Origin of the sequence: Aeromonas taiwanensis, assembly GCF_000820165.1 — a bacterium.
GTDB classification, from domain to species: Bacteria; Pseudomonadota; Gammaproteobacteria; order Enterobacterales; family Aeromonadaceae; genus Aeromonas; species Aeromonas taiwanensis.
Genome location: NZ_CDDD01000085.1, coordinates 1 through 45,303 on the forward strand (window position 1 = coordinate 1; position 45,303 = coordinate 45,303).

A 45,303-nucleotide genomic window follows, 5' to 3' on the forward strand; every position below is an offset into this window, starting at 1 on the left:
GGTCGTCGGCGGCGTCAGATGGGTAAAAGAGACAGGTATTCGCAGTTGCCCGCATTGAGGATCAGCAGGTCAAGGGGGGGCAGGCTGGCGGCGATCCCCGTCATGGCCACGCTGTCGCGGGCATCGAACCCCAGGGGCGTGACCCCCTCGTCGGCCAGTGCCTGCAGGCGCGCCTCGTCCCGGCCGCAGCCCCACACCTGCCAGCCAGCGCGCCGGTAATCCAGCGCCAGCTGGCGGCCGATACCGGAAGTGGCACCGGTGATCAGCACCCGGCCGCTCATGATCCCAGCCTCCCCTTGAGGGTGCGCACCACGGGGCCCAGCAGCGGCAACTGTTCATAGAGCATGGCGCCGAGATCGAAATAGTCCCGGTGCAGGCACACCTTGCCCTCCTCGTCGAACTCGAGGCGGGNNGGGGTGGCCCCCTCCACCGTCACCGGGGCGCCGCCGCGCAGCCTGGGGTGGGAGAAGGTCATGGTCCAGCCGAGCCAGGCCTGCCGCCCCTGCTGCAGCTGGCTGGTGATGACGAAACGGCAGTAGGCGAGGCGCCGATAGAGGGCGGAAAAATAGTCGGTGAGCGCCGCCAGCCCCTCGATGCGGTGGGCGGGATCGGTAAAGAGCACCTCGCTTGCATAGACCTCGGGCAAGCGGTGCAGCTCGTCTCTGTCCAGCTGCTGATAGAGGGCGACAAAGCGGGCCAGCGGCTCATCCATGCTAGTTTCTCTCCAGTTCGCGAAACATCTCGATGGCCCTCACCCGTGCAACGACATGATCCACCATGGGGGCCGGATAATCCTGCCGCCCCTTGAGCCGCAGCCAGTCGTGGGGCTGGTGCACATAAGCCGGGGGGATTTCGGCAAGTTCAGTTACCCAGGTACGGATAAACTCCCCTTGTGGATCAAATCGTTGCCCCTGGGTGGTGGGGTTGAAGACCCTGAAATAGGGCGCCGCATCGGCCCCGGTCCCCGCCGCCCACTGCCAGCCGCCGTTGTTGGCCGCCAGATCCCCGTCGATGAGCCGGCTCATGAAATAGTCCTCCCCGAGTCGCCAGTGGATATGCAGATCCTTGGTGAGGAAGCTCGCCACTATCATCCGCAGCCGGTTGTGCATCCAGCCGGTGGCGTTGAGGCAGCGCATGGCCGCATCGACGATGGGGTAGCCGGTACGCCCCTCGCACCAGGCGGCGAAGGCATCCGGATCCCAGCTCCAGGGCAGGGCCGATGTCTCCGGTTTGAAGGGGCGATTCATGGAGAGGCTCGGGATCCGCACCAGCAGGTGGCGGTAGAACTCGCGCCAGATGAGCTCGTTGAGCCAGACAAAGCCGGGCTGGGCCTTCGACTGGGGCCGGTAACCGAGGCGCTGCTGCAGCGCCCCCACGCATTGGCGCGCACTGATGATGCCGGCCGCCAGATAGGGGGAGAGTACGGACGTGCCCGCCATGGCGGGGAAATCCCGGGTCTCGCCATAATCGAGCACCGCCTGATCCAGAAAAGCGTGCAACCGGCGGATCGCCTCTGACTCTCCCACCGGCCAGCGGGGGTCTGCCGTCAGCTCGCCAAGGGCAGCATCAACGAAGCCCCGCTCGGCCAGCGGCTGCCACACCAGCGGCTCGCCGCGGGGTGCGGGGGCACGGTGAATGACGAAGCCATCCTCCTCGAGGGCCTTGAGCCAGGCGCGGCTAAAGGGGGTAAAGACCTTGAACATCTCCCCCGACCCGGTCAGCACCCGCCCAGGCGGCAGCACGCAGCAGCCGTTGAACCAGTGGCTGGTCATGCCCTGCTCCGCCAGCGCGGCGGTGACGGCCTGGTCGCGGCGCAGCTCGTCAATCTCGATGGCCTGGTTGGCATAAAGCTCGCTCACTTCGAGTTCGCGACAAAGATCTGCCAGCGCCGCCGGCACCTCGGCAAAGGTCTCGACCCGCAGCAGATGCAGCGGGATGCCGAGGGCCGCCAGCTCGCGGCCCAGCACATCCACCTGCGCCAGCAGGAAGCGCTGGCGGACCGGGGCCAGCTTGTGCTGCCGCCACTGGGTGGGGGAGAGGATAAAGAGCGCGGCGACCGGCTCATCACTGGCGCAGGCATGCCGCAGCGCCGGGTTGTCGGCCAGACGCAAGTCGTTGCGAAACCAGACCAGCCTCATGATGGTTTTCTCCCGCCCTTGCTCTTCGTCTTGGCCGTGCGATGGGTCGCACTGGCCTCGGCCAGGGTGGCGTGCCAGTGCCGGGCACGCAGCCACTCCTCGTCGTAGAGGCGTCCCAGCTCGCCAAAGAAGCGGGTGCCGGCAGGCCACCCGGCGGCCAGATCCTGCTTGCCGAGCCCGGCTCCCAGCAGTATCAGCCAGGGGGGAGTGGCGCGTCCTTCCAGCAGAGCGACATGGCGCGGCTCTACCGCCCCCAGCAGTTGCACCTCATAACCCTGGCTGATGAGCTCATAAGCGGCCCAGACCAGATCGAGCGGCCCCACCTGCCCCCAGCTCGCCAGGGTAACCGGTACGCCCTTCTCCTGCTCGATGAGGTGGCGGGCGAAGCGGGTATGAAGCCAGCCCAGCCACACCTGCTGCAGCAGCTCGCCATCGGGCCGCTCGCGCCACAGCCCCAGCAGCCGCTCCACCAGAGGTTGCAGCACCCGGCTGCGCACCAGCTCGAAGGGGTAGCTCGCCAGCAGGTCGTTCAGTGCGGCCTCCGCCTTGCGCTGGTTGAAGGCGAGCAGCACCTGACTGAACTGCTCCAGGGTCTGCTGCCAGTGATCGCTCACCGGCGCACTCTGGGGTTCGCTCAGGAGCCCCTTCACCTGGCCGATGCTCACCCCCCGCTCCAGCCAGCTCAGGATCTCGCCGATCTGGCGAATGTCCTGCTCGCTGTAGAGGCGGTGGCCCTTCTCGGTGCGGGCCGGTTGCACCAGCCCGTAGCGGCGCTGCCAGGCACGCAGGGTGACGGCATTGACGCCGGTTAGGCGGGAGACCTCGCGAATGGGGTAGATCCCCTCCTCCGGCGAAGGAGAAGCGGCGTGTGGTAAATCAGACATAACGGCATCCAGCAAAGGTTGAGGGAGAGGCCCCGGCCATTCGCCGGGGCCTGCACAGGATATTCAGAGCCCGTAGCGCAGCTTCAGCGTGTCGGGATGAAGGTCGAGGTAGGCCTGATCGGCCAAATCCAGCCACACCTTCACAGTCCGTAACGCAATTTCAGCGTGTCGGGATGAGGATTGAGGTACACCTGCTCCGAGAGGTAGGGATTCGGGTATTCCCGCAGGTAGTGGCGGATCAGGGTGAGGGGCACCAGCAGCGGGAAGAGCCCGGTGCGGTATTTGTCGATCGCCTCGCACAGCTCCTGCTTCTGGGCCGGGGTCAGCACCCGCTTGAAGTAGCCTTGCAGGTGCATCAGCACATTGGTGTGGCTACGACGGTTGGCGCGAAGGGTCAGCGCCGCCATCAGTCCCTTGATGTAGCTGTCGGCTACCTCCTGCAGGTCTGCCTTGGCCAGGTTGCCGAGCAGCTTGCCGAGTGCCCGGTAGTGGGTGGTGGCGTGGGAGAGCACCAGGTACTTGTAGCGGGAGTGGAAGCGGATCAGGGCTGAGGCGGTGATCCCCCTGGCACAGAGCTGCTGCCAGTCGTGATAGGCGAAGACCCGCAGCACGAAGTTCTCCCGCAGTATGGGGTCACACAGGCGACCGTCCTCCTCCACCGGCAGCAAGGGGTTGGCTTCCATCAGCGCCTTGGCAAAGAGGCCGACCCCCTCCTTGGCGCTCCCCTCGTTGTTGGCGCCATAGATGCGCACCCGCTCCATGCCGCAGCTGGGAGATTTGGCGCAGAGGATGTAACCGGAGAGAAAGTCGAGCTGGCGCGCCTTCTGCTCGCTGAAGGCGATGAGCCGGTCGGTGACGTCAAAGCTGCCGTTGCTCGCCTCGGCACGGATCTCGCCCTGGCGCTTCACCAGCCGGATGGCGGCGCGGGGCGCGCCGAGGCCGATGGCCATCTCGGGGCAGACGGGGTGATAGTCGAAATGTGAGCCGAGATCCCGCTCACAGAAGCTGGAACGTTTGTGACCCCCATCGAAGCGCACCTCCTGACCGAGCAGACAGGCGCTGATACCGACCTTAATCTTGTACATGATGACACCCCTTGTATAATCCTTGCTTTCGTTATAGCAGTTATACAAAAAAATGAAAGTTGTATAACTATTGCGGACAGATACGGCGTATGCGTGAAGGGTGGATCACCGGCAAACAAAAATGCCCATGACCGGGGTCATGGGCAAATAGGAAGACACTACAGGATGGAAGATCAGAAGCTGTATTTCACACCCAGGCTGGAGATGGAGCCTTTTTGCAGATCCCAGTTGCGGTAGGTGTAATCGGCGGTGAGGGCCAGGTTCTGGGTCAGCTTGTAGGCCGCACCCGCCTTGAAGTCGTGCATGTCGTCGGTCATGTTGGCGTAGCGGTAGCCGGTGGAGAGCTCCACCGCGCCGATGTCGTAGCGCAGACCCACTTCGCCGTACAGGCTGCCGCTTTGCTTGCGGGTCAGGGTATCCCAGCCGGAGTGGTTCACGTCGGAGGCCAGCTCGCGCTCCATGCTGTAACCCATCAGACCGGTTTCACCGTAGAGGTTCAGGCCGGTACTGAGGGGAGTGAAGACCCCGACCCCCAGGTTGGAGATGGCCATGCTGTCGTTGCCGCTGCTGCGGGAGGTGTATTCGGTGCCGACCCGGCCATAGACGTTGGAGCCGAAGCTCTTGGAGAGATCCACGCTCAGGCCGCCGAAGTCGCGGTTGTCGCCATCCTTGCCGCCGATGTAGTCAGACTTGGTGTGCGCCCAGGTGGCTGAGCCCTTGGCGTAGCTGAAGGCATCCTGTGCCATGACGGTGGTGGAAGAGAGACCGGCCAGAACCAGAACAGACAGTGCGATCTTTTGCATTTCGTTGACTCCATGTGTTGAGTTAGGCGGACCTAACTGGAATGGGGTCATTGTGACGGGCAAACGGGGAGGCGCCGAGCGGCAAGCTGTTGCCAAACCATGGCAGATGTAAGCGGATGTTGCAGGCCGTTAACGGCGCAACAATCGGCGGGGGAGCGCAGCCTCCCCCGCCACCCTGTCAGCGGAATTCCACCTCGTCGATCTGCACCCGCACCAGCGGCTTGCCGGTGAGGCCGGCAGGGCGGGCCAGCTCGATGGCACGGGACGGGCGTGCCTCCCCCTTGCGCAGATAGGACTCGGGCAACCGGTTCTCCCCGACCCAGAAACGCGCCGGCTGGGTCGAGAGTTGCACCCCCTCGGCGCTGAACAGGGTCAGGGTGCCGTTCACCCGCACCACGTTGCGGCTGCCGCTGTTGCTCACCAGGAACTGCAGGCTCAGCGGATCGTCCCCCGCCACCTGGTCGAGCTTCACCGTGATACCGTCCCGGGTCGCCTGGGAGAGCAGGTCGGGATGGGCCAGGGCCTGGTCCGTCAGCACGGGAGCCGCCACGCTCGCCGTCACCACCTTGCCGGTGCTCGCCGCAGCGGGCTTGACCAGCAGGTATTCCCAGGTGAAGTCGTCATTGAGCTGCACCTGGCGGCCGTCGGGCAGGGTGATCTGGTGCAGGGGGGCGGCCTCGGCCAGCAGGGGACAGAGGCAGAGGGCGACCAGCAATCTGGAGAGGGGTTTCATGGGCAGAGACTCGGTAAGGGATGCGAAAGGAGGAGTATAAAGAGTCGGGCCCCCCTTGCCTATGACCCAACTCACGTTGTGCCTCCTGCGCGGGCTCAGAGGATCAGGGATTGGGGATCCTCGCTCGCGGCGAGATCCAGGGTCACCAGGTCGAAATGGACGCTCTTGAGCGCCTTCTGGATCGTCGGCTGAAGGTCGAACACCAGGGCGCGCAGGCGCTGGGGCACCCTTATCCTCGCCAGGGTGGTAACCCTGTCCGCCAGGGTGTGGAAGAAGACCTGTGTCCCCTCCAGCCCCATGTCGAACAGCATCTGCTCGGCCATGTCGACCATGTGCAGGTGGCGTCTGTCCAGGCTCGATACGTCGGAGAAGCGCCAGCTCAGGCAGGCCTCCCCTCCCGTGCCCCAGAGCGCCAGCTGCCGCTTGTGGAAACCGTAGCGAAAATCCCGGTTTGTCATGCCCTGCTCGGCAAAGATCCAGAGCGTGTTCGCTGGCAGACTGCGAAAGCGCCGCAGATACTCCCGCATCTCTTCGACGGAGGCCGACAACAGGATCGGCGGGCCACCGTCCTGCCCGAGACGTCGGCACAGATAGCGCACCGGATCCGTCACCTCGGCGAGGTGGCCTAGGTGCACGCTGAAGATCATCTCGTCTGTCTTGATCACCTGATGAGGGATGCCGTAGTGCTGGCAGTAACGCCTGGCCCTTGCCACCGACTTGCGGCTGAGGGTGGGGTTGTCCAGGGTCACGGCACGAACGCGGACCCCGCTGGCTCGACACAGATCCATGCCATAGCAGGATTCCAGGCGGCCGGAGAAGCAGACAAGTAGTTCGCCATATCCTGCCAGGGTATCGATGAGCCTCTGTTCCCTGGCCTGAAAGTGCTGATCGTATCCCCGATTCAGCGCGACTACGTTGGCATCCATCACAACCACTCCGGATGATAAACAGGATGTCATTTTGCGCGCACCAAGCTGAATATACCCTTAAATGGCATGGTTATATTGTATGTTATTTGCTCTAAAGACGAATTTTGCTCATTTTATTCGCCGCAACGGCAGCGCATCCCTCACGCCGGCAGCAGCCCCTGCCCGACCAGGTGGTCACGGCACCGGGCCGGGTCGGTGAAGACCAGTCCCCGCAGGCCGAGGGCCTCGGCCGCCGCCACGTTGGCCGGGCTGTCGTCGATAAAGAGGCAATCGGACGGAACAAGGTCGAACGACACCAGCAGGTAGCGATAGATGTCGGGTTCCGGCTTCATCATGCGCACCCGGGCCGACACCACCTTGCCGCTGAAGAAGCGCCAGAAGTCCTGGTGCTGCTCCAGCCAGTCGATGCTGGCGTGGCCCATGTTGGAGAGGGCGTAGAGGACATGGCCGGCACTGTGCAGCTCCTCGATGAGCCGCACCATGGCGGGATCCGGCAGCAGGGAGGCCGGCACCGCCTGCAGGATGGCGAGGTTGTCCGCCGCGCTCAGGCCGGTGCGCTCCTCGGCCCGGCGCGCCATGGTGTGCAGGGAGAGGGTGCCGCGGTCCACCTCCAGCCAGTCAGGGTGGTTGAACAACCGCTCCGCCAGCGCCGCCGCCCCCTCGGGGCCCCTCACCGCACTCACTATGCCGACCGGATCCCAGCTCACCACCACCCGACCCAGATCGAAGATAATCGCCATCGTCTCGCCTCCCTCGTCTTGCCCGACAAAATGGGGTCTCAATGGCACTCATCACCCCTCGAACCCCGACCATCTACCCTGCACGGTTCAACGCGCCCGGGCAAGTTTTACTTGCATCACATCGTCAAATCCCTTAATGGTTATGGCGTTACATTCAGGACACTCTCATGCACACACCATTCTTCTTTGTTTTCTCGTTTACCCGGCCCTCATGAGGGAAGGCCCGTCGTCACGTGAACCATTCGCGTAAACAGAAACCAAAGACGAATCGAGCCTCCCCAGCGGAGGCTTTTTTTTGCACAACACACAACAGAAGAATTGGATAGGGAACCACCATGGCAACGCTCGACGAGATCAGACACGACATCACCCAGTTGGATCAGGAGCTGCTCGCCCTGCTGGCCAAGCGCAAGACCCTCAGCATCGAGGTCGCCCGGGCCAAGCAGGCCAACCCCCGCCCCATCCGCGACACCCAGCGCGAGCAGGATCTGCTGGTCGCCCTGATCCAGAAGGGGCGCGCCCTCGGACTGGATGCCCAGTACATCACCCGCATCTACCACACCATCATCGAGGACTCCGTGCTCTCCCAGCAGGCCTACCTGCAGAGCCTGCTGAACCCCCAGCAGCAGGAGCCCATGACCAGCGTCGCCTACCTGGGCCCACGCGGTTCCTACTCCAGCCTGGCGGCCCGCAAGTACCTGGCCCGCTACAAGGATCAGGTAATCGAGGTGAACTGCCAGAACTTCCGCGAGGTGCTGGACACGGTGGAGTCTGGCCGCGCCGCCTTCGGGGTGCTGCCCATCGAGAACACCAGCTCGGGCTCCATCAACGAGGTGTATGACGTGATGCAGCACACCACTCTCTCCATCGTGGGTGAACTCACCTACCCCATCGAGCACTGCATCCTCACCGCCGTGCCCACCGAGCTGTCCCGCATCAAGACCTTCTACGCCCACCCCCAGGTGTTCCAGCAGTGCTCCCACTACCTGAGCAAGCTGGAAGGGGCGCGCCACGAGATCTGCGACTCCTCCTCCAGCGCCATGATGAAGGTGAAGGAGCTGGCAAGCCCGGAGGCTGCGGCCATCGGCAGCGCCGCCGGCGGCGAGCTCTATGGCCTCGACGTGCTGGCCGAGCAGCTCGCGAACCAGAAGGAGAACTACAGCCGCTTCATCGTGGTGGCGCGCAAGCCCATCGACGTGGCGCCCCAGATCCCGGCCAAGACCACCCTCATCATGTCCACCTCCCAGAAGCCGGGCTCCCTGGTGGAAGCGCTCCTGGTGCTGCGCAGCCACGAGATCAACATGACCAAGCTGGAATCCCGTCCGGTGCAGGGCAATCCCTGGGAAGAGATGTTCTACCTGGACGTCTCCGCCAACCTGCAAAATCCGGAGATGCAGGCCGCCCTGCTGGAGCTGACCAAGATCACCCGCTACATCAAGGTGCTGGGCTGCTACCCGAGCGAAGACGTCAAGCCGACCGCCGTACCGCCGGTGCTGATGGGCAGCTGACCCACCAAGGTTGGGCCGGCCTGGGTATCTGCCGGCCGATACCGCCAATGAAAAAGGCGACCCTCCGGGGTCGCCTTTTTGTCGTCCATTCGCCTCAACGCTTCGACGTCAGAACTGGCCCGCCATCAGCTGGTTCAGGTGATAGAGGTTGCGGGTATCGAGCTCCAGCTCGGTGGCATAGGTGTTGCCGCGGGGGTAGGTCGCCACCACGCGGGCGCCGCGCACCATGCCGGCCACCGACACGTCAAGGGAGTTGGAGGTCTGGGCCAAGTCCCGGTAGCTGCTCTGGCCGCGCACCTGCTGGCCGTTGAGCTGCTCGGCCAACTCCCGGTAGGCATCCATCTTGGAGGCACGAATGGCCTGCAGCATCTTCTCGGACTGGGAGGGACCGGGCTGGATGTCGATCACCGCATAGCCCACCGCCTTGAGCACGGGGAAGTCATCGGGCTTCTCGGCCACGTCGTAGTTCACGACCCGGTTGCCGCTGCACGCCGTCAGCAACATGGCCATCAGGCAACCCAACAAGATTTTCATCGCTGTTTACTCCTCAGGGGGTCAGGTTGACCAGATGGCCGGACGGGCTCTGCCCCCCCCGCATCAGGTAACCGCGGTTGATGGAAGCCCGGCCAAAGGAGTTGCTGGCGCCGGACAGATACTGTTTCGGGATCAGGCTCTGGGCCGTGGTCTCCACCATTCGGGTGCGCAGATCGATGATGCGGGCGTTGACCAGGATCCCCTGCTGGTTGCGGCTGAAGGTGCCGGTCAGGATGCGGGAGATGGGCAGACGGGACGAAAGATCCTTGTAGTTTCGGCTCATCACGAAGTCACCCTGGGGCGTCACCTGGATGTTGCCCGTGGTCTTGAAGTCCACCACCACCTCGCCGCGCCGGTTCAGCTCGTAGATGAAGCTCTCCTCGATCTGCTGACCCATCCAGTTGGTGTCCTTCAGGGTGTCGAGGTCGACGAAAGACGCGACCGCAATGGGCTCGGTCAGGGTAGTGAGGGACTTGCGCTCCATCAGCTGATCCGTCATGCGGGCCACCAGCCAGTTCAGCTCCATCCCCTTCGCCGCCTGGCGAGGATCCCCCTGATCCCGCTTGATGGGGTCGGTCGACCCGCAACCGGCCAATGCCAGCGCTATCGCCAGCACAGTGATAACTCTCTTCATGGATACCTTTCCTGCATCTGCACCTGACCTGTTATCGGTCGCAAACGCCAACACTTGAGACGGGAATGCACACAGGATCGCGCGAGGATCCGCCCAGTCCCCCTCCTGCCGCCCCAGGCCGGTGGGACGAAGAGGATCCCCGCATCCCAGGAACAAGGCATGGATCTTGCTTTTATTTGTCTGCCCGGTGCGCGTCGGGCTGTGTCCAGGATCCCCTGCCCGCCTCGTCGCGGCCCCGGGGCCATCTATTCAAGGTGTCCGTCATGAAAGTATCGCTGCTGTTAACCCTGCTGCTGGCCAGCCTGTCGGCCCGGGCCGAGCTTATCGAAGCCCAGGGCAGTGCCGCCATCCTGGGGGGTGACGAGGTCTATGCCCGCGAGCAGGCGACCCGGGATGCGCTGCGCCAGGCTCTGCTGGCCAGCGGGGCATCCGTCTCCAGCATCCAGCGCCTGGAAAATGGCAGCCTGCGCTCGGAGCAGATCCAGATCCGCTCCGGCGGCGACATCCGCCAATACCGCCTCAAGCGTGAAGAGGTGCGCAATGGCCGCATGTACATCACGCTGGTGGCCGACATCCAGGCCGAGCGCCAGATCTGCCAGACCCAGCACTACGCCAAGGATTTGACGCTGGTCCGCCTGCGTATGCGCTACCCGGATCAGGCGAGCACCGGCGCCCTGGACGACATGCCCGCCGATCTCTCCCGCCGCCTGTTCGAGACCCTGGCCGCCACGCCCCAGGTGGTCGCCCGACAGTGGCTCGACGAAAACCTGCGCATCGACCCCCTCCACCTGCAGCAGGGGGATCGCAGCGCCCTCGAGGAGATCAAGGCCCTGAGCCTGCGCACCGACAGCCAGTACCTGGTGCTTGGCAGCATCGACGATCTCTCCCTCGAGCCCCAGGGCAGCGCCCTGACCAGCTGGTACGAGGATCCCGTGCGCAATTTTCGCATGCAGCTCTACCTGTTTGACGGCATCAACGGCACCCTGCTCGGCCGCAAGGAGTACCAGGGGCGCGCCAACTGGACCTTCTCCAAGCGGGAGCAGGTCGGCAGCAGCGGCGGCCTGTTCTGGCAGTCGAGCTACGGCCAGGAGGTGAGCTACCAGCTGAAGGAGGCGGCCCAGGATATCGTCGCCGAACTCGCCTGCGCCCCCGTGACCGCCCGGATCGTAGCCCAGCATGAACGCGGCCCCCACATCAATCTGGGCCGTCGCAACGGCGTCAAGCTCGGCGACCAGTTCCGCGTCCAGCACAGCGCCGACTTCGTCGACCCCTACGGCAAGTCCCGGGTGATGCGCAATCCCGCCGACGGTCTGTTCGAGGTGGTCCAGGTGTTCGAGGATGGCGCCGTCATCAGCAGCCAGAACAAATATTCGCCGTTCAACGTCCAAATCGGTGATTTGGCCGTATTGGAATAGGAATCAAGGGTTTAAAAGCACAAGGCTTCTTGTATAATGCCCGCCACAAGGTTCCCGTAGCTCAGCAGGATAGAGCGGTCCCCTCCTAAGGGACAGGCCACTGGTTCGACTCCAGTCGGGAACGCCATACAAAACAAGGGGTTGGCATAGTCACTATGCCAACCCCTTGATCATTCTCGTCTCTTATCATCCGCCAGCCAGTCCCCTGTGGGTTTCAGATCCGCCCTCGCCTACTAATGGCATTCGAGGCAAGGCTTCCCCCCTTTCACGTTGAATCCCATGGCCCCCTGAACAACGCCCAACCTCTCCATTCCCGCGTCGCCTTTACTCCCGGCGAGCCGCCGCCGTCTACCCTTGAAGGGCGCCGTCCGGGATGACGGCCACTCTCTATCCGTTTGAGACACAAGAAGGACATCATGGGCAGCAAAAAAAAATCCAGGGCTGAACAGCCGGTTGTGACCGAGGCGCAGAAGCCCCTTGGCAACAAGGTATACGAGAAGGAGCTGCGCCGCCTGCACGAGGAGCTGGTGAAGCTGCAGCTGTGGGTGGTGCACAAGGGGCTCAAGGTCTGCATCGTGTTCGAGGGGCGCGACGGGGCCGGCAAGGGGGGCACCATCAAGGCGATCACCGAGCGGGTCAGCCCGCGGGTATTTCGGGTCGTCGCGCTGCCGGCCCCCACCGAGCGGGAGAAGAGCCAGCTCTACTTCCAGCGCTACATCCCCCATCTGCCGGCGGCGGGCGAGATCGTCATCTTCGATCGCAGCTGGTACAACCGGGCCGGCGTGGAGCGCGTCATGGGCTTTTGCAGCGAGGAGGCGAGCGACAAGTTTCTGGCAGGTGCCCCCATGGTGGAGAAGGCCCTGGTCGACTCGGGCATCATAGTGCTGAAGTACTGGCTGGAGGTGACCCCACAGGAGCAGGAGCGGCGACTGCGGGATCGCATCGACGACGGCCGCAAGATCTGGAAGCTCTCCCCCATGGACATCAAGTCCTTCGATCGCTGGGATGACTACACCCGGGCGCGGGATGCCATGTTCAACGCCACCGACACCGCCTGGGCCCCCTGGTTCGTGGCCCGCTCGGAGGACAAGAAGCGGGTACGCCTCAACATCATTTCCCACCTGCTGGCCCACATTCCCTACGAGACACTGCCGGTCGAGCCGGTCAAGCTGCCCAAGCGCAAGATTGGCAAGGTCAAGCCATCGGAACATCCGCTGCGCATCATTCCGGAGCGCTTCTAGGCAAGGGGGGCGGGCCCCGGCGCGCCCCTCATCTGTTGATACTGGCGGATGGCGGCCCTGGCATTGAACAGCATGCGGCTGTCCCCCATCCGGGCAGCCAGGCCGCTGCGGCGCACGTTTTCGAGCACCCCGGGATTGAGCCCGGCCAGCCAGAGGGTAACCCCCTTGGCGCTGGCCTGCCGCTCCCCTTCCTTCAGCACCATCAGGGCCGAATACTCCACGTCCAGCACCCGGCTCATGTCGAGCACCACCACTTCGGGCTGATGGGTCGCGATCAGTTCGCGCATCCTCGCCGCCACATGCTGCACATTGATGAAGAAGAGGCGCCCCTCCGGCCGCAGGATCAGCAGGCCCGGGACCGTCTCGTCCTCCGGGTGGCGCGCCGAGAGCGGGCGCAGCACATCCTCCCCGGGCTTGCGGCCAATCACATGGACAGGCGGATGCGCGGTCTGGCTCGCCAACCCCAGCAGGGAGGCCAGGATCGCCACCACTATGCCCTGCAGGGTACCGAACAGCAGCACCCCCAGGCAGGCGGTGACGGCCCAGCGAAATTCCATCATGCGGATCTGCCCTATCTTGCGAAATTCCAGCGGCTGGATGAGCCCCACCGAGTAGACGATGACCACCACCGCCAGGGTGGCGCTCGGCAGCCAGGAGAGCAGCGGGGCGAGGAAGATCATGGTCGCCAGCGCCATCCCGGCAGTGACGGCACTGGCCCACTGGCTGACGCCCCCGACTGAGCGCACCACGGCTGTCTGGGAAGTGCCGCCCCCCGCCGGCATGCTGCCGCAGAAGGCGCCCCCGAGATTCGCCAGCCCGGTGGCCACCAGCTCCCGATTCGGATTGATCTCGGGCTCCTCCTTGCCCACGAAGGCCCGCCCGGCGGCGATGGTCTCGGTGAAGCTCATCAGCGCGATCCCCGCCGCCCCCGGCAGCAACTGCATGACCAGGGCCGGCTCAGGCATCGTCAGGCCGGGTAGGCCGGTGGGGATGGCCCCGACGATGGCGACCCCCGCCTCGTTCAGGCCAAGGCCCCACACTAGGGCGATGCCGATCCCCACCCCCAGCAGGGGGGCGGGGGAGTGGGGAAAGCGCCACTCCATGAACACCAGCACCGCCAGGGTGGCGAGGGCCACCCCCAGGGTCAGCCAGGAGGTCTGGGGCAACGCCTGGCCAAGGTGATAGAGATCCAGGAAGAAGTTCTCCTTCTGGATGTGCACCCCGAACAGCTTGGGCAGCTGATCCAGGATGATCACCAGCCCGATGCCGCTCTTGAACCCCACCAGCACCGGCAGGGAGATGAAGTTCGCGATGAAGCCGAGCCGCAACGCGGCCGCCAGCATCAGCATGGCCCCCACCAGCAGGGTCAGGGTGGCCGTCACCGTCAGCAGCTGGTCGGGATCGCCGTCCGGCACCACCAGTGCGAGCTGGGTGGCGGTCAGGATAGCCAGGGTACTGGTGGAGCTGACGCTGAGCACCCGGGAGGAACCCAGCAGGGCGTAGATCACCATGGGTACGAACGCGGTGTAGAGGCCGATCGCTACCGGCAGCCCCGCCACGGTGGCATAGGCCATGGCTTTGGGCAGCACCACGGCCGCTGCGGTGACACCGGCCAGCAGATCGGACAGAAGACGCCCCGGCGCCGACGCAAGTGATGACATTTGAGCCCTCCATGAACCCGGGACCGTCCTGACGCGGCGAACCGGCCGGCCAGATCCCCGCGTTCGTCTTGATGACCTCCTGAAGTGTATGCAGGGCGTGATGCAATCGCTTGTTGCGCCTGACGTTTTGTCACTCCCTTCCCCTATACTTCAGCGACATTCAGGTCTGGCCGAGCGAGGAGGCCCCCATGTTGCGACTGCTTGTCCTGCTGCTGTTCTGCCTGGTGCTCCCGGTGCGGGCGCTGACCCTGACCACGGTGGCAGGGGATCTGCGCCACCCCTGGGGGCTCGCGCTTCTCCCCGATGGCGGTTACCTCATTAGCGAGCGCCCGGGCCGCCTGCTGCGCATCGACGCAGGCGGCAAGCGCCACATTGTCTCCGGCCTGCCGCCCCTCGCCGCCACGGGTCAGGGGGGGCTGCTCGATCTCGCCCTGGACGACGATGGCTGGGTGTATCTCAGCTACAGCGAACCGGGGGACGGGGGGGCAGGCACCGCAGTGGCCCGGGCCCGGCTGCAAAAGGACGCCCTCGTCGACTGGCAACTGCTGTTTCGCCAGCAGCCCAAGGTCGCCGGCGGCGCCCACTTCGGCTCCCGCCTGGTGCTGACGGAGGATGGCTATCTCTTTATCACCCTCGGCGATCGTTACACCGAGCGGGAGCGGGCCCAGACCCTCGACAACCACCTCGGCAAGACGGTACGCCTGCACAAGGATGGCCGGGTGCCCGCCGACAACCCCTTCGTCACGACACCGGGGGCCCTGCCGGAGATCTGGAGCCTGGGCCACCGCAACATGCAGGGGGCCACCCTGCGCCCGGGCAGCCAGCAGCTCTGGGCCCACGAGCACGGCCCCCAGGGCGGGGATGAAGTGAACCTCATCCTGCCCGGCCACAACTACGGCTGGCCCAAGGTGACCTTCGGCGAGGAGTATGGGGGCGGCAAGATTGGCGTGGGCCAGAGCGCACCCGGCCTGACGGCGCCGCGCTGGATCTGGGTGCCCTCCATCGCCCCCTCGGGCATGACCTTTTATCAGGGAACCCTGTTCAAGGGGTGGCAGGGGGACTTGCTGGTCGGCGCCCTGCGCGGCCAGGCCCTGTTGCGCCTGCGCCTGGACGGGGACACCATAGTGTCACAGGAGCGACTGTTGACCGATCTGGGGGAGCGGATCCGTACCGTCAAGGAGGGGCCTGACGGTGCCCTCTATCTGCTGACGGACTCAGGCAACGGGCGCCTGCTCAAACTGACCCCATAGCATGGGAGGAAGAGAAATGAACGCGCATCGAATGCTGCTGGTGCTCTGCGCCAGCCTCTGGCTGCTGGGCTGCAACACCATTCACGGGATGGGACGGGACATCGAGAAGGCGGGTGAGGTGATCCAGGGCTCCGCCAACCTGACGGACGAGCAAGACACCGGCCGGCACTGATCCCGCCCCTGGCGATCAGGGGTCGCCACGGCGACCCTGCCACTCACTCGCCGCTTGCCACCAGGCTGGCCAGCGGCGCCATGGTCACCCTGACCCCGTGCTGGGCCAGCACCTCGCGGGCACTCTGGGGCAGCTGCTCGTCGGTGATCACCTGATCGATCGCATCCCAGCCCACCACGTTGAAAGTCCCCACCTTGCCATATTTGGACGAATCGCAGATGAGGATGCGGCTCGCCGCCGACTCCACCACGGCCCGCTTCACCGGCACCTTCTGCTCGCTCGGGGTGGAGATCCCCTGCCCGTCCCAGGAGGAGGCGGACAGGAAGGCGATGTCCAGATGGAGGTTGCGCAGGAAGTGGGCGGTGGCCTCCCCGGCACAGGACTGGTTCTCGCGAATGACCTGGCCCCCGGTGTGATAGAGGCGGCAGCGGCCGTGCTCGATGAGGTAGGCGCACACCATGAAGTCGTTGGTCACTATCATCAGGTCTTCCCGCAGCGCCAGCTCCCGGGCCAGCTCCAGGGAGGTGGTGCCGGCATCCAGATAGACGGTGCTCCCCTCGCTCACCTGGGCAGCGGCGAGCCGGGCAATGGCCAGCTTGGCCCCCTGCATCAGGCTGCGCTTGGCGGCGTGGGAGGGCTCGCTCTTGATCCGCTGGGAGAGGCTGACGCCCCCCGAGACGGACAGAACCCGCCCCTGCTCCTCCAGCTTCTGGATGTCACGCCGGATGGTCATGTGGGAGACCTGCAGCCAGTCGGTCAGCTCCACTATGCTGACCACGCCGCGCTCGGCGAGCAGTTGCAGGATACGTTGCTGTCGCTCTACGGGAATCATCTTGCCTCGCAACTCGGGGAAGGGAGGCCCCATTCTACCCCAGTGAGATGGTAAAAAATGATAAATAACCTCGAATGGGCTCACAAATCACATTTATTCACATAAAAGGCATCATTTTTCGATTCAAAAGAATCTCAACTCGCAAAAATAACAAAAATTAACACAGATTAAGTTATTTTTTGTGACATACGCCTGATATTTCACCGCCACAAGCCTCTACTATCGGCTCATCAGTCGTTATCGAGGAATCACGAGATGAGCACTCCCTATCATGTTGCCGTCATCGGCCTGGGCGCCATGGGCATGGGCGCCGCCCGCTCCTGCCTGCGGGCCGGGCTCACCACCTACGGCATCGATCTCAATGCAGAGGCGCGCAACCAGCTGCAACAGGCCGGTGCCGCCGCCGTCATGGCCGATGCCCGCCCCCTGGCGGAGACGCTCGATGCGGTGTTGCTGCTGGTGGTCAACGCCGTTCAGGTGCGCCGCATCCTGCTCGGCGACGAGGGGCTGGCCCGTCACCTGAAGCCGGGCACCGCCATCATGGTCTCTTCCACCATAGCCGCCGAAGAGGCGAGCACCCTGGCCGCCGAGCTGGCGCAGATGGGGTTGCCGATGCTGGATGCGCCGGTCTCCGGCGGCGCCATCAAGGCCGATGCCGGCGAGATGACGGTGATGGCCGCAGGCTCAGACGCCGCCTTCGACAAGCTGGCCCCGGTGCTGGATGCGGTGGCCGGCAAGCTCTACCGGGTCGGCAGCGAGCCGGGCCAGGGCAGCACGGTCAAGATCATCCACCAGCTGCTGGCCGGGGTGCACATCGCGGTCGCGGCCGAAGCCATGGCCCTGGCCAGCCGGGCCGGCGTATCGCTGGATCTCATGTATGACGTGGTCACCCATGCCGCCGGCAACTCCTGGATGTTTGAAAACCGCATGCCCCGCGTGCTCGCCGGTGACTACCAGGCCCGCTCCGCGGTGGACATCTTCGTCAAGGATCTCACCCTGGTGGCCGACACCGCCAAGGCGCTGCGCTTCCCGCTGCCGCTCGCGAGCACGGCGCTGAACATGTTCCTCGGTGCCAGCAACGCGGGCCACGGTCTGGAAGATGACAGCGCCGTCATCAAGATCTTCTCAGGCATCACCCTGCCGGGTCAGGAGGAGCAAGCATGAAACTCGGAGTCATCGCAGACGACTTCACCGGCGCCACCGACATCGCCGGTTTCCTGGTGGAGAACGGCCTCTCCACCATCCAGTTTGCCGGCATCCCTGCTGAGGCGGATCTGACCGGGGTCGACGCCGTGGTGATCAGCCTCAAGAGCCGCTCCTGCCCGGCCGACGAGGCAGTGCGCGACTCCCTGGCGGCCCTCGACTGGCTCAAGGCCCGCGGCTGCCCCCGCATCTACCAGAAGTACTGCTCCACCTTCGACAGCACGGCGGCGGGCAACATCGGCCCCGTCACCGATGCCCTGCTGGCGGCGCTGGAGAGCAAGTTCACCCTGATCTGCCCGGCTCTGCCGGTCAACGGTCGCACCGTCTATCAGGGCAACCTCTTCGTCGGCACCCAGCCGCTGGCCGAGTCCGGCATGCGCCACCACCCCATCACCCCCATGACCGACAGCAACCTGCTGCGGCTGATGGAGGGGCAGGCCGAAGGTCGCGCCGGTCTGGTGCCGTTCGCCACCATAGCGCAGGGTGCCACTGCCATTGCCGACGCCTTCGAGCAACTGGCAAAGGCGGGCGTGCGCTACGCCGTGGTCGACACCCTGATCGAACAGCACCTGCTGGACATCGCCACCGCCGCCCTCGACATGCCTCTGGTGACCGGCGGCTCCGGCCTCGCCATCGGGCTCGCCCGCCGGCTTGGCAGCGGGGATCTGCAGGGTGCCCGTGAGGCGGGCTGGCCCAGAGGCACCCGCGCCGTGGTGCTGTCGGGCTCCTGCTCCGAGATGACCAACCGCCAGGTGGCCCGCTATCGCCAGCATGCTCCCGCCCTGGTACTGCAGGTGGAAGCCTGCCTCACCAACCCGGATTACCCGGCCGAGCTGGCCCGCTGGGTACAGGCCCAGCCGCGCACCCCGGCGCCGCTCGTCTACGCCACCACCAGCCCGGCGGAGCTGGCTCGCATTCAGGAGACCCACGGCCAGCAGGCGGCCAGCGACGCGGTGGAACACTGCTTTGCCCGTCTCGCCTGCCTGCTGCAGGAAGCCGGGGTGGATCGCTTCATCATCGCCGGTGGCGAGACCTCGAGCCGGGTCACCCAGGCCCTCGGCGTGAAGGCGTTCCACATAGGCCCGCAGATCGCCCCCGGTGTACCCTGGGTGCGGGCCATCGACGCCCCTCTGTCGCTGGCCCTCAAATCCGGCAATTTCGGGAGCGACGACTTCTTCGACAAGGCTCAGGAGTACTTCCATGACTGAACAGGCATTGCGCGACACCATGGTGATGCTGGGGGCCTCCCTCTTCCAGCGCGGTTATGCCACCGGGGGCGCCGGCAACCTCTCCGCCCTGCTGCCGGACGGCACCCTGATCGCCACCCCGACCGGCTCCTGCCTGGGACGTCTGAGCGCCGACAGGCTCTCCCACGTCAACCTGCAGGGGGAACACCTGGGGGGGGATCGCCCCTCCAAGGAGGTGGCCTTCCACCTCGCCATCTACCACAACAATCCGGACTGCCGGGCCGTGGTGCACCTGCACTGCACCCATCTGACCGCCCTCTCCTGTCTGGAAGGGCTGGATCCGGCCAACGTCATCCGCCCCTTCACTCCCTACTACGTGATGCGGGTCGGCCAGTTGCCGCTTATCCCCTACTACAAACCGGGGGATGCCCGCATCGCCGAGGAGCTGGGGCGCCGCGCCCCCGAAGGCAACGCCTTCCTGCTGGCCAACCACGGCCCCGTGGTGACGGGCAAGGATCTGGTGGATGCGGTCAACAACATGGAGGAGCTGGAGGAGACGGCGCGCCTGGCACTGATGCTCCATGGCCAGTCCATCCGCTACCTGAGCGAACCCGAAATTGATGAATTGAGGAGGATGAAACCATGAGCAAGTTTGCCGCCAATCTCACCATGCTGTTTACCGAGGTGCCTTTTCTGGAGCGCTTCGCCGCCGCCCGCGACGCAGGCTTCGAGGCGGTGGAGTTCCTCTTCCCCTACGAGTGGCCGGCCGCCGAGCTGGGTCGCCGCTTGCGCGAGCAGGGGCTCTCCCAGGCCCTATTCAACATGCCGCCGGGCAACTGGGGCGCGGGGGAGCGCGGCATGGCCGCCATCCCGGGGCGGGAAGCGGAGTTTCGCAGCCACCTGCCAACCGTCCGTGACTACGCCCTGGCGCTCGGCTGCACCAAGGTGCACGCCATGAGCGGCATCGTGGACCCGGCACATAGCCTCTCGGCCCACCGCCAGACCCTGATCGACAACATCCGCTTCGCCGCCGACTTCCTGGCCGAAGACGGCATCAAGGTACTGCTCGAGCCGCTCAACGATCGGGACGTGCCCGGCTACTTCCTGGCCCACCAGCTCGACGCCCTGGCCCTGGTGCAGGAGATAGACAGACCCAACGTGGGGGTGCAGCTCGACCTCTACCACGCCCAGATCATGGACGGGGATCTCACCCGTCTCATCGGCAAGCTGGGCCCGGCCATCGGCCATGTCCAGATCGCCTCCGTACCTGATCGCCACGAGCCGGACGAAGGGGAGATCGCCTACCCCCACCTGTTCAAGGTGCTGGCGCAGGCGGGCTACCACGACTGGATAGGCTGCGAATACAACCCCAGAGCCGGCACCCGGGAAGGGCTGGGCTGGCTGACACAACAATAACGACCCTGAACATGAACGAGTCTGAGGATAACAAGATGCAGATCATCATCACCGGCGGCGGTGGCTTCCTGGGCCAGAAACTGGCCCGGGCCCTGCTGCAAGGCCCCCACCCCTTCACCGAGCTGCTGCTGGTGGACATCCAGCAGCCGCAATCCCCCCTGCCGGACCCCAGGGTTCGCTGCCTGCGGGCCGACCTCACCGAACCCGGTGTCGCCGAGTCCCTCATCAGCGAGCGGACCGCCGTGGTTTACCACCTGGCCGCCATCGTCAGCAGCCACGCGGAGCAGGACTTCGATCTGGGCTGGAAGGTGAACCTGGACACCACCCGCACCCTGCTGGAGGCGTGCCGCCATGCCCGGCCCGGCATCCGCTTCGTCTTCACCAGCTCCCTCGCCGTCTATGGCGGCCCACTGCCGGAGCTGGTGAACGACGGCACCGCGCTGACCCCCACCTCCTCCTACGGTGCCCAGAAGGCCATGGGGGAACTGCTGGTCAACGACTACAGCCGCAAGGGCTTCGTCGACGGTCTGGTATTGCGCCTGCCCACCATCTGCGTGCGCCCGGGCAAGCCGAACCGCGCAGCCTCGTCGTTCGTCAGCAGCATCATCCGCGAGCCGCTGCAAGGGGAGAGCGCCCTCTGCCCGGTGAGCCCGGATCTGCGCCTGTGGCTCTCCAGCCCCGCCACCGTGGTCGCGAACTTCCTGCTGGCGGCCAGGCTCCCCGCCACCGGTGACGCCCGCAGCATCAACCTGCCCGGCATCAGCGTGACCGTCGGCGAAATGCTGGAGGCCCTCGCCAGAGTCGGGGGGCAGGAGGCTCTGGAACGGGTGCAGTTTGCCGCCGATCCGGCCATCGAGCGCATCGTGGCCAGCTGGCCGGGACGCATCGACAACCAGCGGGCCTGCGCCCTCGGCTTCGCGGCAGACAGGACGTTTGCCGACATCATCGACAGTTTCATCACCCATGACATGCAGGAGGCATCATGAGCGACATCCCTACCCCCATCATCGGTCTCATCATCGCGGTCTTCGTGCTGGTGTTTCTGGTCATCCGTACCCGGGTGCACGCCCTGATCGCCATGCTGGCGGCGGCCTGCATCGCCGGGATCACCGGCGGCATGACCATCGACAAGACCCTCACCGTGATCACCCAGGGCTTTGGCTCCACCCTTGGCAGCATCGGCATCGTCATCGGCCTCGGGGTCATGATGGGTCGCCTGCTTGAGGTCTCCGGCGCCGCCGAACAGATCGCCTACAGCTTCATCAAGTGGCTCGGCAAGCGCCGCGAGGAGTGGGCCCTGGCCATCACGGGCTATATCGTCAGCATCCCCATCTTCGTGGACTCCGCCTTCGTCATCCTCTATCCGGTTGCCAAGGCGCTGGCAAAAAGCGGCAAGCGCTCCCTGCTCACCCTGGGAGTGGCGCTCGCGGGCGGCCTGGTGGTGACCCACCACACGGTACCGCCGACCCCGGGCCCGCTCGGTGTCGCCGGCCTGTTTGGCGTGGACATCGGTGCCATGCTGCTGACCGGCATGGCCCTGGCCATCCCCTGCGTGCTCGGCATCGTCTTCTACGCCCAGTGGCTCGACAAGAAGTACCCCGAGTTCGGTGCCCAGACGGCCCAGACCCCGGACGAACTGCAGGCCACCTACGAGCAGTACATCAAGGAGAAGGAGGGCAAGACCCTGCCGAGCCTGACCCTGTCGCTGCTGCCGATCCTGGTGCCCATCGTGCTCATCTTCGTGAAGGCCATCTTCACCACCCTGGCCACCCTGGAGGGCATGGATGGCCTGATGGCGAACCCGCTGGTGCAGGGCGTCAACTTCATCGGCACCCCCATCATCGCGCTGGCCATCAGCGTGCTGCTGGCGGTCTATACCCTGGTGCCGCACATGGACAGGCACGCCACCGCCGCCCGCCTGGAAGAGGGGCTGCAATCCGCCGGCATCATACTGCTGGTGACCGGTGCCGGCGGGGCGCTGGGGGCCGTGCTGCGCGACAGCGGTGCGGGCCAACAGCTGGCTGAACAGATCGCCCAGCTGCCCATCTCCCCCATCCTGATCCCCTTCATCGTGGCGACCCTGGTACGCCTCATCCAGGGGTCCGGCACCGTGGCCATGGTGACGGCGGCTTCCATCTCCGCCCCCATACTGGCGCAGATCCCCGGGGTCAACATGCTGCTGGCCGCCCAGGCCGCCACCATGGGGTCGCTCTTCTTCGGTTACTTCAACGACAGCCTGTTCTGGGTGGTCAACCGCATGATGGGCATCTCGGACGTGAAGCAGCAGATGATCGTCTGGTCCATCCCGACCACCATCGCCTGGGCCATCGGCGGCACCGGCGTGGCCCTGCTGAACCTGATGTTCGGCTCCGGCGGTACCTGGTTCGACCCCGTGCTGCCGCTGCTGGTGCTGGCGCTCATCGTCTGGTACGTCAAGGGCCAGTCCCTGGCTCCGGTGGCCGACGCCATCCCGAGCCGGGAGTCATAATCCCGGGCGCCACGGCAACGCTGTGTGACGAGGGCCAGTCTGCTAGACTGGCCCTCTTTTTCGTTCATTCATCTTGCAAAGGAGTGTTGGATGTCTGCGTCTTCCTGGTGGGACAAGTCCACCGGCTTCGCCCTGCTCACCATCTTGCTGTGGGCCTCCCTCGCCGCGCTCACCTCCCGGATCACCAGCGTCTCGCCCCTGGTGCTGGTGGGGCTGGTGCTGCTGTTCTGCGGGGCGGGCACCCTGCCATTCTGGCGTCAGTGGCGCGCCAGCCCCCTCACCTGGCTGGTGACCATCACGGCCCTGCTGCTCTATCACCTGCTGCTGTTCACAAGCTTTCGCCACGCCCCCGTGCTGGAGGCGAACCTCATCAACTACCTCTGGCCGCTTTGCATCATCCTGTTCACCCCACTGCTGCTGCCGGGCCATCCCCTGAACCTGCGCCACCTGCTGGCCGGGGCCCTGGGTCTCGCGGGGTCGGTGCTGGTGATGGTCGATGGCAGCTTGCAGCTGCAGCAGGCGCACCTGCCGGGCTACCTGCTGGCCCTCGGCGCCGCCATCGTCTGGGGCGCCTACTCCGTGCTCTCCCGCCGCCTGCCCCCCGCGCCGGCGGTGGTGACGGCCGCCGCCTGCCTGCCCGCCGGGCTCCTGGCCCTGCTGCTGGCCTGGATGCTGGAAGGGCCCCTGCCCTTCGACCAGATCCCGACCGCGGACTGGCTGCTCATTGCCGGGCTCGCCCTCGGTCCCATGGGAGCGGCGTTCGTCACCTGGTATCTGGCGCTGCGGGACGGGGATCCTCGCCGCATCGGGGCGCTCGCCTACCTCACCCCCTTGCTGAGCACCCTGCTGCTGGTCTGGCTCAACGGCGAAGCGCTCACCCCGCGCCACCTGCTGGCGGGGGCCCTCATCATGGGCGGTGCCCTGCTCGGTCTGCTGGTGAAAAACCCCAAGACTCAGCCAGTTGCAGAGCCTCTGTCATAAAAACGCCATCAGGCCTGCTTAAGCTCGCGCCCATTGCGTGGTTCAAGCAGGAATCTGATGTGAAAATTGCCCACTATGCCTCCCTCTCCTCTCTCGTCTTGCTGCTGGTGGCCGGGGTGCAGGCCGCCGCCCTCTATCAGGGGTGGCAGCAGTTCAATCGGGCCGAACAGGCCCAGCGCCAGCAGGAGCAGCTGCAACGGCAGCTGAGCGGCCCGCTGCAGGGGGCGCTTCGCGACTACCTCGGCAGCGGGGATCCCCTGCTGCTGGCCCAGGCCCAGGGGGTGCGCCAGCAGGCGCTGGCGCTGCTGTCCAGCCTGGCGGATCCCCAGACCCAGCCGCTAAACGCCCGGCTTGAGCAGATGGGAGCACGCATCGACGGCGACTACCTGGCGGCGGGCAAGCTGTCGGGCAACAGCCAGTGGCTCCTGCAAAATGCCGAGAACGAGCTCGCCGCCCACGCCCGTACCCTGCTGCGCTATGGCCAGCAGGGGGCTGCCACCCCGGGAGCCGATCCCGCGCTCGCCGAACAGTATCGCCAGGGGGCCGCCGACATCCTGGCCGCCCTGCCCGCCCTCGCCCACCAGCGCCAGAACTACATGGAGCAGGCGAGCGCCAAGCGCCTCGAAGGGCTGCGTTTCGAGATCGCCGCCCTGCAAAAGCAAGCGGACGCTCTGGCGGCCCTGCCGAGCCTGAACCTCTTCAAGGAGGCCCCCGCCGACGAGTTCACCCTGGGGGAGCCGCAGCGCCAGGAGCTCGGGGATCTGCCCAAGGCCGAGCTGGTCTCCCTGCTCAAACGCTACCCCATGGAGCTCGAGAACAGCCGCAAGGCGCTGCAACAGCAGCAGGCCGCCCGTCAGATGGTGCAGCAGGACATCACCCACCTGCTGCAGGCGGGGGAGCAGCTCGGTGAGCGGCTCGCCGCCGCCCGCCAGACGGTGAACCGGGAGCTCGCCACCGTGCTCGGCGTGCTGGCACTCTGCCTGGTGGTGGTCGCCCTGCTGTTTGCCCTGGTGCAGCGCCGCTGGCTGGTCAGGCCGCTGCTGCAACTGCGGGCCGCCTTCCTGCAGCTCGATGCCACGGGTCAGGCGCAGCTGCTGGCCCAGGGGCGCGAGCGCAACGAACTGGCCGACATAGTCGCGAGCTACAACCGCCTGATCCAGCGGCTGCAGCAGGATCAACAGCAGAAGGCGGGGCAGCTCTCCAGCGTCTCCTCCAGCCTGCAGGAGATGGTGGCCCAGGTGCAGGAGATCCATCACAGCACCCGCACCACGGAGCAGGCGGTGGACGAGAGCGACACCATGATGCAGGAGCTCAACCAGCTCGCCAGCGAGGTGCATCAGGTCGCCGCCGAAATCGCCCAGCACGCCCAGCACAACGAACACTCCATGAGCCAGAGCGAGCGGCTGGTGGGAGGCATGCTGACGGCCACCGCCCAGACCGGGCTCGCCATCGACGAGAGCAGCGGCGCCCTGGCCCAGCTGACCCGCTCGGTGGAGGATGTGACCGCCATCGTCGACGTCATCGGCCACATCTCCCAGCAGACCAACCTGCTGGCCCTCAACGCCGCCATCGAGGCGGCCAGGGCCGGGGAGCAGGGACGCGGCTTCGCGGTCGTGGCCGACGAGGTGCGCCACCTCTCCGCCGATACCCAGCGATCCCTCGGCCAGATCACCGAGATCCTGGCGAGTCTCACCCAGGCGGGGGATCAGCTCGCCACCGTTCTGTCCCGCATCACCGCCGAGGCGGCCGGGCAGCGCCAGCAGGCCGAACAGCTGCGCCAGACCACCCAGACGGTGCGGGAGATGGCGCGCAGCACCGCCGTCATCGCCCTGCAGGGGGCCGACTACGCCAAGAGCCAGGAGCGCAGGCTGGCGAGCTTTGCCGACCTCATCGGCCGCATCAGCCAGCACGCCCGTCAGGGCAGCCGGCTCTCCGTCCAGGTGTCGGAGCACATCCACCACCAGGCCCAGCAGATCCCCCGGATCCTGAGCCAGGCCTGACTCCGGGCCCGGCACCACGCCGGGCCGCGGTTCCCCGCACGTCCCCTTCAGTCTCCAGCAAGAGCCAGCCGTCCCCCGGCGGGCTTGCCAGGCCGCCTCCCGAGCGGCTGCGTCCTCCCCTGGCACCCGCACAGGGGGCAGGCCTGATCCCCATGCCAGCATGATTGCGCCCGCCCCGGGGTCGGCCACATCTTTTTTTGTGACACAAAATTATATGTTGCCATCAAGTTAACAAAGAAAGTTCAGCCTTCTCGTCAAGATCCGCTCAGGATAACGGTGAACACACCTTGAAAGCGTTCTCATTGCCGACACACATGGGCTGGGAGTGCCCACATCAAGCATCATGATTATTTGCACTCGGTCATATTTTTGAAACTTGGCGGGAACTTCATGTTGATATTTCGCACCGCGAACGTACTCTTGGTGATGTCAGATCGCCAAGGATCCAGACTCAAAAAATAACGACTGAAACGATGCAGATTGTCCCGTGACGATGCGCCAAGGCATACGGACACAGGGACACGACACAGAGAATTTTTTTGCCCTTCGGGGTGTTGATTGCAATGCCAATACCGAGCGGCGGGCCCGTACCCGACTGCCGGATAAAAAAGCTAAGTCCATAAAATCAGGAGCAATAACAAATGGAAAAAGTGATCTTCAAGCGCGCCGCCTTGAGTGCCGCCGTGGTCGCGGCGCTGGTCGCCCCGGGAATGGCACTGGCTGCCCAGGACATGATGAGCCCGGAATACGGCAAGTCCTACCAGGCGTTCACCGACGATGCCAAAGTCACCGGCGGTCTGTTCTACTTCCAGCGTGAACGTGACCGCAAGCAGGCCGGCCCCGGCCAAGATGGCAAATACCACTCCAACCTGAGCCATGCCACCACCCAGGCAGCCCTGAACTTCAACTCCGGCTATGCCTGGGACGTCGTGGGTATCGATCTGGGCGGCTTCGGCGCCTATGACCTGGCCGTTGACGAGAGCAATGGCGTCAACGAAGAGAACGAATTCTCCTTCTGGGGCGACCAGTGGGGTTCAGGTGGTGACGGGGTTCCCGAGAACGGCTTCAGCCTCTCCAACGCCGCCCTGAAATTCAAGTTCGGTGAGCATGTCACCGCCAAGGGTGGTTATACCCAGCTCTACGTCCCGGGTATCCTGGGGGTCAACTGGTCCTATCAACCCGGTACCTACCGCGGCGGCCAGATCGAAGGCACCTTCGGCGGCCTCTACCTGACCTACGCCATCGCCGACGAGTACAAGGCTCCCTGGTTCAAGAACACCGCCGGCTTCTCCAAGAGCAGCCCCTACGCCAGCGATCCCTTCACCGATGCGAACAAAATCGACTACATCCACGGTCTGGCCGCGCGCTACACCTTCGAGAACGGCACCGCCATCACAGGTGGTTTCGGTCAGTCCGAAGGCTACATGGACAGCTACCACTTCAAGCTGGCTCACAAGTTCGACGTACTGGGTGGCCTGAACACCAGCTACCAGTTCTACGGCTCCGAGACCGACAACAACGATTACGATGGTCTGGCATGGCAACAGGCTCTGACCGCCAGCTGGAATTACGCCCAGTACGGCTTCCGTCTGGAAGGTCTGTGGACCAAGGCCGAGGGTGATCAGGGCAACTACCTGCCCCGTCTGACCCGCGGCTACGGCAACTCCCAGGGTGCGAACGAGATCTGGTGGGATTCCCGCTCTGACTGGAACCACAACGACGAGAAGGCCGTGTTCTTCGGCGTGACCCGTTCCCTGGATGATCTGGTGGGCGCACCGGGTTGGGGTGTCGGTGTCTCCGGTGCCTACGGCTGGGATGCCAACAACGGCGACAGCTCCCTGGAAGGCGGCAAAGAGTGGGCGGCGAACTTCGACGTCATGTACACGGTGCAGGATGGCAAGCTGAAGGGCACCCTGTTCAAGCTGCACTACACCGACTACAACAACGAACAGGACGACAAGGGCAGCTGGTACTACCCGAACATGTTCAGCTCCGAGCATGACGTCAAGTTCCACATCATCATGCCGTTCACCATCCTGTGATAACGCATCTGACGTGACCGAAAACCGGGCCCCTTGGCCCGGTTTTGTTTTTGGTGCGGCCACGCTACCATGCCGGTTCGGGCCACCCGCAGGCCGCCAATCAGGATGATCCTCATGCCCCACCCCTTCGTGCTTGTCACCGGCTGCTCCAGCGGCATCGGCCTCGCCGCCGCCAAGGCGCTCGGCGCCCACGGCTTCACCGTCATCGCCTCCGCCCGCAAGGCCGGGGACGTCGCCCTGTTGCAGCAGCAGGGTCTCTTGGCGGTGCAGCTGGATCTCGCCGACACCGCCAGCATAGAGCGCGGGGCGGCAGAGGCCCTGGCCCTGGCCGGGGGCCGCCTCTACGGTCTGTTCAACAACGGTGCCTACGGTCAGCCCGGCGCGCTGGAGGATCTCCCCACCGAGGCGCTCCGGGAGCAGTTCAACACCAACCTGTTCGGCTGGCATCACCTCATTCGTCAGGTGCTGCCCCCCATGCTGGCCGCAGGCGAGGGGCGCATCGTGCAGAACAGCTCCGTGCTCGGTCTGGTGGCCATGAAGTATCGCGGCGCCTACAACGCCAGCAAGTTCGCGCTGGAGGGCTACAGCGACACCCTGCGCCTGGAGCTCGCGGGCAGCGGCGTACACATCAGCCTGATAGAGCCCGGCCCCATCGACACCCGCTTTCGCGCCAATGCCCGGGACGCCTTCCTGCGCCACATCGACCCGAGTGCGAGCCGCCATCAGGCCGCTTATGCCCAGACGCTGGCCAGGCTGGAGCGCGAAGGGGGGGCCCGTGGCTTCACCCTGCCAAGCGAGGCCTGCATCCCGCCGCTGATCCACGCGCTCAGCAGCCGGCGCCCGAAGCACCGCTACCCCGTCACCTTCCCGACCCGGCTGTTCGCCGTGTTGCGCCGCCTGTTGCCAAGCCGCCTGCTGGACCGGCTGCTGATCAAATCCGCCTGACGCCAGACAAACGCCGCCCCGCAGCCAGAGGCCAGGGGGCGGCATCTTTCAGTAGTGCTGGCCGTTGCTGTAGTAGTGGGATTTCACGATGGGCAACACCTGCACCACCACATAGGTCTGCTCTCCCAGCACCGCCTTGAGATGACGGGTGATAAGCGCCGCGGCGGCGTCCTGCACCTCCTGCGGGCGCTCGAACCAGACCAGCTCCACGAAGGGGGAACCGGCCTCGATCACCCCGTCCCGCACCTGGGTCGTGGGGACGCACTCCAGGGTGACGAACTCCGGCTTGCCGCCGGTCAGGGCACAGAGCTCCTCCGTCAGGGGCACGCTTATCCGCTGAAGGGTGTCGACAGAAACTGCCCGAAAACGAAGGTGGGGCATGGGAAACCTCTTGGCTGTGACAAATGAGGACTTATCATAGAGCACTCATCCCGCTCACATAAGGTGCCTCATGAGATTCCATCCCACGCTGCTCTCCCTCCTGCTCTGCCTGCTGCTGCCGCTGCACGCCTTCGCGGATCCGGCCTTCTACCGCATCACCAAGGGCAAGGAGCAGCACTGGCTGCTGGGGTCCATCCATGCGGGCAAGCCCTCCCTCTACCCCCTGCCGGATCTCGTGGAGCGGGCCTGGCAACAGAGCCGGGCCCTGGTCATGGAGGTCGACATGACCCGCATCAGCCAGACCCAGTGGCAGGAGATGGGCGCCATCACGCGGCTGGTGGACGGCAAGACCCTCAAGGATCACCTGCCGGAGGATCTCTACCGGCGCACCCTGATCGCCGCCGGCCAGAACGGCCTGAACGAGAGCATGCTGGCCCCGCTGCGTCCCTGGTTTGCGGCCATCACCCTGACCCAGGCGGCCCTGGAGCGCACCGGTTTTCGCGGCGATCTCGGGGTGGATCAGCACTTCGCGAAACGGGCGAGCGACGGCGGCAAGCCCATCGTCGGGCTGGAGACCCTGCTGGAACAGCTCGGCTACCTCGCGAGCGTCGGCGACAACCAGACCCTGATGCTGGAGAGCACCCTGGATGAACTGCCCGAACTCGAGAAGGGGTTCGCCGCCGTGATGACGGCCTGGCAGCGTGGGGACGAGGCCACCCTCATCAGCCTGCTGAAGGAGGAGATGGCACCGCCCAAGCTGCAAGCCTGGCTGGAGCAGACCCTGCTGGCGAAGCGCAACCGCAACTGGATCAAGAAGTGGCCCGGCCTGCCGAACGAGAGTTTCATCGTGGTAGGGGCCCTGCATCTTTACGGCGAGCACGGGCTGCTCGCCCTGCTGGAGCAGCAGGGCTGGCGCATCACGCCGCTCACCGAGCCGGCCCCCGAGGGGGCGAAATAACGCCGTCTCCTGCGGGACGGCGGCTGGTGATGGGAGGCCGCTCACAGAATGGGTTGCCGATTAAACAACCAGAAGGGGACTTGATCGAGATCATCCCCACCCTCCCAAAGAGGTATCTATCATGCCTGTCATCGCCCAGTGACAGGAGTGAACGAAATGGAATTCTGGATGAACCTGATGTTCGGCAACAGCGTGGGGCTGATGTCCATGCTGGTGATCTTCGGCACCTTCCTGCTCATCAGCGCCTACGCGGTCTATTTCATCTACAAGGTGATGCACGCAGAGCCGCCGAAGGAAGGGCAATAACCCCAGGGGCCAGCCATAAAGGGAGGTGCACGCAGCGTCCCACCGTGCAAGACGCCCAGCCCGTGCGGGTGCCCCCTCGCCCACCCCGCCATTCTAAGCACAGGCCAGCCCCGCTATAATGGCTCCCTCATTCTCATGCGGGGAGCCTGCCGTGTCTCATAACGACGAACTCTCACTGTTCCTGCAGGAAGTGGCCGACGTGCGGCCGCTGCGCAGCGACCACATCGCCCCCACCGCGGGCAACAGCCAGCCGACCGAGGCGCAACTCGCGCGCCGCCAGGCCGCCACCGCCGAACAACTCACTCTGGATCACCTCGGCATGGAGGGGATCGAGATGCTGGATCCCCACGCCATCGTCGGCTTCAAGCGCGACGGCGTGCAGGAGGGGGTCTACAAGAAGCTGCGCCTCGGCAAGTACGAGCTGCAGGGCTCCCTCGATCTGCACCAGAAGACGCTCAACGAGGCGCGCACCGCCCTGGTGCAGTTCGTCCAGGAGTGCGAGGCGCGGGACATCCGCTGCCTGCTGATCCTGCACGGCAAGGGGGAGCGCAGCACGCCGCGCGCGCTGCTCAAGAGTCACGTCAGCGCCTGGTTGCCGCAACTGCCGGCGGTGATGGCCATGCACAGCGCCGAGCGGCGCCACGGCGGCAGCGGCGCGCTCTATGTGCTGCTGCGCAAGAGCGAGCGCAAGAAGGCGGAAAACCGCGAACGTCACCAGAAGCGCCTCGGCTGACTGCCTGAGGGTGGCACCACGGTGGATGGCAGTGCTAGCATCGGTCGGCCCCGATCATGCCAGGTACGGGGTGCATACCATCAGGGACGATAACAAGGACAATCCCATGTCATACCAGAAACTCGAACAACATCAGCAACAACTGCACCGCCTCTCCCACCTCTCCGCCATCTGCGGCTGGGATCAGGCCGCCATGATGCCGGAGGGGGGTAACGAGGCCCGCGCCGAGGCGATGGCGGAGCTCGGCGTGCTGATCCACGGCAAACGCACCGCCCCGGAACTCGGCGACTGGATTGCGGCGGCCGAGGGGGAAACCCTGGACGCGACCCAGCGCGCGAACCTGCACGAGATCAAACGCCAGTGGCAGGATGCGAGCCTGCTGCCGGGGGACCTCGTGGAGGCGCTGTCCCTCGCCGGCAGCAAGTGCGAGCACGCCTGGCGTCGCCAGCGCAAGGAGAACGACTGGGCAGGCTTTGCCCCGAACCTCGAGGAGGTGGTACGCCTGTCGCGGGAGGTGGCAACCTTGCGCGCCGAGGCGCTCGGGGTGCGCCCCTATGACGCCATGCTGGCGCTGTACGAACCCGGCATGACGAGCGCGAGGCTGGATCAGATCTTCGGCGATCTGACAAGCTGGCTGCCGGATCTTATCCAGCGCGTGAGTGAACGGCAGAAGAGCGACGTCATCCTGACGCCGAAGGGCCCCTTCCCGATCCCGACGCAGCAGGCGCTCGGTCAGGAGGTGATGGGGCTGCTCGGCTTTGATTTCGCGCACGGCCGGCTCGACGTGAGCAGCCACCCGTTCTGCGGCGGCGTGCCGACGGACGTGCGCATCACCACGCGCTACAACGAGCAGGAGTTCGTCTCCAGCCTGATGGGCATCGTCCACGAGACGGGCCACGCGCGTTACGAACAGGGCTTGCCGCGCGCACTGCTCGGCCAGCCGGTCGCCGAGGCGCGCTCCATGGGCATTCACGAGAGCCAGAGCCTGTTCTGCGAGATGCAGCTCGGCCATCACCCCGCGTTCCTCGCGCTGATTGCGCCGCGCATTCGCGCGCACTTCGGGGCACAGGATGCGCTCGCACCCGCGAACCTCGAGAAGCTGTACAACAGGGTCGAGCCCGGCTTTATCCGCGTCGATGCGGACGAGGTGACGTACCCGGCGCACGTCATCCTGCGCTACGAGCTGGAGCGCGACTTGATGGAAGGGCGCATCGAGGTCGCGGACATCCCCGAGCTGTGGGACGCGAAGATGCAGCAGTGGCTCGGCCTGTCCACAAAGGGCAACTACCAGAACGGCTGCATGCAGGACATCCACTGGACAGACGGCTCGTTTGGCTACTTCCCGAGCTACACGCTCGGCGCCATGTACGCGGCGCAGCTGCGCTTCGCGCTCGAACGTGAACTCGGTGACATGGGCACGCTCGTGGCGTCTGGCCGCCTACCGGATATCTTCGGCTGGCTCGGCCGCCACATCTGGTCCCAGGGCAGCCTGCACGGCACGGACGAGCTGATTCGCCGCGCGACCGGCGAGGCGCTCAATCCCCAGTGGCTGCGCAAGCACCTCGAACAGCGCTACCTGAAATAACCGCTCCCGGGCGCGACTCATCTCGCGCCCGCTTTCCCCCTGCCCGACTATTTTTGCTATTGCTGTCCGTTTCTGGCTAGTCACCCCCCTCGCACCCGCTTAGTCTCAGGCACATGCCCACAGCAATCCGAGTCATGCCATGACCACTGTCAGCCCACCCCCATCCCCCAGGGACGAGATCATCCCGGGCCTCACCCGGGAGCAGTGCCACGCCGCGCGGCTCGCACGCGATGCGCGCTTCGATGGCCGTTTCTTCACCGGCGTGCTGTCCACCGGCATCTATTGCCGCCCCGTGTGCCCGGCGCGGGCACCGCACGAGCACAACGTGCAGTATTTTCGCTTCGCGGCGGCGGCGGAGCAGCACGGACTTCGCCCCTGCCTGCGCTGTCGCCCCGAACTCGCACCGGCGCAGAGCGGGGATCTGCCGCCGCTTGTCGCCCAGGTGCTGGCGCGCATCGAGCGCGGCGAGCTCGCGGAGCACAGCCTGGGCACGCTCGCGGCGCAGGCCGGGATCACGGAGCGCACGCTGAGGCGCCAGTTCGAGCAACACCTCGGCGCGTCGCCGAAACAGGTGGAGCAGACGCGTCGCCTGCTGCTCGCGAAACGGCTGCTGACGGAGACGCGCCTGCCGATCACGGACGTGGCGTTTGCCGCAGGCTTTGCGAGCATTCGTCGCTTCAACGACGCCTGGCTTCAGGCGTATGGCATGGCGCCGGGCGCCCTGCGCAAGCAGGAAGGGGGGATTGGCGAGGCGGCGCCGCAATCGAACCTGCAACTGCACCTGCTGTATCGCCCGCAGTTCGATGCGCAGGCCATGCTCGCGTTCTACCGGCTGCGCGCGATTCCGGGGCTGGAGCGGGTGGATGAGCACGGTTACGAGCGCCGTCACCGGGTCGGCGAGCAGGAGGGGCTCATCCGCATCGAGCCCGTCGAGGGGGAGAGACTCAGACTGACGGTGCGGGATCTGCCGCCGGGCGCTCTGCCGGACATCCTGTACCGCGTGCGCCGCATGTGGGATCTCGACGCCGACATGGGCCGCATCGGCGAACACCTGGGGCAGGATCCGCTGCTCGCCGGCATCCAGGAGCGCTGGCCCGGGGTGCGGCTGCCGGGGGGCTGGGATGAATACGAGGTGATGCTGCGCGCCATCGTCGGCCAGCAGGTGTCGGTCAAGGGCGCCATCACCATCATGGGGCGCCTGGTGGCACGCACCCTGGCGCAGTTCGGCACGGCGCAGCTGCCCACGCCGGCCCAGCTGTGCGAGCTCAATCTGGACGGCATCGGCATGCCGGGCAGCCGCATCCGCACGTTGCAAGGGCTGGCCTCGGCGCTCGCGAGCGGCGCGCTCACCCTGGGCACGGCAAGCGATGAGCAGTTGCTCGCACTACCGGGCATAGGGCCCTGGACAGTGGCCTACTGGCGGCTGCGCTGCGGGCTGGACACGGACGCCTTCCCCGCCTCGGATCTCGTGCTGCAAAAGGCGCTCGGGGGCGGGAACAAGCTGCCGGTGAAGGAGGCAGAGGCGCGAAGCGCCCCCTGGCAGCCGTGGCGCGCCTATGCCGCAAGCTGGCTGTGGCACGCCATGAGCGAGCAACCGGCGCTGCTCACCCAACCCGGACACGAACAAGACGAGGAGAAAACATCATGATCCGTTACGACTTTCTGGAGACCCCGTGCGGCCGGCTGCTGATCGCCATCGACGGGCGCGGCCTGGTGCACGTGGACTTCGTGGCCGGGCTGCGGCCGTTGCCCGACATGCGGGACTGGCTGCAGGACGGCGAGGCGCTCGCCCCCTTCCTCGCCGAGTTTGAGGCCTACTTCGCAGGGCGCTTGCAGCGCTTCACCCTGCCGCTCGCGGCGCGGGGCACGGCGTTTCAACAGGCGGTGTGGCGGGCGCTGTGCGACATCCCCTACGGGGAGACCCGCAGCTATGGCGACATCGCCCGCGCCATCGGCAAACCGAGCGCGGTGCGGGCGGTGGGGGCCGCAAACGGGCGCAATCCGCTCTCCATCATAGTCCCCTGCCACCGGGTGATCGGCCAGAACGGCAGCCTCACCGGCTATGCGGGGGGCCTGCCCATCAAGCAGGCGCTGCTGGCGCTGGAGGGAAGTGACGCCTGAGAAAGCGGCCTGCTCGCCCCAGCCTCGCCTCAGGCGCGCGGCGGTTTGCGTCTCTGGATGACGCCACGGGCAGCGGCCCCCAGCAGGCGGCGAAAGGTGGGACAGCTCATGTGGCTCGGCGCCGGGCAGATGGCGGCATGGCGCAGACCGTCGCGCATGGCGGTCAGCTGCACTATGGTGCGATCCAGCTCTTCGGCCTTGTGCAGCAGCTGCTCCCTGTCTATCTCGGGACGCCCGTCGTCCCCGAACATACGTGCGATCTCGTCCAGCGAGAAACCCGCCGCCCGCCCCAGGGCGATGAGCGCCAGGCGCTCCAGCACGCTGGCCGCAAACTGGCGCCTGATGCCCTGACGGCCAAGAGCCTGGATCAGCCCCTTCTCCTCGTAGAAACGCAAGGTCGAGGCAGGCACCCCGGACCGCTTCACCACCTCGGATATATCCACACGCCCCCCTTGACCTCAAGTCGACTTGAAGTCGTACGCTAGCGTCCGTGTCATTACAAGGGAAGAGAAAATCATGAACACTGTGTTTTCCGTGCTGTTGATCGGGGTCGGTGCAACGGCCTTGATGGATCTGTGGGGCGTAGTGCGCAAGCCGCTGCTGGGCATGCCGCTGCCGAGCTACACCATGATGGGGCGCTGGATCGGTCACATGGGCCAGGGCCGATTCCGTCATGAGGCCATTGGCGCGGCCAGCCCCATCCCGGGGGAAAGCCTCATCGGCTGGAGCGCCCACTACCTCATCGGTATCGCCTTCGCCGCCCTGCTGATCGCCACCCAGGGCCAAGACTGGCTGCTGGCGCCCACGCCGGGCCCGGCCCTCGCCCTGGGCCTGGTCACAGTGGCGGCCCCGTTTCTTGTCATGCAGCCCTGCATGGGGGCTGGCATCGCCGCCTCCCGCACACCCCACCCCGCCTCGGCCCGGGTTCACAGCCTGATCAACCATGCCGTGTTCGGCCTGGGGCTGTATCTCTCTGGCTGGGCGCTGCACACCCTGTTAGGGGGCTAACGCCGCTGCGCCAGCCAGCCGTGAAAGCCCAGCGCCTGAAAGAAGCGGTGCGCCGCCGTGAAACCGGCCCCTTGCAGCAGGTGCCGGGTCTGCCCCTCGTCCAGCGTGACGAAATCCTCCCCGAGGCGGCGCACCATCTGCTCACAGGCAGGAGGCGGCAGACCGGCGAGGGCGGCCTGCAACCCCATGGCTTTGCGCTCAAGCGGGTCAGTGGGCGCCATCAGGTCCGCCAGCAGCAGGGGGGCACCGGGCACGAGTTGGCGGGCGATTTCTCCAAGCAGCGCAGCTTTCTGCGACAGGGGCAGAAAATGCAGCACCAGCAGGCAGAGGGCTCCATCACATGGCTTATCCACCACAGGCAACGGGCCCAGGTGCCAGCACACCCTCTCTCCCATGCCCGCCTGCTCGGCCCGCATCCTGGCCTGGGCCAGCATGTCCGCCGAGATATCCTGGGCCAAAAAGGTCCAGTGGGGGCAGAGACGGCCAAGCAGCACCAACTCGCTGCCCGTGCCCACCCCCACCAGCAGTACCCGGGCCTGCTGGCCCAGCGCGGCCATCAGCCGTGAGGCACAAAGCTGGTGCAGCAGCTCGTAGCCTGGCACCAGCAGGGGGATGCGGCTGTCATAGGCCTTAGCCCCTTCTCCGTCGAATCGCTCCGTCATCTTTTGCTCCTTGGTGTGAGCCCCCTTGATAGGGGCTGCCGCCGGGAGAAGGTCAAGAGCCACAGGGGCGAGCCAGTTGCCAGCCCAGCCCTTCCCATGAAGAGAGGGCCCTAGCGCCCCTTGCCCAGCGCCGCTTTCAGATCCGGATTGAAGACGCGCTGGAGGGAGGCGGGGTTGTTCACCAGCTTGGCCGCCGGGCGGCGGGGGCGCCTGACCAGCTCGCCGCCACAGTTCGGGCAGGTCAGGTGCAGATACTGATCGTTGCACTCGGCGCAGAAGGTGCACTCGAAGGAGCAGATGTAGGCCGCCGCCGTGTCGGCGGGCAGATCCCGGTCACAGCGTTCGCAGTTGGGTCTGAGTTCCAGCATGGCAAGCTCCGGGGGAAACGGGAAAACGGCTCAGTCGACGATAAAGAGGCGAGCGCCCAGTTCGGTGTAGGAGCGATGGGGTTCGGCGTTGTCCGCCACCTGGTAGCTCATGCCCGGCGTCAGGGTGAAGACGCGGCCATCCTGCAACTCGGTGTGCAGCTCCCCTTCGAGGCAGAGCAGCACATGGCCCTTGTTGCACCAGTGATCCGCCAGATACCCGGGGGAGTACTCCACCATTCGCACCCGCAGATCCCCGAACTGTCGGGTGTGCCAGCGGGCGACGCCGCGCTCTCCCTGGTGTTCGGTCGGCGGGACCTCGGCCCAGTTCGTGGTGCAAAACGGCAGTGCATCGATGTTCATGACAGCTCCTTTGTCAGTTGAGGGGTTGGGGCTGCTTAGAGAGACAAGCCCCTGGGCAGCGCCACCCCATACTGCCATCTAATCCGCACCCGCCCCATCCCCACACGGGCAGCCGTCAGCGCTTGAGGCTGCCCATCACCTGCATCTCGCAGCGGTGGCAGTCAAAGCGCAGGCGGAAACTCTCCTTGCCCATCTTGAGCTCCAGGGGTTCGGCCTTGAGGCCGGGCACCTCCTTGGGGCAGAGGTGCTGGCTGTAGCGGATGCAGTGTTTGGTGATCATCAGCATCACCTCCCGCTCCTCCTTGTTCGCCTCAAAGGCGGGGGCGATGCGCTCTACCCCATGTTCGCGGAAGAACTGCTCCGCCGCGCTGTTCAGCACGTTGCCGAGGTAGGATAGGCGGTGCTGGGGGTAGACGGCATCGCGCAAGGGGATGCGCCGCTCGGGTCGCCGGTAGGCGGCCAGTCGCGCCGTCTCCAGGGCAGCGATGCCATCCCGGCGCAGACCGTTAAGCTGTGAAGCAGCAATAAAGAGGGGAGTGGTGAATGCCAGCTCAATCTGGCGCGCCACAAACAGGGTGTTGCCGAGTTTACCGAGCTGGTCGCGCGCCTGTTGCAGCGCCCGCGCCGGGTTGTCAGCCGTCTGCTTGTCGCAGGGGAGCGTGACGGTGGCGCCAATGCCCTGCTCGTCGGTCAGGGTGAGACTCAATCCCTCGTCGCACTCACCGAGCCGCATGTCGACCCGGATGCGGCGATCCGCGCTCGGCTTTTCGAGCAGCTTGCTAAAGGCCTGATCGTGATTGCGGAAGATCTCGGTGCCCACCTTGAGGCCAGGCATGGGTTCCGACAGCAGTAACCGCTTGCTCTGTGCCTTCTCCTCCACTTTATTGAGGCGCATGCCCACCAGCTCGCCCCCTGGCTTGAAGAAGCCGAGGCCGTCACCGTTGTTGAGGGTCACGGGCTGGCCGTCGATCTCTATCCCGTCCTTGTTCACCCTGGTGACGCGCCCGAGCGGCTCCCCCACGTATTTCGGGCTGCGGGGGGAGTCGATCCCCGGCTGTCGGCCATGGAGGAAGTAGTCGGTGCTGCCGCGGTTGAAGCTCTTTTTGGGATCCGGTGTGAAGCCGTAGGTGCAACGGCCGGCCGAGGAGGCCACCAGATCGGAGCGGCTCTCCAGGATGGCGTCCAGCTTCTGGCGATACCAGGCGGTGACGTTCTTGACGTAATCCAGCCCCTTGAGGCGCCCCTCTATCTTGAAGGAGCGGATCCCTGCGGCGACCAGCGCCTCCAGGTTCGCGCTCTGATCCATGTCTTTCAAGGAGAGCAGGTGGCTGTTCTCCACCAGCACCTCGCCACCCGGGGTCTGCAGGGAGCAGGGCAGCCGGCAGAGCTGGGCGCACTCGCCGCGATTCGCGCTGCGCCCGGTGCGGGCGTGGCTGATGTTGCACTGACCGCTGTAAGAGACGCACAGGGCGCCGTGGATGAAGAACTCCAGCTGCACGCTGGTGGCGGCGCTGATCTCGCGGATCTGCGCCAAAGACAGTTCCCGTGCCAGCACCACCTGGGAGAAGCCCACGTCCTGCAGAAACTTCACCTTCTCCGGGGTGCGGTTGTCGGTCTGGGTGCTGGCGTGCAGCGCGATGGGGGGGAGGTCGAGCGCCAGCAGCCCCATGTCCTGCACGATGAGGGCGTCGGCTCCGGCCTCATAAATCTGGTGCGTCAGGCGCCGGGCCTGCTCCAGCTCGTGGTCGTGCAGCAGGGTGTTGAAGGCGACGAAGACCTGGGCGCCAAAGCGGTGGGCGTGGCGGGCGAGCGCCTCGATATCCTCGATGCTGTTGCCCGCGGCGCTGCGGGCACCGAAGGCGGGGCCCCCCATGTAGACGGCATCGGCGCCGTGGTTGATGGCCTCGATGCCATAGGCGAGGTTCTTCGCCGGGGCCAGCAGCTCGAGGCGGTTCTGTTCGGGGGGCGCGAGGCGCGGGGTCTGATCGTGCATGGTCTGGTCCCAGAGGAGCGACAAATGGCCGCCACTCTAGCGAGCCCCGGCTCCCCTCGCCTTGATCCCGCTTAAGATCACCGCAGAATGCAGGATTGGATCAGACCCTGCTCTCCCTTGAGAAGCGGATCAAATGACCACCTTGAGCGCCAATCCCAGCAACACCAGGCCGCTTATCTTGTCGATGATAAAGGACTTGGCCTTGAGCCAGGCGAGCACGGGCCCCCGGGAGAGCACCAGGGCTACCAGCGCATACCAGAGCGCGTCTATGCCACCTGCGGTCAGCATCATGATCCCCCCCTCCCGCCAGCCGGTATCGGCGTGTACGAACTGGCTGAACAGGGCGATAAAGAAGATGGCGAGCTGGGGGTTCAAGAAGGCCACCATAAAGCCCTCGAACGCCCCCTGACGGCCCCGTGGCGGATGCCCCTCCTCGCTACCGGTCTCGCCGCCTGCCGGCTTGGCCAGCAGCGCCTTGACCCCGAGCCAGGCGAGGAAAGCGGCGCCACCGTAACGGATGAGATCGAACAGCAGCGGGGTCTGGGTGATCAAGATGGCGAGGCCGAGCGCCGTGATCAGGGCGTAGATCCCCACCCCCAGGCCGTGGCCGAGCGCCGTCACCACCCCATGGCCCTGGCCCCCCTGCACTGTGTTGCGGATAATCAATGCCAGGCTCGGCCCCGGGGCGATGGCCCCCATCACGCAGATGGCGGCCAGCGCCAGCCAACTCGTCAATTCCATACCCTTTCCTTCCTCTGTCGAATGTCGGTTCAGGCGATCAGAGTAGGGGGCGGCCAGCTATGCAAGAAGTGAAAGTTATGAATAGATTTCATAGCCATTGGCTATGGTCTGGCACCCGCTGCCGGTGCTAGCCGGGCTGGCCTCCCCCCGACGCCAGCTGCTTGCGGCTCTCCCCCAGGGTGAACTGCAGATGATCCCGCAGGAAGGGATAGGCCAGCTCGCGAAACCAGCGGTGGGCCGGATCCAGGTGGTGGCGCTGGTGCCACAGCAGATGATACTGCTGGACCCGGGTGGCGAAGGGGAGATCGCAGAAGCTCAGGGCGTGCTCCCGGGAGAGCTGCCAGGCGATGTGGGCCGGGGTGGTCATCAGACAGTCGGTGCGCAGCAGCACCTCCACCGCCGCCTGGAAGAAGGGCACCCGGGCAAACCAGCGGCGGGAGAGCCCGAGGGGAGCCAGCACCTGCTCCACCGGGCTGTCCTTGTCGCCGCCGCCGCTCACCTGCAGGTGGGGCCAGGCGAGGTACTCCTCCAGGGTGGGGGCCGTGCCCGCGAGCGGGTGGTGGCGCCCCATCAGCACCACCAGCCTGTCCTCCCCTTGGTGCAGCCCCCGGATCTGATCCGGCACCAGCTCGGTGATGGTGGAGACCATGTCCAGCTCCGACTGCCAGAGCTGGGGCAGCAGGCGCTTGTCCCACAGGCTGTACTCCAGCGCCGCTTGGGGGGCGGCCTTCGCCAGCGCCGCGCAGATGTCCGGCAGGATGTGCTGGGCCACGTAGTCGGAGGAGGCGAGCCGGAATACCCGCTCGCAGTGCTCCGGGGCAAACTCCGGCGCCTCGTAGAGCCGCTCCAGGGCGCCGAGGGAATCGGCAAGCTGGGCCGCCAGCGCCTCCGCCCTCGGGGTCAGCAGCCAGCGCTGCCCCTCCCGCACCAGCAGCTCATCGCCAAACTCGCTGCGCAGCTGGCCAAGCTGCTTGCTGATGGAGGGCTGACTCAGGTGCAGCAACTCCGCCGCCCGGCTGATGTTGCGGGTCTCCAGCAGCACCTTGAGGGTGGGCAGGAGGTTGAGATTCGCTTTGTGCACTGGGATCACCTCGGGTGGCGGCAGGCTGGGTCGGGCCTTCATCTTAAGACAAGGGAGAGCGGGAATTTAAGCAAAATCACGGTCTTGCCCCTCTCCTCTCCCCTGCACGCTCCCGTCCGCTGGATGACAGTGGCGGCCCCGTGCGTCATAATTGCGCAATTTTCCGCCCCGGGCGGCCATCACGATAAGCGACGACAAGATGAAATACGCCAATATCACCGGTTGGGGAAAGTGCCTGCCCCCCGCAGCGCTGACCAATGATGACCTCAGCACCATCATGGACACCTCGGACGAGTGGATCTACCCGCGCACCGGCATCAAGGCCCGTCGGGTCTCCCACGTCAGCACCACGGCGCTCGCCACCCTGGCCGCCCGCCGCGCCCTGGCCTGCGCCGGCCTGGACGCCGCCGCCATTGATGGCATCATCCTGGCCACCGCCACCCCGGGCACCCTGGTGCCCAATGGCGCCTCCGCCGTGCAGCAGGCCCTCGGTGCCCACAAGGCTGCGGTATTCGACCTCAACGCCGCCTGCACCGGCTTCGTCTATGCGCTCTCGGTCGCCACCTCCCTGGTACAGACCGGCATGATGCAGCGAGTGCTGGTGATCGGCGCCGAGCGCCTGACCCAGCTGCTGGACTGGGCCAAACGCGACACCGCCGTGCTGTTTGGTGACGGTGCCGGCGCCGTGATCATCGAGGCAAGCGAGCAGGAGAGCGGCCTGATCGCGAACAAACTCGGCTGCGACAGCGAGGCGCGGGAGATCCTGCACGTGCCGAACTTCGGTACGGATCGGGTGCGTTTCGCCGACATCGACGGCCTCTTCACGTTCAACTTCGAGGGGCAGGAGATCTTCAAGCGCGCCGTGCGCGGCATGGGCGAGGCCACCGGCACCGTGCTGGCCCAGGCTGGCATCGCCCCGGAGCAGGTCGATCTCATCGTGCCGCACCAGGCGAACGTGCGCATCATCGAGACCCTGGCCAAGCGCATGAACGCCTCCATGGAGAAGGTGATGGTCAACATCGAGCAGTACGGCAACACCTCCGCCGCCACCGTGCCCATCGCCCTGTGCGAGGCGCTGGAGCAGGGCCGGGTCAAGCCGAACAGCTACCTGCTGACCGCCGCCTTCGGGGCCGGTCTCACCTGGGGGGCCGCCCTCATCAAGTGGGGGGATCGTGTCACCCCCCTCGCCCTGTGTGAGGACGAGCTGCCCCCCTGCGATCACAGCGCCCTGGAACTCATCTCCCATGCGGTGCAGGGTTGCCAACAGGCCCGCACTCAGGACGCCTGACCTCCCCGTCGGGGCTACCACCCCGTCACCGATAAAATGAGGAGCCCGCGCGGCTCCTTTTTTATTTCCCGTCTACTCTTTCCCGCCTTCTGACCTCTCCCTGCGAGACATCGGGGCGGTATAAAAGTCATCGAAAAGCGTGAATTTTGAGCGAAACATATCAAAAAATAACCACTTGACACTTTTTTGTCGTCAGAATGAGGCCAAGGGGTTCACAACCTTGCCGGATCTGGTAGTATGCGGCCTCGCACTTGGGGAGGGGTTCCCGAGCGGCCAAAGGGATCAGACTGTAAATCTGACGGCTCTGCCTTCGAAGGTTCGAATCCTTCTCCCTCCACCATTCAAGTGCGAAAAATCAGGAAAATACCCCGTGGAGGGGTTCCCGAGCGGCCAAAGGGATCAGACTGTAAATCTGACGGCTCTGCCTTCGAAGGTTCGAATCCTTCTCCCTCCACCATCTTCCTGACACAATATGCACTGCCCCTGTGGAGGGGTTCCCGAGCGGCCAAAGGGATCAGACTGTAAATCTGACGGCTCTGCCTTCGAAGGTTCGAATCCTTCTCCCTCCACCATCCTTCAGAAAACCCGGCCTGGCGCCGGGTTTTCGCTTTTCCGGTCAGATTCCATTTGGCACTGTCAGATCTGACAATTGCCCTTCCCCCGCGTTTTCGAAACAGTAGTGATTCCAGTTGTTAAAGGAGCACACCTATGTTTGAAATCTGGGATGAGACGGGCCGCGAGCTGGGGCTGACACTGCCCGAGCTGCAGCAGCGCCTGCGTCAGTACCAGGGGGATGTCATGGTGCGCTACTTCAACCGCCTCGGCCTGCCGAGCACCCTCTTCCTCACCGTCCGTCAGGGATGCGCCTACCAGCGCTTCAAGGCCGGCAGCCCCCAGCTCGACTGGGACTGGCTAGCCCAGGCCATCCAGATGGCGCACACCCCAAAGTTCAGCGCGCCCCCGCTTGGCAAAGCGCCCCTCCAGGCGGCAAACTAGGGCCTGCGTTCGCGTCCTCCTGCGCCAGATAGGCCAGCCCCGCCTGCCACCCCATCTGATACCCCTGCTCCAGCCGATCCTTGTCCGTGGTCATGCGCCCGACCCGAAAGCCCGCAGGCGGCACTATGACCCGAACGCGGCAATCCCGGGGCGGCCGGCGGATGAAGTCGATGGCATCGTTGTAGCTTTGGTGGCGCGAGAGGCTCGCCCGGGCCAGGGCCGGGGTCTGGCGCAGCAGATAGCGGTGCAGGGCGGGCAGCCTGGGCGCCCGCTTGCGATAGCCCAGCGGCCGGGAGAGCACCACTGTGATGTCCCGCGCGCCCTGCTCGTAGGCGTGGCGCACCGGGATGGAGTCCGCCACCCCGCCGTCCGTCATGGCCTCCCCTCCGATGCGCACGAAGTGCCGGTAGGCGAGCGGCACCGAGCAGGAGGCCTTGATCTGCTGCTCCAGCTCGGCGGCAGTTGCCCTGAGGTAAGCCGCCTGACCGTCCGCCACCCGGGTGGTCACCACGGTCAGCGGCACCGGATTGGCGGCGAAGTGCGCGAGATCCAGCCTGATCTCCCGGATGGTGATCCCCCACAGCCAGTCGAGATCGAGCCAGTGGCCGCCCCGCAGGAACTTGCCGAAGTTGATGAACTCGGGGCGGCAGGAGTAGTCGGTGATGACCCTGTGGTTGCGTCCCTGCTGCCCCGCCAGATAGGCCGCCAGGTTGACCGCCCCCGCCGAGACCCCGATGCAGTGATCGAACTGTGTCTTCCCCTTCGCCAGGAAAGCGTCCAGCACGCCGGCGGCAAAGATGCCTCGCATGGCGCCCCCCTCGACCACCAGGGCCGTTTGTTGCCGACTCATCCCGCCTCCCGTTCCTGCCGTCCATGACGCTGGTTTCGGCCCAGCCTGGCCGTGTGAATGTGCTTGAAGCCTGCCCCGTCCATGACCAGATTCCGGATGACTCTGTGAATGACCACACACTTTGGTTCATTCAGAGCCCAGTTTCCGGACAGGCTCCCTATAATGGCCGCGCCTCGCCTGACCCTATCGAGGCATAACATCTTGATGCTACGGAATATTACAATGAAAAACATCCCCAAAACCCTGCTTGCGGCTGCCATTTCCCTCGGATTGATGGCAGGCTGCAACAGCCAGAACGACTCCGAGACCCCGACGCCCATGGTTCGCTTCGCCACCTTCAACCTCTCCTTCGATCGCACCGCCGCCGGCATGCTCGCCGGTGAACTGGCCCTGAGCCGCGCCGAGCAGGATGCCCTGCTGGCCCGCCTCGCCGACGGCACCCTGAGCGGCGTCGAGAAGACCAGGGCCCTCGACGTGCAGCAGATCCGCAACATCGCCGAGATTGTGCAGCGCACCCGCCCCGACGTCTTCCTGCTCAACGAATTCGACAATGACGGCAAGGGAGCCGATACCACGGACCTCAAAGCCTTCAACGACAACTACCTGGCCCATGCCCAGCACGACGAGGTAACCGCCATCCGCTACCCGGTGATGCAGAACTTTGCCACCAACACCGGCCTGATGAGCGGCCATGACCTCAACCTGGACGGCAAGCGCAACAACGGGCCCGACGACGCCTGGGGCTTTGGCAACTATCACGGCCAGTACGCCTTCGCCGTGATGTCCCAGTACCCCATCGATACCAAGGGGATCCGCACCTTCCAGCACTTCAAGTGGAAGGACATGCCGGGCGAAGCGAACCCCGTCATCGACGACTGCAACAATGCCAGGGCGCCGATCCCGGTCGGCCGCCAGTGTGGCGATGCCTGGTATGACGACGCCGCCTGGCAGGCCTTCCCGCTCTCGTCCAAGAACCACGCCGACGTGCCGGTGCGCATCAAGCGCGGCAACAAGGAGGAGGTGATCCACTTCCTCATCTCCCACCCGACCC

General features: G+C 65.5%; 46 protein-coding genes, 4 tRNA genes, 1 pseudogene and 1 other annotated feature. Of the genes and pseudogenes, 29 read left to right on the forward strand and 22 right to left on the reverse strand.

Annotated features, from left to right (window positions below; all coding sequences use genetic code 11):
* Positions 1-26: 26 nt before the first annotated feature.
* From BN1136_RS14630 to BN1136_RS14670, 9 genes and pseudogenes are all read right to left on the reverse strand, one after another.
* A pseudogene (locus tag BN1136_RS14630) lies at positions 27-281 on the reverse strand (SDR family NAD(P)-dependent oxidoreductase); the annotation flags it as partial.
* Positions 278-712 (reverse strand): nuclear transport factor 2 family protein, encoded by a 435-nt coding sequence (locus BN1136_RS14635; RefSeq protein ID WP_043808782.1) that lies wholly within the window; start codon positions 710-712, stop codon positions 278-280. The pseudogene BN1136_RS14630 and the gene BN1136_RS14635, both read right to left, overlap by 4 nt.
* A 1-nt stretch (position 713) precedes the next feature.
* Positions 714-2,138 carry a deoxyribodipyrimidine photo-lyase gene (phrB, locus tag BN1136_RS14640; protein WP_043758527.1) on the reverse strand — a complete coding sequence of 475 codons (1,425 nt, stop codon included), beginning with the start codon at positions 2,136-2,138 and terminating at the stop codon, positions 714-716.
* Positions 2,135-3,022, reverse strand: coding sequence for a MerR family transcriptional regulator (locus BN1136_RS14645; protein ID WP_043758525.1), 888 nt, complete (start codon positions 3,020-3,022; stop codon positions 2,135-2,137). Before BN1136_RS14645 ends, phrB begins: the two co-directional genes overlap by 4 nt.
* Before the next feature lie 140 nt (positions 3,023-3,162).
* Positions 3,163-4,107, reverse strand: coding sequence for a YbgA family protein (locus BN1136_RS14650; RefSeq protein ID WP_043758523.1), 945 nt, complete (start codon positions 4,105-4,107; stop codon positions 3,163-3,165).
* Between the two features lie 173 nt (positions 4,108-4,280).
* Positions 4,281-4,910 carry an outer membrane beta-barrel protein gene (locus BN1136_RS14655; RefSeq protein ID WP_043758521.1) on the reverse strand — a complete coding sequence of 210 codons (630 nt, stop codon included), beginning with the start codon at positions 4,908-4,910 and terminating at the stop codon, positions 4,281-4,283.
* Between the two features lie 178 nt (positions 4,911-5,088).
* A complete protein-coding gene (locus tag BN1136_RS14660) occupies positions 5,089-5,643 on the reverse strand; it encodes a DUF3157 family protein (protein WP_043758519.1) in 555 nt (184 codons plus the stop codon).
* A gap of 95 nt (positions 5,644-5,738) precedes the next feature.
* A complete protein-coding gene (locus BN1136_RS14665) occupies positions 5,739-6,569 on the reverse strand; it encodes an adenine nucleotide alpha-hydrolase family protein (protein ID WP_043758516.1) in 831 nt (276 codons plus the stop codon).
* A 143-nt stretch (positions 6,570-6,712) separates the two neighbouring features.
* Complete coding sequence (locus BN1136_RS14670) at positions 6,713-7,312, reverse strand: HAD family hydrolase (protein ID WP_043758514.1); 600 nt, start codon at positions 7,310-7,312, stop codon at positions 6,713-6,715.
* Between the two features lie 163 nt (positions 7,313-7,475).
* Positions 7,476-7,609 (forward strand) — a sequence feature (Phe leader region).
* 38 nt (positions 7,610-7,647) lie between these two features.
* Between BN1136_RS14670 and pheA the strand changes: the two genes are divergently transcribed.
* Positions 7,648-8,820 (forward strand): prephenate dehydratase, encoded by a 1,173-nt coding sequence (gene pheA, locus BN1136_RS14675; RefSeq protein WP_043758512.1) that lies wholly within the window; start codon positions 7,648-7,650, stop codon positions 8,818-8,820.
* Positions 8,821-8,928: 108 nt separating this feature from the next.
* Here pheA and BN1136_RS14680 read toward each other — a convergent pair whose 3' ends face one another.
* Together BN1136_RS14680 and BN1136_RS14685 are read right to left on the reverse strand one after the other, a co-directional pair.
* Positions 8,929-9,354 carry an LPP20 family lipoprotein gene (locus tag BN1136_RS14680; protein ID WP_043758509.1) on the reverse strand — a complete coding sequence of 142 codons (426 nt, stop codon included), beginning with the start codon at positions 9,352-9,354 and terminating at the stop codon, positions 8,929-8,931.
* 13 nt (positions 9,355-9,367) lie between these two features.
* A complete protein-coding gene (locus BN1136_RS14685) occupies positions 9,368-9,988 on the reverse strand; it encodes a FlgO family outer membrane protein (protein WP_043758507.1) in 621 nt (206 codons plus the stop codon).
* Positions 9,989-10,251: 263 nt separating this feature from the next.
* On the opposite strand from BN1136_RS14685, the gene BN1136_RS14690 reads away from it, so the two are divergent.
* From BN1136_RS14690 to ppk2, 3 genes are all read left to right on the forward strand, one after another.
* Positions 10,252-11,403 carry a flagellar assembly protein FlgT gene (locus BN1136_RS14690; RefSeq protein ID WP_043758504.1) on the forward strand — a complete coding sequence of 384 codons (1,152 nt, stop codon included), beginning with the start codon at positions 10,252-10,254 and terminating at the stop codon, positions 11,401-11,403.
* Positions 11,404-11,453: 50 nt separating this feature from the next.
* Positions 11,454-11,530, forward strand: a tRNA-Arg gene (locus BN1136_RS14695).
* A 289-nt stretch (positions 11,531-11,819) separates the two neighbouring features.
* Positions 11,820-12,644: a polyphosphate kinase 2 gene (gene ppk2 / locus BN1136_RS14700; RefSeq protein ID WP_043758503.1), complete on the forward strand. Its 825-nt coding sequence runs from the start codon at positions 11,820-11,822 to the stop codon at positions 12,642-12,644.
* Here ppk2 and BN1136_RS14705 read toward each other — a convergent pair.
* Positions 12,641-14,305: a SulP family inorganic anion transporter gene (locus tag BN1136_RS14705; protein WP_043758500.1), complete on the reverse strand. Its 1,665-nt coding sequence runs from the start codon at positions 14,303-14,305 to the stop codon at positions 12,641-12,643. The genes ppk2 and BN1136_RS14705 overlap by 4 nt on opposite strands.
* Before the next feature lie 188 nt (positions 14,306-14,493).
* On the opposite strand from BN1136_RS14705, the gene BN1136_RS14710 reads away from it, so the two are divergent.
* Positions 14,494-15,555, forward strand: coding sequence for a PQQ-dependent sugar dehydrogenase (locus BN1136_RS14710; RefSeq protein ID WP_043808785.1), 1,062 nt, complete (start codon positions 14,494-14,496; stop codon positions 15,553-15,555).
* A gap of 16 nt (positions 15,556-15,571) precedes the next feature.
* Positions 15,572-15,727 (forward strand): entericidin A/B family lipoprotein, encoded by a 156-nt coding sequence (locus BN1136_RS19965; protein WP_081843622.1) that lies wholly within the window; start codon positions 15,572-15,574, stop codon positions 15,725-15,727.
* A gap of 43 nt (positions 15,728-15,770) precedes the next feature.
* On the opposite strand, the gene BN1136_RS14715 is transcribed toward BN1136_RS19965, so the two are convergent.
* Positions 15,771-16,559, reverse strand: a complete 789-nt coding sequence (locus BN1136_RS14715) for a DeoR/GlpR family DNA-binding transcription regulator (protein WP_043758499.1) — start codon at positions 16,557-16,559, stop codon at positions 15,771-15,773.
* A 255-nt stretch (positions 16,560-16,814) separates the two neighbouring features.
* Here BN1136_RS14715 and ltnD point away from each other — a divergent pair, with 255 nt between their 5' ends.
* The 10 genes from ltnD (at position 16,815) to BN1136_RS14765 (ending at position 28,821) form a co-directional block, all read left to right on the forward strand.
* Positions 16,815-17,723 (forward strand): L-threonate dehydrogenase, encoded by a 909-nt coding sequence (gene ltnD, locus BN1136_RS14720; RefSeq protein ID WP_043758497.1) that lies wholly within the window; start codon positions 16,815-16,817, stop codon positions 17,721-17,723.
* A complete protein-coding gene (gene otnK, locus BN1136_RS14725; protein WP_043758495.1) occupies positions 17,720-18,970 on the forward strand; it encodes a 3-oxo-tetronate kinase in 1,251 nt (416 codons plus the stop codon). The genes ltnD and otnK overlap by 4 nt, the downstream gene beginning before the upstream one ends.
* The gene (gene otnC, locus BN1136_RS14730; protein WP_043758491.1) at positions 18,963-19,595 is read left to right on the forward strand and encodes a 3-oxo-tetronate 4-phosphate decarboxylase; all 633 of its coding nucleotides are present in this window, start codon (positions 18,963-18,965) and stop codon (positions 19,593-19,595) included. The genes otnK and otnC overlap by 8 nt, the downstream gene beginning before the upstream one ends.
* Positions 19,592-20,365 (forward strand): 2-oxo-tetronate isomerase, encoded by a 774-nt coding sequence (gene otnI, locus BN1136_RS14735; RefSeq protein ID WP_043758489.1) that lies wholly within the window; start codon positions 19,592-19,594, stop codon positions 20,363-20,365. The genes otnC and otnI overlap by 4 nt, the downstream gene beginning before the upstream one ends.
* 11 nt (positions 20,366-20,376) lie before the next feature.
* Positions 20,377-21,351 carry a D-erythronate dehydrogenase gene (gene denD, locus BN1136_RS14740; RefSeq protein WP_231557895.1) on the forward strand — a complete coding sequence of 325 codons (975 nt, stop codon included), beginning with the start codon at positions 20,377-20,379 and terminating at the stop codon, positions 21,349-21,351.
* Positions 21,348-22,853, forward strand: a complete 1,506-nt coding sequence (locus tag BN1136_RS14745) for a GntP family permease (protein WP_043758484.1) — start codon at positions 21,348-21,350, stop codon at positions 22,851-22,853. Before denD ends, BN1136_RS14745 begins: the two co-directional genes overlap by 4 nt.
* A gap of 90 nt (positions 22,854-22,943) precedes the next feature.
* A complete protein-coding gene (locus tag BN1136_RS14750; RefSeq protein ID WP_043758482.1) occupies positions 22,944-23,834 on the forward strand; it encodes a DMT family transporter in 891 nt (296 codons plus the stop codon).
* Positions 23,835-23,893: 59 nt separating this feature from the next.
* On the forward strand, positions 23,894-25,834 hold the full coding sequence (locus BN1136_RS14755) for a methyl-accepting chemotaxis protein (protein ID WP_043758478.1): 1,941 nt from the start codon (positions 23,894-23,896) through the stop codon (positions 25,832-25,834).
* Between the two features lie 641 nt (positions 25,835-26,475).
* On the forward strand, positions 26,476-27,876 hold the full coding sequence (locus BN1136_RS14760) for an OprD family outer membrane porin (RefSeq protein WP_043758476.1): 1,401 nt from the start codon (positions 26,476-26,478) through the stop codon (positions 27,874-27,876).
* 114 nt (positions 27,877-27,990) lie between these two features.
* A complete protein-coding gene (locus BN1136_RS14765) occupies positions 27,991-28,821 on the forward strand; it encodes an SDR family oxidoreductase (protein WP_043808788.1) in 831 nt (276 codons plus the stop codon).
* 48 nt (positions 28,822-28,869) lie between these two features.
* On the opposite strand, the gene BN1136_RS14770 is transcribed toward BN1136_RS14765, so the two are convergent.
* Positions 28,870-29,202, reverse strand: coding sequence for a DUF1904 family protein (locus BN1136_RS14770; protein WP_043758474.1), 333 nt, complete (start codon positions 29,200-29,202; stop codon positions 28,870-28,872).
* A 70-nt stretch (positions 29,203-29,272) separates the two neighbouring features.
* On the opposite strand from BN1136_RS14770, the gene BN1136_RS14775 reads away from it, so the two are divergent.
* The 6 genes from BN1136_RS14775 (at position 29,273) to BN1136_RS14795 (ending at position 34,905) form a co-directional block, all read left to right on the forward strand.
* Complete coding sequence (locus BN1136_RS14775) at positions 29,273-30,160, forward strand: TraB/GumN family protein (protein WP_043758471.1); 888 nt, start codon at positions 29,273-29,275, stop codon at positions 30,158-30,160.
* A gap of 156 nt (positions 30,161-30,316) precedes the next feature.
* Positions 30,317-30,466, forward strand: coding sequence for a DUF3149 domain-containing protein (locus BN1136_RS19970; RefSeq protein ID WP_010673287.1), 150 nt, complete (start codon positions 30,317-30,319; stop codon positions 30,464-30,466).
* Positions 30,467-30,617: 151 nt separating this feature from the next.
* Complete coding sequence (smrA, locus tag BN1136_RS14780; RefSeq protein ID WP_043758470.1) at positions 30,618-31,199, forward strand: DNA endonuclease SmrA; 582 nt, start codon at positions 30,618-30,620, stop codon at positions 31,197-31,199.
* Between the two features lie 106 nt (positions 31,200-31,305).
* Positions 31,306-32,784 (forward strand): carboxypeptidase M32, encoded by a 1,479-nt coding sequence (locus BN1136_RS14785; RefSeq protein WP_043758468.1) that lies wholly within the window; start codon positions 31,306-31,308, stop codon positions 32,782-32,784.
* A gap of 139 nt (positions 32,785-32,923) precedes the next feature.
* Entirely contained in the window at positions 32,924-34,432 is a 1,509-nt protein-coding gene (locus tag BN1136_RS14790) for a DNA-3-methyladenine glycosylase 2 family protein (RefSeq protein ID WP_043758466.1), read from the forward strand.
* Positions 34,429-34,905, forward strand: a complete 477-nt coding sequence (locus BN1136_RS14795; protein WP_043758464.1) for a methylated-DNA--[protein]-cysteine S-methyltransferase — start codon at positions 34,429-34,431, stop codon at positions 34,903-34,905. Before BN1136_RS14790 ends, BN1136_RS14795 begins: the two co-directional genes overlap by 4 nt.
* Before the next feature lie 29 nt (positions 34,906-34,934).
* Here BN1136_RS14795 and BN1136_RS14800 read toward each other — a convergent pair whose 3' ends face one another.
* On the reverse strand, positions 34,935-35,348 hold the full coding sequence (locus BN1136_RS14800) for a helix-turn-helix domain-containing protein (RefSeq protein ID WP_043758461.1): 414 nt from the start codon (positions 35,346-35,348) through the stop codon (positions 34,935-34,937).
* 73 nt (positions 35,349-35,421) lie between these two features.
* On the opposite strand from BN1136_RS14800, the gene BN1136_RS14805 reads away from it, so the two are divergent.
* Entirely contained in the window at positions 35,422-35,913 is a 492-nt protein-coding gene (locus BN1136_RS14805) for a DUF2938 domain-containing protein (protein WP_043758459.1), read from the forward strand.
* On the opposite strand, the gene BN1136_RS14810 is transcribed toward BN1136_RS14805, so the two are convergent.
* From BN1136_RS14810 to BN1136_RS14835, 6 genes are all read right to left on the reverse strand, one after another.
* Positions 35,910-36,575, reverse strand: a complete 666-nt coding sequence (locus tag BN1136_RS14810) for a class I SAM-dependent methyltransferase (protein ID WP_043758456.1) — start codon at positions 36,573-36,575, stop codon at positions 35,910-35,912. The two genes, BN1136_RS14805 and BN1136_RS14810, sit on opposite strands and share 4 nt — an antisense overlap.
* Before the next feature lie 110 nt (positions 36,576-36,685).
* Positions 36,686-36,943, reverse strand: coding sequence for a DUF1272 domain-containing protein (locus tag BN1136_RS14815; protein ID WP_043758454.1), 258 nt, complete (start codon positions 36,941-36,943; stop codon positions 36,686-36,688).
* Positions 36,944-36,973: 30 nt separating this feature from the next.
* Positions 36,974-37,303, reverse strand: coding sequence for a DHCW motif cupin fold protein (locus BN1136_RS14820; protein ID WP_043758452.1), 330 nt, complete (start codon positions 37,301-37,303; stop codon positions 36,974-36,976).
* Between the two features lie 115 nt (positions 37,304-37,418).
* Positions 37,419-39,296 carry a peptidase U32 family protein gene (locus tag BN1136_RS14825; RefSeq protein WP_043758593.1) on the reverse strand — a complete coding sequence of 626 codons (1,878 nt, stop codon included), beginning with the start codon at positions 39,294-39,296 and terminating at the stop codon, positions 37,419-37,421.
* Between the two features lie 129 nt (positions 39,297-39,425).
* Positions 39,426-40,037, reverse strand: coding sequence for a LysE family translocator (locus tag BN1136_RS14830; RefSeq protein ID WP_043758450.1), 612 nt, complete (start codon positions 40,035-40,037; stop codon positions 39,426-39,428).
* A 127-nt stretch (positions 40,038-40,164) separates the two neighbouring features.
* Positions 40,165-41,118 (reverse strand): LysR family transcriptional regulator, encoded by a 954-nt coding sequence (locus BN1136_RS14835; protein WP_043758591.1) that lies wholly within the window; start codon positions 41,116-41,118, stop codon positions 40,165-40,167.
* 199 nt (positions 41,119-41,317) lie between these two features.
* Between BN1136_RS14835 and BN1136_RS14840 the strand changes: the two genes are divergently transcribed.
* The 5 genes from BN1136_RS14840 (at position 41,318) to BN1136_RS14860 (ending at position 43,402) form a co-directional block, all read left to right on the forward strand.
* A complete protein-coding gene (locus BN1136_RS14840) occupies positions 41,318-42,406 on the forward strand; it encodes a ketoacyl-ACP synthase III (RefSeq protein WP_043758589.1) in 1,089 nt (362 codons plus the stop codon).
* A 255-nt stretch (positions 42,407-42,661) separates the two neighbouring features.
* A tRNA-Tyr gene (locus BN1136_RS14845) sits at positions 42,662-42,746 on the forward strand.
* 32 nt (positions 42,747-42,778) lie between these two features.
* Positions 42,779-42,863: transfer RNA gene (locus tag BN1136_RS14850), tRNA-Tyr, on the forward strand.
* Positions 42,864-42,893: 30 nt separating this feature from the next.
* Positions 42,894-42,978: transfer RNA gene (locus BN1136_RS14855), tRNA-Tyr, on the forward strand.
* 136 nt (positions 42,979-43,114) lie between these two features.
* Positions 43,115-43,402: a hypothetical protein gene (locus tag BN1136_RS14860; protein ID WP_043758448.1), complete on the forward strand. Its 288-nt coding sequence runs from the start codon at positions 43,115-43,117 to the stop codon at positions 43,400-43,402.
* Here BN1136_RS14860 and BN1136_RS14865 read toward each other — a convergent pair.
* Complete coding sequence (locus BN1136_RS14865) at positions 43,356-44,252, reverse strand: patatin-like phospholipase family protein (protein WP_043758444.1); 897 nt, start codon at positions 44,250-44,252, stop codon at positions 43,356-43,358. The genes BN1136_RS14860 and BN1136_RS14865 overlap by 47 nt on opposite strands.
* Before the next feature lie 222 nt (positions 44,253-44,474).
* Between BN1136_RS14865 and BN1136_RS14875 the strand changes: the two genes are divergently transcribed.
* Positions 44,475-45,303: endonuclease/exonuclease/phosphatase family protein (locus BN1136_RS14875; RefSeq protein WP_043808794.1), on the forward strand; the 829-nt coding region annotated here is incomplete at its 3' end.

Coding starts and splice junctions, on each gene's coding strand:
- BN1136_RS14745 (WP_043758484.1), top strand. CDS start 21,348: ATGAGCGACATCCCTACCCCCATCATCGGTCTCATCATCGCGGTCTTC.
- BN1136_RS14785 (WP_043758468.1), top strand. CDS start 31,306: ATGTCATACCAGAAACTCGAACAACATCAGCAACAACTGCACCGCCTC.
- BN1136_RS14670 (WP_043758514.1), bottom strand. CDS start 7,312: ATGGCGATTATCTTCGATCTGGGTCGGGTGGTGGTGAGCTGGGATCCG.
- BN1136_RS14665 (WP_043758516.1), bottom strand. CDS start 6,569: ATGGATGCCAACGTAGTCGCGCTGAATCGGGGATACGATCAGCACTTT.
- otnI (WP_043758489.1), top strand. CDS start 19,592: ATGAGCAAGTTTGCCGCCAATCTCACCATGCTGTTTACCGAGGTGCCT.
- ppk2 (WP_043758503.1), top strand. CDS start 11,820: ATGGGCAGCAAAAAAAAATCCAGGGCTGAACAGCCGGTTGTGACCGAG.
- BN1136_RS14660 (WP_043758519.1), bottom strand. CDS start 5,643: ATGAAACCCCTCTCCAGATTGCTGGTCGCCCTCTGCCTCTGTCCCCTG.
- BN1136_RS14830 (WP_043758450.1), bottom strand. CDS start 40,037: ATGGAATTGACGAGTTGGCTGGCGCTGGCCGCCATCTGCGTGATGGGG.
- BN1136_RS19970 (WP_010673287.1), top strand. CDS start 30,317: ATGGAATTCTGGATGAACCTGATGTTCGGCAACAGCGTGGGGCTGATG.
- BN1136_RS14790 (WP_043758466.1), top strand. CDS start 32,924: ATGACCACTGTCAGCCCACCCCCATCCCCCAGGGACGAGATCATCCCG.
- BN1136_RS14690 (WP_043758504.1), top strand. CDS start 10,252: ATGAAAGTATCGCTGCTGTTAACCCTGCTGCTGGCCAGCCTGTCGGCC.
- BN1136_RS14685 (WP_043758507.1), bottom strand. CDS start 9,988: ATGAAGAGAGTTATCACTGTGCTGGCGATAGCGCTGGCATTGGCCGGT.
- BN1136_RS14825 (WP_043758593.1), bottom strand. CDS start 39,296: ATGCACGATCAGACCCCGCGCCTCGCGCCCCCCGAACAGAACCGCCTC.
- BN1136_RS14680 (WP_043758509.1), bottom strand. CDS start 9,354: ATGAAAATCTTGTTGGGTTGCCTGATGGCCATGTTGCTGACGGCGTGC.
- BN1136_RS14705 (WP_043758500.1), bottom strand. CDS start 14,305: ATGTCATCACTTGCGTCGGCGCCGGGGCGTCTTCTGTCCGATCTGCTG.
- otnC (WP_043758491.1), top strand. CDS start 18,963: ATGACTGAACAGGCATTGCGCGACACCATGGTGATGCTGGGGGCCTCC.
- BN1136_RS14655 (WP_043758521.1), bottom strand. CDS start 4,910: ATGCAAAAGATCGCACTGTCTGTTCTGGTTCTGGCCGGTCTCTCTTCC.
- BN1136_RS14760 (WP_043758476.1), top strand. CDS start 26,476: ATGGAAAAAGTGATCTTCAAGCGCGCCGCCTTGAGTGCCGCCGTGGTC.
- otnK (WP_043758495.1), top strand. CDS start 17,720: ATGAAACTCGGAGTCATCGCAGACGACTTCACCGGCGCCACCGACATC.
- denD (WP_231557895.1), top strand. CDS start 20,377: ATGAACGAGTCTGAGGATAACAAGATGCAGATCATCATCACCGGCGGC.
- BN1136_RS14715 (WP_043758499.1), bottom strand. CDS start 16,559: ATGATTCCCGTAGAGCGACAGCAACGTATCCTGCAACTGCTCGCCGAG.
- BN1136_RS14810 (WP_043758456.1), bottom strand. CDS start 36,575: ATGACGGAGCGATTCGACGGAGAAGGGGCTAAGGCCTATGACAGCCGC.
- BN1136_RS14840 (WP_043758589.1), top strand. CDS start 41,318: ATGAAATACGCCAATATCACCGGTTGGGGAAAGTGCCTGCCCCCCGCA.
- BN1136_RS14645 (WP_043758525.1), bottom strand. CDS start 3,022: ATGTCTGATTTACCACACGCCGCTTCTCCTTCGCCGGAGGAGGGGATC.
- pheA (WP_043758512.1), top strand. CDS start 7,648: ATGGCAACGCTCGACGAGATCAGACACGACATCACCCAGTTGGATCAG.
- BN1136_RS14820 (WP_043758452.1), bottom strand. CDS start 37,303: ATGAACATCGATGCACTGCCGTTTTGCACCACGAACTGGGCCGAGGTC.
- BN1136_RS14710 (WP_043808785.1), top strand. CDS start 14,494: ATGTTGCGACTGCTTGTCCTGCTGCTGTTCTGCCTGGTGCTCCCGGTG.
- ltnD (WP_043758497.1), top strand. CDS start 16,815: ATGAGCACTCCCTATCATGTTGCCGTCATCGGCCTGGGCGCCATGGGC.
- BN1136_RS14805 (WP_043758459.1), top strand. CDS start 35,422: ATGAACACTGTGTTTTCCGTGCTGTTGATCGGGGTCGGTGCAACGGCC.
- BN1136_RS14770 (WP_043758474.1), bottom strand. CDS start 29,202: ATGCCCCACCTTCGTTTTCGGGCAGTTTCTGTCGACACCCTTCAGCGG.
- BN1136_RS14860 (WP_043758448.1), top strand. CDS start 43,115: ATGTTTGAAATCTGGGATGAGACGGGCCGCGAGCTGGGGCTGACACTG.
- BN1136_RS14815 (WP_043758454.1), bottom strand. CDS start 36,943: ATGCTGGAACTCAGACCCAACTGCGAACGCTGTGACCGGGATCTGCCC.
- BN1136_RS14795 (WP_043758464.1), top strand. CDS start 34,429: ATGATCCGTTACGACTTTCTGGAGACCCCGTGCGGCCGGCTGCTGATC.
- BN1136_RS14750 (WP_043758482.1), top strand. CDS start 22,944: ATGTCTGCGTCTTCCTGGTGGGACAAGTCCACCGGCTTCGCCCTGCTC.
- BN1136_RS14865 (WP_043758444.1), bottom strand. CDS start 44,252: ATGAGTCGGCAACAAACGGCCCTGGTGGTCGAGGGGGGCGCCATGCGA.
- BN1136_RS14775 (WP_043758471.1), top strand. CDS start 29,273: ATGAGATTCCATCCCACGCTGCTCTCCCTCCTGCTCTGCCTGCTGCTG.
- BN1136_RS14650 (WP_043758523.1), bottom strand. CDS start 4,107: ATGTACAAGATTAAGGTCGGTATCAGCGCCTGTCTGCTCGGTCAGGAG.
- BN1136_RS19965 (WP_081843622.1), top strand. CDS start 15,572: ATGAACGCGCATCGAATGCTGCTGGTGCTCTGCGCCAGCCTCTGGCTG.
- phrB (WP_043758527.1), bottom strand. CDS start 2,138: ATGAGGCTGGTCTGGTTTCGCAACGACTTGCGTCTGGCCGACAACCCG.
- BN1136_RS14765 (WP_043808788.1), top strand. CDS start 27,991: ATGCCCCACCCCTTCGTGCTTGTCACCGGCTGCTCCAGCGGCATCGGC.